At 70.5% G+C, this 56,519-nt stretch carries 49 protein-coding genes (1 of these 49 running past the window's edge); 32 read left to right on the forward strand and 17 right to left on the reverse strand.

The features are described from left to right. Positions 1–1,206: 1,206 nt before the first annotated feature. Positions 1,207–2,241 (forward strand): FadR/GntR family transcriptional regulator, encoded by a 1,035-nt coding sequence (locus D7X96_RS17460; RefSeq protein ID WP_244219622.1) that lies wholly within the window; start codon positions 1,207–1,209, stop codon positions 2,239–2,241. Here D7X96_RS17460 and D7X96_RS17465 read toward each other — a convergent pair. Beyond that, positions 2,153–2,680 (reverse strand): hypothetical protein, encoded by a 528-nt coding sequence (locus D7X96_RS17465; RefSeq protein WP_147442878.1) that lies wholly within the window; start codon positions 2,678–2,680, stop codon positions 2,153–2,155. The two genes, D7X96_RS17460 and D7X96_RS17465, sit on opposite strands and share 89 nt — an antisense overlap. A gap of 110 nt (positions 2,681–2,790) precedes the next feature. Between D7X96_RS17465 and D7X96_RS17470 the strand changes: the two genes are divergently transcribed. The 3 genes from D7X96_RS17470 (at position 2,791) to D7X96_RS40000 (ending at position 7,550) form a co-directional block, all read left to right on the forward strand. Next, complete coding sequence (locus tag D7X96_RS17470; protein WP_120550980.1) at positions 2,791–3,717, forward strand: ABC transporter ATP-binding protein; 927 nt, start codon at positions 2,791–2,793, stop codon at positions 3,715–3,717. Then, positions 3,714–7,280: a M1 family aminopeptidase gene (locus D7X96_RS17475; protein WP_121770244.1), complete on the forward strand. Its 3,567-nt coding sequence runs from the start codon at positions 3,714–3,716 to the stop codon at positions 7,278–7,280. The genes D7X96_RS17470 and D7X96_RS17475 overlap by 4 nt, the downstream gene beginning before the upstream one ends. 93 nt (positions 7,281–7,373) lie before the next feature. Then, a complete protein-coding gene (locus D7X96_RS40000) occupies positions 7,374–7,550 on the forward strand; it encodes a hypothetical protein (RefSeq protein WP_158626593.1) in 177 nt (58 codons plus the stop codon). Between the two features lie 2 nt (positions 7,551–7,552). Here D7X96_RS40000 and D7X96_RS17480 read toward each other — a convergent pair whose 3' ends face one another. After that, positions 7,553–9,040, reverse strand: coding sequence for a DUF4397 domain-containing protein (locus D7X96_RS17480; protein WP_158626594.1), 1,488 nt, complete (start codon positions 9,038–9,040; stop codon positions 7,553–7,555). Positions 9,041–9,284: 244 nt separating this feature from the next. On the opposite strand from D7X96_RS17480, the gene D7X96_RS17485 reads away from it, so the two are divergent. From D7X96_RS17485 to D7X96_RS17505, 5 genes are all read left to right on the forward strand, one after another. Next, positions 9,285–11,318: a S9 family peptidase gene (locus D7X96_RS17485; protein ID WP_208647330.1), complete on the forward strand. Its 2,034-nt coding sequence runs from the start codon at positions 9,285–9,287 to the stop codon at positions 11,316–11,318. A 90-nt stretch (positions 11,319–11,408) separates the two neighbouring features. Further along, positions 11,409–11,954 (forward strand): hypothetical protein, encoded by a 546-nt coding sequence (locus D7X96_RS17490; RefSeq protein ID WP_120550977.1) that lies wholly within the window; start codon positions 11,409–11,411, stop codon positions 11,952–11,954. 579 nt (positions 11,955–12,533) lie between these two features. Beyond that, positions 12,534–13,523 carry a hypothetical protein gene (locus D7X96_RS17495; RefSeq protein ID WP_147468336.1) on the forward strand — a complete coding sequence of 330 codons (990 nt, stop codon included), beginning with the start codon at positions 12,534–12,536 and terminating at the stop codon, positions 13,521–13,523. 185 nt (positions 13,524–13,708) lie between these two features. Further along, a complete protein-coding gene (locus tag D7X96_RS17500; protein ID WP_147468337.1) occupies positions 13,709–14,167 on the forward strand; it encodes a hypothetical protein in 459 nt (152 codons plus the stop codon). Beyond that, positions 14,164–15,147, forward strand: a complete 984-nt coding sequence (locus tag D7X96_RS17505) for a hypothetical protein (RefSeq protein ID WP_121770248.1) — start codon at positions 14,164–14,166, stop codon at positions 15,145–15,147. The genes D7X96_RS17500 and D7X96_RS17505 overlap by 4 nt, the downstream gene beginning before the upstream one ends. Here D7X96_RS17505 and D7X96_RS17510 read toward each other — a convergent pair. Beyond that, a complete protein-coding gene (locus D7X96_RS17510; protein WP_120550972.1) occupies positions 15,144–17,714 on the reverse strand; it encodes a sensor histidine kinase in 2,571 nt (856 codons plus the stop codon). The genes D7X96_RS17505 and D7X96_RS17510 overlap by 4 nt on opposite strands. Before the next feature lie 332 nt (positions 17,715–18,046). Here D7X96_RS17510 and D7X96_RS17515 point away from each other — a divergent pair, with 332 nt between their 5' ends. Both D7X96_RS17515 and D7X96_RS17520 read left to right on the forward strand, forming a co-directional pair. Continuing rightward, positions 18,047–19,894, forward strand: a complete 1,848-nt coding sequence (locus D7X96_RS17515) for a potassium transporter Kup (RefSeq protein WP_120550971.1) — start codon at positions 18,047–18,049, stop codon at positions 19,892–19,894. 398 nt (positions 19,895–20,292) lie between these two features. Beyond that, the gene (locus D7X96_RS17520; protein WP_199746928.1) at positions 20,293–21,306 is read left to right on the forward strand and encodes a hotdog family protein; all 1,014 of its coding nucleotides are present in this window, start codon (positions 20,293–20,295) and stop codon (positions 21,304–21,306) included. A 3-nt stretch (positions 21,307–21,309) separates the two neighbouring features. On the opposite strand, the gene D7X96_RS17525 is transcribed toward D7X96_RS17520, so the two are convergent. Beyond that, positions 21,310–21,891, reverse strand: coding sequence for a DUF2378 family protein (locus tag D7X96_RS17525; RefSeq protein WP_120550969.1), 582 nt, complete (start codon positions 21,889–21,891; stop codon positions 21,310–21,312). A gap of 89 nt (positions 21,892–21,980) precedes the next feature. Next, entirely contained in the window at positions 21,981–22,718 is a 738-nt protein-coding gene (locus D7X96_RS17530; RefSeq protein WP_120550968.1) for a metallophosphoesterase, read from the reverse strand. A gap of 397 nt (positions 22,719–23,115) precedes the next feature. Between D7X96_RS17530 and D7X96_RS17535 the strand changes: the two genes are divergently transcribed. Together D7X96_RS17535 and D7X96_RS17540 are read left to right on the forward strand one after the other, a co-directional pair. Next, complete coding sequence (locus D7X96_RS17535; protein WP_121770249.1) at positions 23,116–24,726, forward strand: golvesin C-terminal-like domain-containing protein; 1,611 nt, start codon at positions 23,116–23,118, stop codon at positions 24,724–24,726. Positions 24,727–24,802: 76 nt separating this feature from the next. Further along, positions 24,803–25,849 carry a TolB family protein gene (locus D7X96_RS17540; protein WP_199746930.1) on the forward strand — a complete coding sequence of 349 codons (1,047 nt, stop codon included), beginning with the start codon at positions 24,803–24,805 and terminating at the stop codon, positions 25,847–25,849. On the opposite strand, the gene D7X96_RS41490 is transcribed toward D7X96_RS17540, so the two are convergent. The 3 genes from D7X96_RS41490 to D7X96_RS40460 form a co-directional block, all read right to left on the reverse strand. After that, a complete protein-coding gene (locus tag D7X96_RS41490) occupies positions 25,846–27,819 on the reverse strand; it encodes a sensor histidine kinase (protein ID WP_158626358.1) in 1,974 nt (657 codons plus the stop codon). The genes D7X96_RS17540 and D7X96_RS41490 overlap by 4 nt on opposite strands. Positions 27,820–27,968: 149 nt before the next feature. Next, positions 27,969–28,817 carry a carboxypeptidase-like regulatory domain-containing protein gene (locus tag D7X96_RS17550; RefSeq protein ID WP_120550963.1) on the reverse strand — a complete coding sequence of 283 codons (849 nt, stop codon included), beginning with the start codon at positions 28,815–28,817 and terminating at the stop codon, positions 27,969–27,971. A gap of 218 nt (positions 28,818–29,035) precedes the next feature. Further along, positions 29,036–29,965: a hypothetical protein gene (locus tag D7X96_RS40460; RefSeq protein ID WP_208647331.1), complete on the reverse strand. Its 930-nt coding sequence runs from the start codon at positions 29,963–29,965 to the stop codon at positions 29,036–29,038. Between the two features lie 184 nt (positions 29,966–30,149). Between D7X96_RS40460 and D7X96_RS17560 the strand changes: the two genes are divergently transcribed. Beyond that, positions 30,150–31,130, forward strand: a complete 981-nt coding sequence (locus tag D7X96_RS17560; protein ID WP_120550514.1) for a hypothetical protein — start codon at positions 30,150–30,152, stop codon at positions 31,128–31,130. A 24-nt stretch (positions 31,131–31,154) separates the two neighbouring features. Here the strand turns inward: D7X96_RS17560 and D7X96_RS17565 are convergent, their stop codons facing one another. Both D7X96_RS17565 and D7X96_RS17570 read right to left on the reverse strand, forming a co-directional pair. Further along, positions 31,155–31,826, reverse strand: a complete 672-nt coding sequence (locus tag D7X96_RS17565; RefSeq protein WP_121723002.1) for a DsbA family oxidoreductase — start codon at positions 31,824–31,826, stop codon at positions 31,155–31,157. 195 nt (positions 31,827–32,021) lie between these two features. Continuing rightward, positions 32,022–33,041: an ATP-grasp domain-containing protein gene (locus tag D7X96_RS17570; RefSeq protein WP_120550516.1), complete on the reverse strand. Its 1,020-nt coding sequence runs from the start codon at positions 33,039–33,041 to the stop codon at positions 32,022–32,024. 77 nt (positions 33,042–33,118) lie between these two features. On the opposite strand from D7X96_RS17570, the gene D7X96_RS17575 reads away from it, so the two are divergent. From D7X96_RS17575 to D7X96_RS17595, 5 genes are all read left to right on the forward strand, one after another. Further along, a complete protein-coding gene (locus D7X96_RS17575; protein WP_167510849.1) occupies positions 33,119–34,555 on the forward strand; it encodes a sigma 54-interacting transcriptional regulator in 1,437 nt (478 codons plus the stop codon). Between the two features lie 170 nt (positions 34,556–34,725). Then, the gene (locus D7X96_RS17580; protein ID WP_120550517.1) at positions 34,726–35,502 is read left to right on the forward strand and encodes a TadE/TadG family type IV pilus assembly protein; all 777 of its coding nucleotides are present in this window, start codon (positions 34,726–34,728) and stop codon (positions 35,500–35,502) included. Then, complete coding sequence (locus tag D7X96_RS17585; RefSeq protein ID WP_120550518.1) at positions 35,499–37,118, forward strand: pilus assembly protein; 1,620 nt, start codon at positions 35,499–35,501, stop codon at positions 37,116–37,118. Before D7X96_RS17580 ends, D7X96_RS17585 begins: the two co-directional genes overlap by 4 nt. Continuing rightward, positions 37,115–38,137 (forward strand): pilus assembly protein, encoded by a 1,023-nt coding sequence (locus D7X96_RS17590; protein WP_121723001.1) that lies wholly within the window; start codon positions 37,115–37,117, stop codon positions 38,135–38,137. The genes D7X96_RS17585 and D7X96_RS17590 overlap by 4 nt, the downstream gene beginning before the upstream one ends. Then, positions 38,137–38,916, forward strand: coding sequence for a hypothetical protein (locus D7X96_RS17595; protein ID WP_121723000.1), 780 nt, complete (start codon positions 38,137–38,139; stop codon positions 38,914–38,916). Before D7X96_RS17590 ends, D7X96_RS17595 begins: the two co-directional genes overlap by 1 nt. Positions 38,917–38,919: 3 nt before the next feature. On the opposite strand, the gene D7X96_RS17600 is transcribed toward D7X96_RS17595, so the two are convergent. Continuing rightward, positions 38,920–39,288: a hypothetical protein gene (locus D7X96_RS17600; RefSeq protein ID WP_147442849.1), complete on the reverse strand. Its 369-nt coding sequence runs from the start codon at positions 39,286–39,288 to the stop codon at positions 38,920–38,922. A 152-nt stretch (positions 39,289–39,440) separates the two neighbouring features. Here D7X96_RS17600 and D7X96_RS17605 point away from each other — a divergent pair, with 152 nt between their 5' ends. Both D7X96_RS17605 and ileS read left to right on the forward strand, forming a co-directional pair. Next, the gene (locus tag D7X96_RS17605; RefSeq protein ID WP_147442850.1) at positions 39,441–39,734 is read left to right on the forward strand and encodes a hypothetical protein; all 294 of its coding nucleotides are present in this window, start codon (positions 39,441–39,443) and stop codon (positions 39,732–39,734) included. Between the two features lie 10 nt (positions 39,735–39,744). Further along, positions 39,745–42,630, forward strand: coding sequence for an isoleucine--tRNA ligase (gene ileS / locus D7X96_RS17610; RefSeq protein ID WP_121770250.1), 2,886 nt, complete (start codon positions 39,745–39,747; stop codon positions 42,628–42,630). A gap of 1 nt (position 42,631) precedes the next feature. Here ileS and D7X96_RS17615 read toward each other — a convergent pair whose 3' ends face one another. Next, the gene (locus D7X96_RS17615; protein ID WP_121770251.1) at positions 42,632–43,399 is read right to left on the reverse strand and encodes a Mut7-C RNAse domain-containing protein; all 768 of its coding nucleotides are present in this window, start codon (positions 43,397–43,399) and stop codon (positions 42,632–42,634) included. Positions 43,400–43,641: 242 nt separating this feature from the next. Here D7X96_RS17615 and D7X96_RS17620 point away from each other — a divergent pair, with 242 nt between their 5' ends. After that, on the forward strand, positions 43,642–44,850 hold the full coding sequence (locus tag D7X96_RS17620) for an endonuclease/exonuclease/phosphatase family protein (RefSeq protein ID WP_121770252.1): 1,209 nt from the start codon (positions 43,642–43,644) through the stop codon (positions 44,848–44,850). 63 nt (positions 44,851–44,913) lie between these two features. On the opposite strand, the gene D7X96_RS17625 is transcribed toward D7X96_RS17620, so the two are convergent. Further along, a complete protein-coding gene (locus tag D7X96_RS17625; RefSeq protein WP_120550527.1) occupies positions 44,914–45,267 on the reverse strand; it encodes an FAM210 family protein in 354 nt (117 codons plus the stop codon). A 142-nt stretch (positions 45,268–45,409) separates the two neighbouring features. Between D7X96_RS17625 and lspA (D7X96_RS17630) the strand changes: the two genes are divergently transcribed. The 6 genes from lspA (D7X96_RS17630) (at position 45,410) to D7X96_RS17655 (ending at position 50,224) form a co-directional block, all read left to right on the forward strand. Continuing rightward, positions 45,410–46,039: a signal peptidase II gene (gene lspA, locus D7X96_RS17630; RefSeq protein ID WP_120550528.1), complete on the forward strand. Its 630-nt coding sequence runs from the start codon at positions 45,410–45,412 to the stop codon at positions 46,037–46,039. A gap of 32 nt (positions 46,040–46,071) precedes the next feature. Beyond that, on the forward strand, positions 46,072–46,686 hold the full coding sequence (gene lspA / locus D7X96_RS17635; protein WP_121722997.1) for a signal peptidase II: 615 nt from the start codon (positions 46,072–46,074) through the stop codon (positions 46,684–46,686). A gap of 19 nt (positions 46,687–46,705) precedes the next feature. Continuing rightward, positions 46,706–48,007, forward strand: coding sequence for a prolipoprotein diacylglyceryl transferase (locus D7X96_RS17640; protein ID WP_121770253.1), 1,302 nt, complete (start codon positions 46,706–46,708; stop codon positions 48,005–48,007). Positions 48,008–48,046: 39 nt separating this feature from the next. Continuing rightward, positions 48,047–49,126: an MXAN_5187 C-terminal domain-containing protein gene (locus tag D7X96_RS17645; RefSeq protein ID WP_121770254.1), complete on the forward strand. Its 1,080-nt coding sequence runs from the start codon at positions 48,047–48,049 to the stop codon at positions 49,124–49,126. 13 nt (positions 49,127–49,139) lie between these two features. Continuing rightward, positions 49,140–49,655, forward strand: coding sequence for a KdsC family phosphatase (locus D7X96_RS17650; RefSeq protein ID WP_121722994.1), 516 nt, complete (start codon positions 49,140–49,142; stop codon positions 49,653–49,655). A 191-nt stretch (positions 49,656–49,846) separates the two neighbouring features. Beyond that, positions 49,847–50,224 carry a hypothetical protein gene (locus D7X96_RS17655; protein WP_306449829.1) on the forward strand — a complete coding sequence of 126 codons (378 nt, stop codon included), beginning with the start codon at positions 49,847–49,849 and terminating at the stop codon, positions 50,222–50,224. Positions 50,225–50,237: 13 nt separating this feature from the next. Here D7X96_RS17655 and D7X96_RS17660 read toward each other — a convergent pair whose 3' ends face one another. Beyond that, on the reverse strand, positions 50,238–51,071 hold the full coding sequence (locus D7X96_RS17660; RefSeq protein ID WP_120550534.1) for an SDR family NAD(P)-dependent oxidoreductase: 834 nt from the start codon (positions 51,069–51,071) through the stop codon (positions 50,238–50,240). Between the two features lie 145 nt (positions 51,072–51,216). On the opposite strand from D7X96_RS17660, the gene D7X96_RS17665 reads away from it, so the two are divergent. The 3 genes from D7X96_RS17665 to D7X96_RS17675 are packed head-to-tail and all read left to right on the forward strand — an operon-like array spanning position 51,217 to position 53,128. Then, positions 51,217–51,447 carry a hypothetical protein gene (locus D7X96_RS17665; protein WP_199746924.1) on the forward strand — a complete coding sequence of 77 codons (231 nt, stop codon included), beginning with the start codon at positions 51,217–51,219 and terminating at the stop codon, positions 51,445–51,447. Continuing rightward, positions 51,444–52,364, forward strand: coding sequence for a tetratricopeptide repeat protein (locus D7X96_RS17670; protein WP_120550535.1), 921 nt, complete (start codon positions 51,444–51,446; stop codon positions 52,362–52,364). Before D7X96_RS17665 ends, D7X96_RS17670 begins: the two co-directional genes overlap by 4 nt. A gap of 17 nt (positions 52,365–52,381) precedes the next feature. Then, positions 52,382–53,128, forward strand: a complete 747-nt coding sequence (locus D7X96_RS17675; protein WP_121722991.1) for an SDR family NAD(P)-dependent oxidoreductase — start codon at positions 52,382–52,384, stop codon at positions 53,126–53,128. On the opposite strand, the gene D7X96_RS17680 is transcribed toward D7X96_RS17675, so the two are convergent. From D7X96_RS17680 to gloA, 3 genes are all read right to left on the reverse strand, one after another. Then, a complete protein-coding gene (locus tag D7X96_RS17680; RefSeq protein ID WP_120550537.1) occupies positions 53,125–54,036 on the reverse strand; it encodes a DUF6929 family protein in 912 nt (303 codons plus the stop codon). The genes D7X96_RS17675 and D7X96_RS17680 overlap by 4 nt on opposite strands. A gap of 21 nt (positions 54,037–54,057) precedes the next feature. Continuing rightward, positions 54,058–55,386, reverse strand: coding sequence for a magnesium transporter (mgtE, locus tag D7X96_RS17685; RefSeq protein ID WP_121770255.1), 1,329 nt, complete (start codon positions 55,384–55,386; stop codon positions 54,058–54,060). Positions 55,387–55,545: 159 nt separating this feature from the next. Further along, positions 55,546–55,932, reverse strand: a complete 387-nt coding sequence (gene gloA, locus D7X96_RS17690) for a lactoylglutathione lyase (protein WP_120550539.1) — start codon at positions 55,930–55,932, stop codon at positions 55,546–55,548. A 166-nt stretch (positions 55,933–56,098) separates the two neighbouring features. Between gloA and hemL the strand changes: the two genes are divergently transcribed. Continuing rightward, positions 56,099–56,519, forward strand: partial view of a glutamate-1-semialdehyde 2,1-aminomutase gene (hemL, locus tag D7X96_RS17695; RefSeq protein WP_120550540.1) — the beginning only. It continues 875 nt past the right edge of the window; 421 of the gene's 1,296 nt are visible here — the first part of the coding sequence; the start codon lies at positions 56,099–56,101; its stop codon lies off the right edge, out of view.

Raw genomic sequence — 56,519 nt, forward strand, 5'->3', positions numbered from 1 at the left:
TGTTCGACTACATCGAGGTCTTCTACAACCAGCAACGCATGCACTCGGCAATCGGTTACGCTGCGCCAGCCGAGTTCGAACGGGCAGCGGCATAGTCAACCTGTCCACGAGAGCGGATCACGCCCACAGTCGGACAGGTCCGCGCCGAATCAAGTTGAAGGAACGTGCTTGGCGGAACGCAGCGGTAGTCAGTGACGAGGTGCGTATTCGAACGCCGAGGTCAGGCCACGGGCAGCACGCCCTCCGGGCGCGCAGTCTCAAAACCTGTCCGACAGTCAGACAGGTTCACGCCTCCCAATGCGCAGCAGCGGAGCGCGATGGCATGCGTGCGAGGACGCCAGGACCAGGCCACGGGCGCGAAGCGCAAGCCGGGCAGCGGTCAAAATCCCGCCCGACAGCAGGACAGGATCACGCCTCCCGAGGCACAGCGATAGCCCACGATTTCACGTGTGCAAGGGCGCCAGGACCAAGCCACGGGCCGAAGCGCGGTTGCCGAAAAACCTGTCCGACAGTCAGACAGATGCACGTCTCCCGAGGCGCAGCAGTGGTCCGCGATGTCGTGCGTATGAGGAAGTTGGGACCAGGCCACGGGCCTAAGCGTTCGCCGGGCACAAGGTCCAAAAACCTGTCCGACCGTCAGACAGGTTCGTGCCTCCCAAGGCGCAGCGGCGGTCCGCGATGTCGTGCGTGTGGGGACGCCAGGACCAGTCCACAGGCTGAAGCACTCGCCGGGCGCGCAGTTTCAAAACCTGTCTGACGGTCGGACAGGTCCGCGCCCCCCGAGGCGCAGCAGCGGAGCACGATTTCGTGTGTATGAGGAAGTTGGGACCAGGCCAAGGACCGAAGCGCTCGCCGGGCGTACGGTCCAAAAAACCTGTCCGACAGTCGGACCGGTTCACGCCTCTCGAGGCACAGCGGTGGTCTGCGATGTCGTGCGTGTGAGGTCGCCAGAACCAGTCCACGGACCGAAGCGCCCGCCGGGCGCGCTTTCCGAAAACCTGTCCGACAGTCGGACAGGCTCGCGCGGCATGAAGCCGGGGCCGCCCGCCGGGCGCGCTTTCCGAAAACCTGTCCGACAGTCGGACAGGTTTTTTTCGTCCGGCTCCGGAGGGCGCCTTCTCCAGTCAGCCGACGCGGGCGGTGAGGCATCACGCGTACATGTCAGACCCCTCTGGTTGGATGGCGATGCTGAAACGAGGAAGGGGAATGGGGATGGGGCACGGCGGGCTCGTGGCGTACGTGGAAGCACAGATTGAGCGCGACATCGCGCTGGGACGGATTCACCCGAGCGGGCAGTTCGGCTCGGAAGCGAAGCTGGCGCGCCACTATGACGTCTGCCGGGGCACCATGCGCGAAGCACTGCGGCGGCTGGCGGCACGGGGCCTGGTGGTGCAGCGGCCTGGACGCAAGACGCGCGCGGTGCCGCTGGATGAGTCACTAACGCTGGAGAACCTGGGGCTGGCGCTGCATGACACGCGCTCGCCGGAGGCCCGGTGGCTCTTGGAGGGCTACTTCAGCCTCAGGCGGCAGGTGATGGTGGAGCTGCTGTCCGACTGCTGCGCACGGGCCTCCAAGCGGGACTTGGACCAGCTGGCGGGCATTTGCTTCGGGCTTTGGGACGCGGCGCGCTGGGAGTCAGGGGCTTACTGCGCCCAGGTGGAATTCGAATTGCTGCGGCTTGCGGCCCGCGTGGCGGACCGGCCCGGGCATGTGCTGCTCGTGCAGTCTCTTCAGCGGGCCTTCATGGTCGGCGCGGCCCAGCTGCTGCCTCTTCTGGGAGGTGAGCCGCTGCGCCAGTGGGCGAACTGCGCGAAGGGTGCCCTGCATGATCGCGATACGCGGGCCATCCAGCATGACCTGCCGACGCTGATGAAGGCACACGATGACCGCGTGCTGGATGCCTTCGTCCCTGGTCCCAGTCAGCCTGTCGCTCCGGAGGCCCCGTGCGCTGCGCTTGTCGTTGGGGACTCCGAGGTGCCTGGGGTTGCCCTCTCCCCCCATGTGGAGGCCCTTCCCGAGGAGCCCGACAGCGGAGCTTCAGTGTCTCCTGCCTGCATCGGATTCACTTCGTTCGAGTCTGAGGACGAATGCGTTGGGAGGGGCGGTCTGGGCCGGTGGGTGGAGCGCATCTCCCGGTTCGTGGCGGATCTGCTCAGCGCTGTTCGACGCCCGCTGATGCCGAACCTCTCATCGTCGCCTCGTCCGGACGTAGCTTCGCGCGCACGCGCGGGTCCAGCTTGAGGATGACCGCCTCCACCGCTTGTGCCTGGGAGTAATCGTTGGCCGGCGTGAGCAGGAAGATGCCGACGGCCGCGTCACCTCTCGCCGCCAGCGCCACCTTGCGCACCTGCTCGATGAGGTCCTGCTTGGAGTCCACCTGCCCCCGGCTGAAGGCCAGCTTGCCCAGCAGCTGGTGCGCATAGCCGTCCTTCACCTGGAGCCTGTGGGAGGTCATCTCGATGCCCTCTGGCAACGTCTCCAGCAGGAAGATGACCGACGCCGCATCCTTCACCCCCTCCGCCCGGACCAGCACCTCGCGGTCGCGCTCGGGCAGGGACTCGCCGTAGCCGCGGTACTCGTTCTGCTTCAGGGCCTTGCCATGCAGATAGGTCGGCCCCGAGCATCCCAGGAGCGCGATGGCGCCCGCCACGAGGGAAAGACAGACAGGCCGAAGGTTCATGCCCTGGCGGTCTAACACACACATCGTAGAGCCTCTCATGGACCCGAAGTGCGCCTCTTTGTTCGCGAAGCTGGAAATGGAGTCCCCCACTTCGGCGTAGAACGGGCCACATGCTCAGCCTGCGCAACCTGGTGAAGGTGTACCCGGGCCCGGTGACGGCCCTTCGTGGCGTGGACCTGGACGTTCCCAAGGGGATGTTCGGACTGCTCGGGCCCAACGGCGCGGGCAAGTCCACGCTGATGAAGATTCTCTCCGGCCTGCTGGAGCCGACCTCCGGCGAGGTGACGCTCGACGGTCTGGACCTGGTGCGCCACCCGGAGGCGCTGCGCCCGCACCTGGGCTACCTGCCGCAGGAGTTCGGCTTCTACCCATACCTCTCCGGCCAGGACATGCTGCGCTACCTGCTGGAGCTCAAGGGCGTCACCGCGCCGCAGGGGCTGAAGGCCCTGTGCGCCCAGCTGCTGGAGCGCGTGAACCTCACCTTCGCGGCGAAGCGCAAGGTGAAGGAGTACTCCGGCGGCATGCGGCAGCGGTTGGGCATCGCGCAGGCGCTGGCCGGAGACCCGAAGCTGCTCATCGTGGACGAGCCCACCGCGGGCCTGGACCCCGAGGAGCGTCAGCGCTTCTACCGGCTGCTCGCGGAGATGGCCCACGAGCGCACGGTGCTGCTGTCCACGCACATCGTGGAGGACGTGGCCATGCTCTGCCCGCGCTTCGCCGTCATCCGCCACGGCCGCGTGATGGCCATCACCAGCCCCAGCGAAGCGAAGGCCGCCCTCCACGACACCCTCTTCGAGGGCACCGTCCCCCCGGCCGGCATGGCCGCCTTCCAGCAGGCCCACCGCGTCACCCAGGCCGTGCTCTTCGAGGGCAAGAACCGCGTACGCATCCACGCCGCCCCCGGCACGCCCGTGCCCCCCGGCTTCGAGCGCACGCCGCCCACGCTGGAGGACGCCTACCTCCTCCTGATGAAGGACGCCCCCGAGCCCCCGGCGTCCACGGCCCCAACGCCGTCCACCCCGGCGGTGGGCACGTGAACGCGGCCCGGCTCCTGCGCGTGGCGCGCACCGAGTGGCGCCACCAGACGCGGCGCCCGCTGTTCTGGGTGCTGCTCGTCTTGCTGGTGCTGGTGGTGTGGGGCGTGTCCTCCGGCAACGTCACCATCGACGCGGGCAGCACGGAGGTGGGCGGCAAGAAGGCGTGGATCACCAGCGCCTTCGCCGTCGCGCAGACGGTGCTGCTGCTCACCTTCATGCTGTTCACCTTCTTCGTGTCCGTGGGCGCGGGCATGTCCGTCATCTCCGACGACGAGGCCCGCGTGCAGTCGCTGCTGCACACCACGCCGCTGACGCCCGCGGAGTACGTGTGGGGCAAGTTCGCGGGCGTGCTGGGCGCGTACGTGGTGGCGCTCGGGTGGATGACGGGGCTGCTCGTCTTCTTCCACCACGTCGTGCCAGCGGGCGCGGACGCGGAGTTCCGCGGCCCCCTCGCGTGGGGGAACTACCTGGGCGGCGCGCTGTGGTTCGGCCTGCCGCTCATCGTCTTCATGGCGGGCATGGCCTTCGCCACCGGCGAGCGCACGCGCCGCGCGGTGCCGGTGTACTTCCTGCCGGTGGGCCTGTTCTTCCTCTGCGCGTTCTTCCTCTGGGACTGGTCTCCCGGCTGGCTGGACCCGGGCGTGAACCGGGTCCTCATGGCGCTGGACCCCGGCGGCTTCCGGTGGCTCACGGAAGAGTGGATCAAGGTGGACCGGGGCGTGGACTTCTACAACACGCAGCCCGTGGGGCTGGATGGCCTCTTCGTCACCAGCCGCTTCGCGCTCATGGCGCTGGGGCTGGGCGCGGTGGCCTTGAGCGAGCGCCACTTCCGCCGCGCGCTCCGGGGCGACGTGGGCACGAAGGCTCCGCGCAAGGGGGCCGTCATCGACGCGCCGCCGAAGCAGGTGGCGCTGTCGCACGCGGAGGCGCCGCTGTCCGTGCTGCGCATGGGCGTGCGTCCACCGGGCTTCTGGACGGGGCTGTGGACGGTGACCCGCGCGGAGGGGCGGGGCCTGTTGTCCCAGCCGGGGCTCTACCTGTTCCTGCCGCTCCTGATGTTGCAGGTGGTGTCCCAGGCCGCCACGGCGGTGGGCCCCTTCGACACGGACCTGCTGCTGGTGCCCGGCCGCTTCGCGGTGCGCGTGATGGCAGAGGCGTCCGTGCTCGTGTGTCTGTTGTTGATGTTCTACGTGGTGGAGTCGCTGGAGCGTGAGCAGTCCTCGCACTTCGCGCCCATCCACGACGCGACGCCGGTGCGCACGCTGTCGGTGCTGCTGGGCAAGGCGCTGGCGAACAGCCTGGTGGCGGTGGCGCTGCTCGTGGCCATGGCGCTCGCGGGCACGCTGGTGCAGGTGTTCCAGGGGACGGTGCCGCTGTCGCTGACGCCGTACGTGCTGGTGTGGGGGCTGTTGCTGTTCCCCACGTTGCTCCTGTGGACGGGCTTCATCCTGGCCGCGCGCGCGGTGACGGGCGGCCGCTTCGGCACCTACGCGCTGGCCCTGGCCGCGCTGGGGCTCACCGGCTACCTGGCCGTGCGGGGCGACCTCACCTGGGTGACGAACTGGCCGCTGTGGGACGCGGTGCGGTGGACGGACCTGGGCGCCTTCCAGGTGGACCGCGCCGCGCTGGTGCTCAACCGCGTGGCCGCGCTGGGCGGGGCGGTCTTCTTCACCGCGCTGGCGGTGCGCCTGGACGGGCGGCGCGTCCGCGACCCGGTGACGACGCTGGAGGGGCTGAAGCCCTCGGGGCTCGCGCGCGGACTGTGGCGCCTGGCGCCGTCCCTGGCGGTGCCGGTGGTGGCGCTGGCGTGGCTGGGCATCCTGGTGGGGCAGGGCCACCAGGGCGCGGCGGCGAAGAAGCGCGCGAAGGAGTACTGGCAGAAGAACCTGGCCACGTGGAAGGACGCGCCGCAGCCCATGCTGGTGGACGTGGACCTGGACGTGGACCTGGAGCCGGAGGCGAGCGCCTTCCGCATGAAGGGTGCGTACGTGCTGATGAACCGGCACGCCACGCCGCTCGCGCGCTTCGCCTTGAGCGGCGGAGATGGCTGGACGGACGTGCGCTGGACGCTGGACGGACAGGACGTGACGCCGGAGGACCGCGCCGGGTTGTATGTCTTCACGCCGCCCGAGCCGTTGAAGCCCGGCGCGAAGGTGACGGTGGGCTTCCAGTACGCGGGCCACGTGCCGGCGGGCGTGTCCCGCGCGGGCGGCGCGCTCAAGGAGTTCATCCTCCCATCCGGCGTGGTGCTCACCAGCGAGACGCCCACGTTCGCGCCGGTGGTGGGCTACGAGGAGGAGCGCGGCATCGACCCGAAGGAGAACAAGTACGAGCCGCGCGTCCATCCAGATGACTTCTACGAGGGGCCCACGGATGCCGCATGGGGCAGCAACATGCCGTTCCCCTTCCGCATCCGCGTGAGCGGCCCGGAGGCCTACACGCTCAACTCCGTGGGCGTGCGTGAGAGCGACACGGTGAAGGACGGTCGGCGCAGCACCGTGTGGCGGAGCGACTACCCGGTGAGCTTCTTCAACGTCATCGCGGGGAGGTGGACGCGCGTGGACGGCGCGGGCGCGGTGGTGTTCCACGATCCGGCGCACGGCTACAACGTGCCGGAGATGATGCGGGGGCTGGAGGCCGCGCGCCGGTACTACTCGGAGTGGTTCCACCCGTTCCCGTGGGCGGAGCTGAAGCTGTCGGAGTTCGCCGGCCTGGACAACTACGCGCAGGGCTTCCCCACGGACATCACGTTCTCGGAGTCCATCGGGTTCCTCACGCAGAGCACGCCGGAGTCCAACGCGGTGCTGTTCGTCACCGCGCACGAGGCCGCGCACCAGTGGTGGGGCAACCTGCTCATCCCCGGCAAGGGGCCCGGCGGCAACGTGCTGGCGGAGGGGCTGTCGCACTACTCGGCGCTGAAGCTGATGGAACAGCTCGACGGGCAGGAGGCACGCCGGCAGACCGCGAAGCGCATGGAGGAGCGCTACGGCAAGGACCGGCGCGTGGACGCGGAGCAGCCGCTGGTGAAGCTGGACGACTCGCGCGAGGGCGACACGGTGGTCCTCTACGAGAAGGGCGGCTGGACGTTCTGGATGCTGGAGGACGTGATGGGCCGCGACGCGATGCACGCGGGCCTCCAGGCCTTCCTGAAGCAGTCCATGAACAACGCGGACCACCCGGTGCTGCAGGACTTCATCGCGGCGATGCGCCCCTTCGCGCCGTCACAGGAGCCATTCGACCGGTTCACCCGGCAGGCCTTCTTCGAAGTCGTGGTGCCCGAGTACCGCGTCACCGGCGCGCGCGTGACGAAGGACGGCGGCCAGTGGGTGACCACGGCCACGGTGACGAACGTGGGCACGGGCCGCATGCCGGTGGAGGTGGCGGTGACGAAGGCCGCTGAGCCCTCGGCCCAGGCCGTGACGCGCGTGGAGCCGGACGGGGGCGGATCCGTGCAGGTGACGCTGCGCTCGGAGTTCGAGCCGGAGCGGCTGGTGGTGGATCCGGACGTGCGCGTGCTCCAGCTGCGCCGCGAGCAGGCCCAGGTGAAGCTCGACCCGCCGTGACACGCTGACACGCGGGTCCGTTCGCGCCGGGGACACGCCGACAGCGACTCGGACAACTGGTCCATCGGGGGGACGGCGGTCCTGGGGTACAGCGTGGTGCTGGAGCCCGGCTTCTCCGTGCAGGGGGGCGTGGGGCTCGGGGCCCGGCGCAGCGCGGTTGCCTACGACACCTTCACCCTGCTCGGAGGCGGGACGCAGTCGCAGCGGGTCCACCAATCGTCGTGGATCCTCACCCAGCGGCTTGTGCTCAACCTGGGCCTCGCCTTCTGACGTCAGGGCGCGTGGGCCTGCGTGCTCACGGTCCACGGCGTGCGGGTGGTGTCCACCCACAGGAGCTGGAGGTCCCAGCTTCCGGGCATGGAGCCCGGCGTGTCGGTGGCGACGGCGAAGACGCGCGTGTCCGCCTTGGGCGTCACGGAGAAGCTCGTGCGTGGCGCGCGGTTGGCGTCGTTGGACGGCACCACGCCCAGCGTGACGGTTCCCCCGAAGGGCAGCGGCAGGCCGTCCTGCGCGGTGGCGGAGGCGAAGGGCACGTCGAGGAAGGGCGCGTCCGGCAGCACGCGGCGCTCCGAGCCCAGCGGCCCCACGTCCACGGCGGGCGTGTCCGCCGCGGCGTGCACCCAGCGCAGGCGCAGGTTGGAGGGGTCGCTCGCGAAGCGGTCCATGAGCGGCAGCAGCTTGAACGGCGCCGCCGCCGGCCGGGGCGGCGCGAGGTAGCCCGAGGCGACCATCAGGTAGCGCTCACCTGGGACGAGCGTGGGCGTGGCCGCCGTCACCACCGGAGCGCTCGCGGGACGCTCGGTCCCGGGCGTGGCGGCGAAGAAGTCCAGCGTGTACGCACCCGGCGGCACCTGGAGCGGCGCGGACAGCGCGCCATAGGTGAGTCCTCCGGACAGCTCCTGGTCGCTGGCGAAGAGGTCCAGCGCGGGCGCGTCCGGCGACGCGTGCAGCACGTACACCGTCGGGTTCTGCCGGAGGATGGCCAGCGTGCCGTCGCGGCCCGCGGTGAGCAGCGAGAAGCCGTCGCCCGCGCGCGCGGGGGCGGACATGAGGCCGGTCGCGACGATGAGCGTGTCCGTGCCGGAGCCGGCCGCGGGCACGGTGAAGGACGTCAGCGACCGGCCGTTCCAGCGCAGGCCCACCTGGAACGCGGCGCCGGAGGGGAGCACCAGCGCCGCTTCTCCGGAGTCCTTGAAGCGCCCAAGCCCCCCCACCTCCACGGAGCCGTCATTGCCCAGGTCCACGTCCACCGTGGGCGCGTCCGTGCCGGCGTTGACGATGCGCACGCGCGTCTGGCCGCCGTCGGCGGGAACGGTGTTGTCGCGCAGGAGCAGCGTGCGCATCGCCGCGTCGGAGTCCGACGAGTCGAAGGCGCCCGCGGCCACCAGCGTCCAGCGCGTCCCGGCCTCCATGTTGATCTCCCGGGACAGGACGGGCCGCGAGTCCGCCGGCGCGCCCGCGGGCCGCAGCTCCACGGTGACGTAGGCCGCGTCACGCGAGAGGTACGGCGTGGTGGCGCCATAGGCCACGGCCCGGGCCACGGGCGTGGCGTTGCCGGCCAGGTAGACGTCCATGGCGGGCGCGCCCGGCGCGGCCTGCACGATGCGCAGCTGCGACTGGGTGGGCGGCACCAGCACCGGACCGTCCTGGGTCGGAGGCGCTTCGGAGTCCTCCGCCGAGCCGCCTCCGCACGCGGGCGCGAACACCCCCAGCGATGTGAGCGCGACGACGAGCAGTGTCTTCCCCCGAATCCAGGCCATGTCGAAGTCCCCCTCCTCGGCGGGCCGCGGACGCGGCTCGGCACCGATGTCGACAGGGGTAAGGGTGGTCATCACCTCCACGCGGGCGAACCCCCACGCGAGGGCCACTGTCCGTCCGCGACGTTGTGCACCGGTGCACGTCGCAAACGCCGGGCATCACCCCCTTCGGCTGTCTCCTGTTCAAAACGCATCAACGCGAGGGAATGCCGGGAAGCACGACGGCGCTGGTAGGGTCGGTGGCACCATGACCCTCGCGTCCCTTCCGCTCATCGTGTCGCTGCTCACGGCGCAGACGCCCGCGCCCGCGCCCGCGAAGGCGCCCCCCGCGCCCGCCGCAGCGAAGTCGCCGTCCGCCGTCCCCGGCATCGCTCCCTTGCCCGGCCTGCCCAACCTGTGGGTGAGCGGCGTGCCGCCGGTGCCGCCCGCGCTCTCCCAGCGCGTGCAGCAGTACCTGGAGTCCCGCTCCGCGCAGCTGTTGGACGTGAGCGCGGACGGGCAGCAGGTGCTCATCTCCACGCGCTTCGCGGACGTCAACCAGCTGCACCTGGTGGAGATGCCGCTGGGCGCGCGCACGCAGCTCACCTTCACGAAGGAGCCCATCAACCGGGCGCGCTTCCTGCCGGGCAACCCGCAGATCATCTTCTACCTGCAGGACACGGGCGGCGGAGAGTTCTTCCAGGTGCTCAGGCTGGATCGGCGCACGGGGCGCTCGGAGCTGCTGACGGACGGCAAGAGCCGGCACGAAGAGCTGGTGATGTCCAAGGACGGGCGCTGGCTCGCGTACGCGGGCACGGGGCGCAACGGCAAGGACACCGACGTGTACGTGGCGCCCACGTCCGACCCCAAGCAGGCGAAGCGCGTGACGGAAGCGGAAGGGAGCTGGGCGCCGCTGGAGTTCTCCAATGACGGCTCGAAGCTGCTGGTGCGCCAGTACCGCGCGGCGGACGACGCGGACTTGAGCGTGGTGGACGTGAAGACGAACGCGCGCACGCAGCTGACGCCCAAGGAGGGCAAGGGCAGCGTGGAGTCCGCCGTCTTCACGCCGGACGGGCAGGGCGTGTACGTGGCCACGGACCGCTACAGCGACTTCGCGGAGGTGTACCGGCTGCCGCTCACGGGAACGCCCCCGGCCGCGCCGCCGTCGCTGACGAAGTCCGTGCGCTGGAACGTGCAGGACCTGGAGCTGTCCCCGGACGGGCGCAAGCTGGCGGTGGCCGTCAATGAAGAGGGCTTCGGAAAGCTGTACCTGCTGGACACGCGCACGCAGGCGCTGTCGCCGGTGGAGACGCCGCGCGGGGTGATTGCGCAGGTGCGCTTCCCGTCCAAGCGGTCGGACCGGGTGGCGTTCTCGCTGACGTCGGCGCGCGTACCGCTGGACGTCTTCACGGTGGACCTGGGCACGAAGAAGACGACGCGCTGGACGCGCTCGGAGGTGGGCGGGTTGGATCCGGAGACGTTCGTGGAGCCGGAGCTGGTGCGCTATCCGTCCACGGACGGCGTGAAGGTGCCGGCGTTCCTGTACCTGCCGAAGAACGCGAAGGGGAAGGTGCCGGTGGTGGTGATGTTCCACGGCGGCCCGGAGGGGCAGAGCCAGCCCCTCTTCAGCGCGCAGACGCAGCTGATGGTGACGGAGCTGGGGATGGCGGTGCTCCTGCCCAACGTGCGCGGGTCGGAGGGGTACGGCAAGGCGTACCGCGCCATGGATGACGGCGTGAAGCGCGAGGCGAGCCTGGCGGACATCGGGGCCACGCTGGACTTCGTCGCCTCGCGGCCGGAGCTGGACGCGGCGCGGGTGGGCATCTACGGCGGTTCGTACGGCGGCTACATGACGCTGGTGACGGCGGCGTTCTTCCCGGAGCGCATCAAGGCGGCGGTGGACGTGGTGGGCATCTCGTCGCTGCCGTCGTTCCTGCAGAACACGCAGGCGTACCGGCGGGATTTGCGGCGCGCGGAGTACGGCGACGAGCGCGACCCTGCGGTGCGCAAGGTGCAGGAGCGCATCTCGCCGCTGGGGTCGGTGGACAGGATTCGCGCGGCGCTCTTCGTGCAGCAGGGGGCCAACGACCCGCGCGTGCCGCAGTCGGAGGCGGAGCAGGTGGTCCAGGCGGTGCGCAAGAAGGGTTCGGACGTCTGGTACCTGCTGGCCACGGATGAGGGGCACGGGTTCCAGAAGAAGACCAACCGGGACATGGCCCAGACGACGGCGCTGATGTTCTTCGAAAAGCACCTGCTGGGCCCGGCCGCGGAGCAGGGGAGCGGGCCGGCGGGCGGCAGGTAGCCCTCGCTTCGGAGGGATTCGGACGCCCCCGGTCTGTCAGCGGACCGGGGGCGTTACACATTGTCCATGTCAGCGAGGAGAGTCCTATCCATGAAGCGCAACAGCCAGTCATTGCGTCGGGGTGTGGGAGTGTTGGCGGTGCTCGCGGGCGTGGGCGGAGCCTGGGCGGCCTCCGAGCACGACCAGATGGCCTTCAGCGTCGCGAGGACGCAGTTCAACCTGCGAATCACCCCGGACACCGTGACGGGGCCCGAGTTCCAGGTGTCCCGTCTTCCCGGTGAGCTGCGAGGCCGCGTGGCGGACGTCCCGGTGGCGCTCAAGCTGGAGGACGAGAAGGTGAAGGGCAACATCGGGACCACGGTGGTGAACCTGGACGTGAAGAAGGAAGGCGACGCGGTGAAGGCGAAGGGCGGCTTCCACGGGCGTCCCGTCAACCTGACGCTGTCGCCGCGGGAGCTGACGGTGTACGTGCGCGACTGCACGTACCGGCTGAAGGCGAAGGAAGAGGGCCGCACCTACGAGGGGAAGCGCAGCTGCGACCGCGCGGCCACGCCGCCCACGGAGATCACGCTGCCGGACGCCTTCATCGCGGCCACGCCCGCGGAGCAGGCATCGCTGTTGCTCCTGGCGCTGTAGTTTCCCCCCAGGCTCGGGGCGCGATGACGCGTCCCGTTCGCCTGTTGGGGCTCCTGTGGGGGTGCACGCTCGCCGCGTGCGCGAGCGATGGCGGCTTCGAGCGGCAGTCCTTCGAGCCGGAGGCGGGTGACGACACCCCGGCCGAGCTCGCGGGTCTTGGCTTTACGCGAGAGGGGGCACTGGAGCGCGCCGCGCCCGTGGGCGGTGAGCGCGCCCGGCAGGCCGAAGCGGCGCGGGTGGTGCGTGAGCTCTGGGACATCGCAGGGTCGCACGGGGCGCTGGGGGAGGCGTGGACCTTCGACTACCAGGTGCATGGCGGGGCGCTGACGCTGGTGTCCTTCCGGCGCATGACGCCCGGCCGGGGCGCGGGTGCTTCCGTGGACTGGAGCGCGTTCTCCCGCGAGCTGACGCGGAGTCTGTCCACGATGGTGGGCGTGAAGCCGCGGCGCCTGCGCTTCACGCTGGAGCGCGGGTCTGAACGCTGGCGCTTCGAACTGGAGACGGCCCGAGGGCCGGTCGCGGTCCACGCGCGAACGATGCCTGAGGTCATTCCGGGTGCGTCAGGGCCTCAGCTGGCGGATGCGCTGGAGGTGGCGCGACGACTGCTGCCCGCATCCGGTGGTGCAGGCACTGCTGCCCTTCGTGAACGCGGTGGGACGCCGCACGGTCGAAGTGGAGCTGGAGGGCCGGCACGTGCGCGGTGATGCCGAGCCGCGATGGCGGGTGGTGGCGGCGACGACGCTGGAGCCCGCCAGGCCTCCCGAGGCGATGGAGGACATCGCCAGGGAGTACCGGGCGATGCAGGAGGACATCCTCCGGCACTGGCGCGAGGAGGTGAAGGACAGTGCACGCCTGGCGGGCGTGTGGTCCTTCGAGCAGCTCGCGTACTGGTACGTGGGGGGCTTCATCGCGAAGGGCGTGCTCGGGACGCTGGAGGCCGTCGCACCCACGGTGGTCTCGGTGTTGGGGAAGGGGGGAGCCAAGGCCGCGCAGTGGTTCCGCACGGTGTTGATCCGCACCCCGCCCGCCGAGCGCGAAGCCCTCCAGCGGCTCTGGATGAAGGTGGAGGCAGAGGGGCTGATGGCGCTGGAGGCCGGGGAGCAGGCCGAGTTGCGGCACATCCTGGCCCGAGTGGAAAAGGCCCTTCATGAACCGCTCGACCGGCAGGCGAAGAAGCGGCTCCGGCAATGGGCGCGGCGTGAATACTTCGAGACCGTGAACCCCCGGCTCGCCAAGGAGTTGGGACCCCTGCGGATGGAGGAATATGAAATCCACCACCGCATCCCGCTGGAGTATGCGCGCCTGTTCCCGCGCACGGACATCAACCAGGGCACGAACCTGGTCGCCGTCGAGCGCACGGTGCACCGGAGCATCAACAGGGTCTGGGAGTCCGTGGGGCAACAGGCCCAGCGACTGGACAGCAGGCAGGTGGAAGCGCTCTCCCGGGTGATCGATCAGCAATATGGTTCGTGGTTCCATCGCATCCACGTTCCAGCGGAATCCGCTTCCGCGCTCGCGACCGCGGAGCAGAATGCGCTTCGTGCGGTGAAGCAGTTGCTGGAGCGGTGAAGGGAGCGCGGATGGAGTCCTCACTCAAGGGGCTTGAGCGGCTGATGGCACGGTGCCGCAAACAGGGGCTGCCGTTGCGGTTGGGGACCTCCTCCACGGAGGACTCGACGGGCCGGGAGCTGTTCCCGGGACAACCCCTGGATCCGCTGCTCGCGGCCGTCTTCCGACGGGTGGGGGACGCGCGGATGGCGGAGCTCGTCCTCCATGCTCCGGAAGGAGCGCATGGGGTGGTGGCCATCAACAAGATGCTCCGGGAGCGTGCCGAAGCTCCCTTCCAGTCGTGTCTCGTGTTCGGTCAGGTTGCCAGTCTGGCCTATCGGTTCGCGCTCGTGCCCGGACTGGCGGATTCGCGGGGCCTGCAGCCCGTGGTCTTCATCGATGACCACATTGAGAAGGAAGTCCTCCCGGTCGCATCGAACCTTGACCGTTTCTTCGATGCCTATGCCCGGAGTATTGAAAGCGTCGCGCAGGGAAATGCGCAGTCGCCGGATGCATGGGATGACATGGACTTTCCTCGCTTCGAACCCGAACGCATCGCGCAGGACACGGCCCTCGTGGAGATGCTGCGCGCGGGCCGCTTCGACGGGCTCGTGACCCGGGATGAGGAGAGCCAGCGGTGGATGCGGCGGGTGCTCGGCCAGTGACTCCGCGCAAGCTCTGCCTCCTCATCGCCTTCGCCGCGCTCGTGACCGCCGTGGGCACGGGGGTGTGGCTTGCGTGGCCCGGGCCGGACCTCACCGCGCAGGCGGACCTGGCGGACGCCCCCGCGCGACAGGGGCTCGAACCTCCCGATGTCGTCGTGCTGAGCAACGGCATCCGGCTGTCGAACGTCCCCTCCAACTGCCACGCGGACACCCGGGGCTCCCTCGCCTGCGAGGACCGCTGTGACGCGGACACCGCGTGCCCCGCGGACAGCGTGTGCGCGCATCACCCGGACTTCGGCTTCCTCACCTGTCAGCCGCTGCACCGCTTCTGCGACGACGCAGCGGACTGCACCCTTGCGGACACCTGCCAGCCCGTGGACACCTCCGCGTCAGGCCAGGTCCTCCGGCGCTGCGTGCCCCAGGGAGCGCTGCAAGCCGGGGACCGCTGCACGGGCTACTCGCGCGAGCCGGAGGGCCGCTGCGCGCCGGGGCTCGTCTGCGTCCATGAGTTCTGCGGCCCGCCGTGCGACGTGCACGACGCGGACGCCTGCGCCCCCGGCACCGAGTGCGCCCCCAATCCCTACCGCGTCCTCGGCGCCTGCGTCCCCAGCTGCCGCGACCGGGCCTGCCCCGCCGGCGAACGCTGCGAGACGGACGGCCCGGGCGAGGTCCCCATCTGCCGCCCCTTCGTGGGCCCCGCCTGCCTGGACGCGGAGCCCTGCGCCGCCCATCAAGACTGCCTGCGCGGCTTCGCCGAATCCACGCTCGAAACCGAGGCCTTCGAGTGCCGCGCCCGCTGCGATGACAAGACGCCGTGCGCCCCGGGCCTCACCTGCGACGAGACCAGCGGCTACTGCTTCCAGCCCTGCACCCGCGACACCGACTGCGCCGCCCCCGAGCGCTGCCACGTCCTCCACCGCCGCGAATCCCGGCGGGGCTGCGGCTTCATCGCGGAAGGGCTCCCCGCCTTCCACCGCTAACGGCGCGGCAGCTCCACGAGGAACGTGGAGCCCTCACCCAGCACGCTCTCCACCTCGATGTGGCCGCCCATCGCCTCCACGATCTGGCGGGCAATCCACAACCCCAGCCCGAAGCCGCCGTAGTTGCGCTCGGACACCGCGCGCTCGAAGCGGTGGAACAGGCGCGGCAGGTGCTCCTTCGCGATGCCGATGCCGCCGTCCTTCACCCGCAGCCGCGCCCGGCCTCCCTCCGCCTCCAGGGACACGTGCACCGGGTTGCCACGGCCGTACTTCAGCGCGTTGGAGAACAGGTTGGTGAAGACCTGATCCAACCGCAGCCGGTCCCACTGCCCCGTCACCTCCGGCGCGAGCACCAGCTCCAGCGGCGTCCCCGAGCGCGCGTACTCCTGCTCGAACCGCTCGGCCACCTCCCGCACCAGCCCTCCCAGCTCCAGGGGCTCCAGCACCAGCTCCAGCTTCCCCGCGCTCAAGCGAGACACGTCCAGCAGGTCATTCACCAGCAGCGTCTGCCGCTTCACCTGCCGGTCCACCCGCTCCAGGCCGCGCTTGAGCTTCTCCAAGTCGAAGGACGCCCCCGAGCGCGCCAGCCCCGCCATCAGGCTCTGCACCTGGAGCTGCAGCGCGCTGATGGGCGTCTTCAGCTCATGGCTCGCGATGGACAGGAACTCCTCGCGCAGGCGGATGGCGTCGCGCGCGTCCCGGTAGAGGCTCGCGTTGTCCAGCGCCAGCGCCGCCCGACGCGCCAGCTCCTGCGCCAGCGCCAGGTCCTGCGCGTCGTACGCGCGCTTGGACGTGACGAACGTCAGCGCCCCCAGCGTGTGCCCCCGCACCCGCAGCGGCACGCACAGGTACGCGCACGTCCCGCCCGCCCGGGCGCTCGCCGGGTCCGCCTCCGACAGCCCCGAGCGTGACTCCGGCCTCCCGGACTGGATGACCCGCGCCACCACCGCGAGCCCCGGCGGCGGCACCTCGCCGTCCTCGACGCCCGCCGTGGCCACGCAGCGCACGCCGCCGGACTCGTCCTCCAGGAACACGCCGCAGGCCTCCGCGTACTGCGGCACCGCCAGGTGCGCCACGCGCTCCAGCGTCTCCTCCTCCTCCAGGCTCCCCGCCAGCACCCCGCCGGCCTCCGCCAGGAAGCGCTGCGCCGCCTCGCCGCGCTGGCGCTCGGTGATGTCCACCATCACGCTCAGGCACTGCGGCGGGCCGCTCGCCGGGTGCACGCGCCCCGTCCACACGGCCACCCGCAGCGCGCCGCCGTCGCGCCGCCTCGCCGCCAGGGGCGCGCCGTCCAGCACCGTGCCGCGCGTGGCGCGCTCCAGCCCGTGGCGGAAGGAGTCCCAGTGCTCGGGTGGCACCGCGGGCAACACCTTCCCCAGCACCTCCTCCGCCGTCCACCCCAGCATCCGCTCCGCGGCCGGATTCCACAGCCGCACCGTGCCGTCGGGGTCCAACAGCATGATGGCCGTGGGGCTCGCCTGGATGATGGCCTCCAGCGTCCCGTGCGCCTCGCGCAAGGCAGCCCGCGCCCGCTGCTCGCGCTCCAGGAGCCGCGCCCGCGCCAGCGCCTGCGCCGCGTGGTGCGCCACCAGCTGGAGGAATGCCCGCTCGTCGTCGTCGAACGCGTGCGGCAGGCCGAAGGTGAACACCAGCGCCCCCAGCACCCGCCCGTCCGCCACCAGCGGCAGGCACGCGGAAGACGTCGCCGGCCGCTCGGAGCCGGACAGCGCGTCCTCCACCGTCAGCCACACCGGCCGCGACTCGCGCAGCACCCGCGCCACCGGCGAGTCCCCCTCCAGGGGCATCCGCTTCAGCCGCTCCGCCGCGTCCGGCGTGCAGCCCGCGCAGCGAAGCAGCGTGGCGCTCGCCGCTTCCGGCTCCACGCACCACAGCGCCCCGGCCTTCGCGTCCGCCACCGCCAGCCCCTGCTCCAGCACCACCTCCGCCACGCGCGCCGCGGTGAGCGCCTCGGACAGCTCCGCGGTGACGTGCTGCAGCCGCGCGAGCCTCCCCGCCGCCACCTCCGCCGCCTGACGCGCCTGCCGCTCGGACGCGTACGCGCGCGCCACGTCCAGCGCCAGCGCCGCCCGGTCCGCCAGCTCCTGGAGGAGCAACTGCTCCCCCGGGTCGAACGACGACGGCTCCGGCGCCTCCCGCCACACCGTCAGCGTCCCCAGCGGGCGCCCCCGCGCCCTCAGCGGCAGCACCAGCACGGCCTCCACGCCCTGCGCCTCGCCCGAGTCCAGCACCTCCGCCGCCACGCCCTCGTCCGCGCGCACCCGCTGGGAGAACATCGCCTGCAGCCGCACGCGCGCCTCCGGCACCGCCGCCGCGGACGCCACCGTGCGCAGCCACAGCCCGTCCTCCGACAACAGCCGCAGCGCGCACGCGGAGCCCAAGAGCGGCACCACCAGGCCGCACAGCCGCTCCATCACCGCCGGGGGCTCCAGCGACGCGTCCGCCAGCACCCGCGAGGCCTCCGCCAGCAGCGCCAGCCGCTCTTCAATCTCCGGAAGCCGCGCTCCGTACTGCCGCGCCTCCCCCAGCCTGGTTGCGACCATCGTCATGCCACGTCCCCCCGTTGCACCCGCCATGGGAGCACGGCCCCGCTCGCGGCGCTCTGCGTCCCAGGTCCCGCCATCCCAGACTTCTGCGGATGCTCGACACCCACCCCGGGGAAGCGTTGGTGGCGGGCATCCGCCTCGCCCCACGGCCTGGCTCCCTCGGGGGCAGGGGGGCGGGCGCGCACATGGGCTCACCCGGAGCGGTTGGAAACCAAAGGACCCTGACGGCAGCCGTTGCGGTGGGCCCGGGTTCAGCTAAAGCGGGGCCCGTGAACGCACCCTCGGAATCACCGGCCGCCCCTTCGGAGGGCCCGGATTCTCCCAAACGCATCGCGATGCTCGCCCTGAGCGCGCTGGGCATCGTCTACGGAGACATTGGAACCAGTCCGCTCTACGCGCTGCGCGAATGCTTCACCGGAGCGCACGGCGTCACGCCCACGCCGGCCAACGTGCTGGGCGTGCTGTCGCTCATCGTGTGGTCGCTCATCATCGTCGTGTCGGTGAAGTACATCATCTTCGTGATGCGCGCGGACAACCGGGGCGAGGGCGGCATCCTCGCGCTGATGGCGCTGGCCATGCACCGGCCCCGGGGCCAGTCCCACCGTGCGCGGCCCGTGCTGATTACGCTGGGCCTCTTCGGCGCGGCGCTCATCTATGGAGACGGCGTCATCACCCCGGCCATCTCCGTGATGAGCGCGGTGGAGGGCCTGAGCGTGGCCACCCCCGTCTTCCAGCCGTACGTGATTCCCATCTCGCTCGTCATCCTGCTGCTGCTCTTCATGGTGCAGCGCAAGGGCACGGCGGGCATCGGCTCCGTGTTCGGCCCCCTGATGACCGTGTGGTTCCTGGTGCTGGCGGTGCTGGGCGTGAAGGAGCTCATCCACAACCCCGCGGTGCTCTGGTCGCTGTCGCCCGTGCACGGCGTGCGGTTCTTCATGGACAACGGGTGGCACGGCTTCCTGGTGCTGGGCGCCGTCATCCTGGTGGTGACGGGCGGCGAGGCGCTCTACGCGGACATGGGCCACTTCGGCGCGAAGCCCATCCGCCGGGCCTGGTTCGGGCTGGTGCTGCCGTCGCTGGTGCTCAACTACCTGGGCCAGGGCGCGCTGCTCCTGCGCCACGCGGAGGCCGCCCGCAACCCCTTCTTCCTCCTGGCCCCGGACTGGGCGCTGTATCCGCTGGTGGCCCTGTCCACCGCCGCGGCCGTCATCGCGTCGCAGGCCCTCATCTCCGGCTCCTTCTCCACCACCCGGCAGGCCATGCAGCTGGGCTACTGCCCGCGCATGGAGGTGGTGCACACGTCCGCGGAGGAGATGGGGCAGATCTACCTGCCCGGCATCAACGGCGCGCTGCTGGTGGGCGTCATCGCGCTGGTGCTGGGCTTCGGCTCCTCCAGCCGGCTGGCGGCCGCGTACGGCATCGCGGTGACGACGACCATGGGCATCACCACCCTGCTGGCCTACGTGGTGGCCCGCGAGCGCTGGGGCGTCCGCCGCGCCGTGGCCCTGCCCGTCGCCAGCCTCTTCATGCTGGTGGACCTGGCCTTCTTCGGCGCCAACGTGGCGAAGATTCCGGACGGCGGCTGGTTCCCGCTCTTGCTCGCCGTCTGCATCTTCACGCTGATGACCACCTGGAAGCGCGGCCGGGACATCCTCGCCGCCAAGCTGCGCGCGGCCAGCCTGGGCCTCAAGGACCTGTTGGGCAGCTTCGGGGACCACCCGCCCGTGCGCGTGCCCGGCACCGCCATCTTCATGACGGGCAACCCGGAGGGCACCCCGCCCGCGCTCCTGCACAACCTGAAGCACAACAAGGTCCTGCATGAGCAGGTGGTGCTGCTCACCATCATCCCGGAGGAGATTCCCCACGTCGTCGTCGGAGAGCGCGTGGAGGTGGAGCCCCTGGAGCAGGGCTTCGTGCGCGTCGTGGCCCGCTACGGCTTCATGGAGAACCCCAGCATCCCGGACATCCTCAAGCGCTGCCGGGAGAAGGGCCTCCAGTTCCAGCTCATGGGCACCAGCTTCTTCCTGGGCCGCGAAACCATCATCCCCACCAAGAAGCCCGGCATGGCCCTGTGGCGCGAGGCCCTCTTCACCTGGATGAGCCGCAACGCCCGCAGCGCCACCGCCTACTTCCGGATTCCGCCCAACCGCGTGGTGGAGCTGGGAAGTCAGGTGGAGCTGTAACCCGGCCGACGCCGCACCAGGACTTCACCCCTGGAGTAGAAAGACTACTCGGCATGTATTGCACGGGCTTTGCGGGGCTTGAGGTTTATTCCTCATCGTAAGTGCCTGAAAACACATGGGCACCGTTCCCGGGGGAGGGGTAAAGGGGACCCAGGGGTGTCCTCCAGTGGTTGCAGGACAGCCCTTTACGCAGGGGCTTGCCTGCTTCAAATTGCACCGCCCCTGTCCGTTTTTTCCGGTTTAGACATAAAAATACGACAGGGCAGCAACACTTTCGTCGATGAATCGAGAATCTTTTCACGGTGCAGATAAAAATACTGTCCCGGCGTAACGAAAGTTGGTTACCCTGCAGCCAGGTGTCCCCCGGCACCCGGCGTCTGAAACGAGGTCAGCCTTCCATGCTCCAGGCCATCGCCCCCGCTTCCGTGTCGTCCCCGGCTCCTTCGATGAAGTCGGTCATGCCGTGGATGGCCGAGCCCCGGATGCCCCTGTCGGACGCGGCGCCGTACACGGTGCTGAGCGCGCAGGAGCTCTACCCGCGCATCTGCGTGCGGGACCCGTACTTCGCGCTGAAGGACGTGACGGTGCTGCCGGGCGAGGTGGTGGCGCGCGTGCCGGTGCAGATGGCGCCGGACGCGGAGGCGATGCCGCTGGGCCTGGGCGAGGCGGGCCGGCACCTGGCCATCCTGGGCTCGTGCGGCGCGGCGCTGGTGGCGCCCAAGGACGGGCAGCACTTCTACCTGGCCAGCGCGGCGCGCGGTCAGTGGCTGCAGGCGGCCCCGCAGGAGCGCGCCTCGGACATGCTCTGGGCGCTGGCGCAGGCGGAGTACACCGGCAAGCGCACCTGCACGGCGCGCACGCTCCTGTCCTCTTCTGACGGCACGCCGCTGTTCAAGCTGGAGGTGGACTACAACGTGCTGTCCGCCGCCGCCTTCACCCGCCTGTTCGGCGAGGCGCGCCAGGAGATGCGCCGCGAGCCGCGCCCCGCGGACACCGTGCAGCGCACCCCGGAGGAGTGGGCGAAGCTGCGGCAGAACCCGTACAGCAAGCCGCTGGACCTCCAGGACTTCCGCATGGAGGGCGACCTGATGCGCTCCTCGCTCGTCGTCACCCCGGAGCTGTGCAAGGGCCACTTCGCCATGCACCCGGTGATGCCGGTGGCGGTGGTCGCGGGCGGCATGACCCGCATGGCCACCACGCTGGGCCGCAAGCTGGAGGCGGCGCCCGGCGCCCGCTTCGTGGCGAAGGACGTGAAGCTGTCCGCGGACAGCCTGGCCTACGCGGGCCAGACGGTGGTGTTCAGCGCGCACCGCGTCCAGGTGCGCGGCGCGGATCACACCTTCGCCTGCTGGGCGTCCGTGGGCGAGCGCGTGGTGGCGCAGCTGGACGTGACCTACACCCGCGTGGACTGAGCCTCAGGCCCACTCGATGTCGTAGTCCACGCGGTCGATGCCCTGCGGCTTCGCGGTGGCCTTGCCCGTCAGCCCCAGCACCTTGAGCGAGCCGGTGAGGATGCCCACGTGGTACGCGGGCGGCATCATGTCCCGGCGCATGCGCAGGGTGCCGGACTTGGGGCCCGTCGTGAGGTACTCGCGGTTGCCGTAGGACACCGCCGCGCTGTACGCCATCTGCGCGCCCGCGAAGAGCTTCTGCGGGTCCCCCCGGGAGATGATGCCGAACACCAGCATCCCCGGCCCGGTGGAGTAGCGGGTGATGCTCACCTCGCCGCACGCGTGGAACACCGCGTCCTGGGGGCCCAGCGCGCCCTCCAGCAGGTCCGCCGTGTGGTACAGCAGCGTGAGGAACTCCCGCGCCGGGTACGAGCGCAGCTCCGCGTAGTCGTGGTCCAGCTCCCCCACGCGCAGCTTCTCCATCCCGATGGCGCCCGCGTGCTGCTGCACCAGGCCGAACACGGACTTGAAGATGAGCCCGCGGATGGAGTCTCCCGATTGGAGGGTGGCGATCCGGGCGGCGAGTTCGGCCTTGTCCGACGGCATGACATCCACTCCTCTGGGGTTCACGGGCGAACCCGGGGCCAGCTTAACGGCCCCGTTTCAGCTGTCGACAAAGCGCTTCACTCCGCGAATCAGCGCTCGTCCAGCAGCACCGGCGCGAAGCCGGCCGCGTCGCACGACGCGAGCACGTAGCGCACGCCCGCCCGCTCGCCGGTGAAGCCCGCGGGGATGCCGCTGGAGTGCAGGTGGCCGTACACGCAGACCTTGGGCGCGAACGCTTCAATGGGGGCGCTGAAGGCCGTGGCCCGCTCGTTCGCGTACACGGGCGGGAAGTGCACCGCGATGATGCGGGTGAGCGGGGTGGGGTGCGCCGCCTCCTTCTTGAGCGCGTCCTCAATGGACGTGGACAGCCGGCGCGTCTCGCGCTCCACGTAGCCGGAGTCCCCCTGCTCGTCGCCCATCTCCCCGCCGGGCATGGGCGGCGCTTCCGGCGCCGTCCACAGCCGCGTGCCGGCGATGACCCACGGCCCCAGCACCACCGCGTTGTTGTGGAGGAAGCCCTCCAGCGTGCGGAAGGGCTCCAGCAGCTTGCGCAGCTTGGACGCGGAGTCGCCCCACCAGTAGTCGTGGTTGCCGCGCACCAGCACCTTGCGCCCCGGCCGCGCGTCCAGCCACGCCAGGTCCTCCATCACCTCGTGGGCGCGGGTGGCCCAGGAGATGTCCCCCGCGACGATGACCGCGTCCTCCGGCCGCACCTGTTCGTCCCACGCGCGCTGCAGGGGCAGCGGGTGGTCCGTCCAGCCAAAGCGGTGCATGTCCTTCTGCCGGGTGGAGGGCAGGTGTGTGTCGCCAATGCCGAAGAGCCGCATGATGCAGGCGTCATAGCGGATGGCCTGCCCCCGTGTCGGCCCTTCCAGCGCGGCGCGCGCCCGGACGGCCCGCCCGCCAGGTCCGCCGAGGGTTCAAATAGTGATTGATACAGGAAATGATGTAACAAAACGTTACGTCACGGATGTCCTGGAACACGGCAGTGCGGCACGGATGCACCACATCGGACTCCAGGTGAAAACTGTGGGTCCTGTGATGTAGGCAATTCCGTGATTTCAGGTGTTTGAGGCCACGAGGAGCGCCGTGCGCATCGTGCGGGTGGAGCATGCATGCACCGGTCGCGGAAGAAAACTGGACGAAGGTAACAGGATGAAGGCGGCTGGCACGCACGGTGCTGTGGAGCCGGGGCGTTGCTCCCTCGACTTCTGGAGTCCCCTCATGTCCCTTTTCCGCAATCCCTTCGCGGCGGCGGCCGCCGCCCTGGTGCTGTCCGCGTGCGGTCCGCAGGCCCAGCCCACGGAAGCGCCTCCCTCCGAGACGCCGTCGCAGCCCTCCACGGACACCGCTGGCAGCACGCTGCCGCGTGAGCTGGATCCGCTGTTCGCGCAGGCCGCGCAGGAGTTCAACGTCCCGGTGGAGCTGCTCAAGGCGGTCTCCTACGCGGAGACGCGCTGGCAGATGGTGGTGGGCGAGGCGGAGTTCCCCGGCCAGCAGCCCGCGTCCGGCCTGATGGCCCTTCGCGGTGAGGACCTGGTGCAGGGCGCGGCGCTGGCGGGCGTGACGGTGGAGGCGGCGCGCACGGACGCGCTGTCCAACCTGCGCGCGGGCGCGGCGCGGCTGTCCCAGCTGGCCACGGACGCGAACGTGGAGCGCGGGGACCTGGCCGCGTGGGCGCCGGTGGTGGCCCAGCTGAGCGGCATCACCAACCCGGAGGCGCAGGCGGAGCACGTGCACCGCGGCGTGTACGCGGTCCTCAACGAGGGCGCGGTGGCGCTGAACCAGGACGGGTCCGTGGCCGCGTCGCTGGAGCCGGTGCAGGTGGAGGCGAAGTTCGAGCGTCCCCAGGTGCGCGCCATGGCGGCCGGCCCGGACTACGGCGCGGCCGTGTGGCGGCCGTCGCCCAACTACAACGCGCGCCCCACCGGCACGGCGGGCGACCCGTCGATGATCATCATCCACACCTGCGAGGGCAGCTACTCGTCCTGCTGGAGCTGGCTCACCAACAGCGCCTCGCAGGTGAGCGCGCACTACGTGGTGAACGAGAGCGGCAGCGAGATCTCCCAGCTGGTGCGTGAGGCCAGCCGCGGGTGGCACATTGGCGCGACGTACGACTCGTCGCTCAATGGCGGCACGTCTTCCTGGCTCAACGGCGTGTCGGCCAACCACTTCACCATCGGCATCGAGCACGGCGGCTACGCCAGCCAGACGTCCTTCCCGGCCGGGCAGATTGACGCGTCCGCGAAGCTGTCGTGCGACATCGCGCGCGACAACGCCATCATCAAGGACAGCTACCACATCGTGGCGCACGGCCGGTTGCAGCCGGCGACGCGCACGGACCCGGGTCCCAACTGGCCGTGGTCCACGTACATCAGCAAGATCAACAGCTACTGCGGCACGGCGACGCCGACGGGTGAGATCTTCGTCGACAGCAACAACGCGAACAACGACGCCTCCAAGGCGAAGTTCTCGACGACGGGCGCGTGGACGGACGGCTACAGCAGCGGCTACTACGGCAGCGGCTACTACTACGCGGCCACGGAGGCCATCTCCGCGCCCGCCACGTTCGAGTTCTACCTGCCCACCGCACAGACGCGCACCATCGACGCCTGGTGGGTGGCCGGCACGAACCGCTCCGCCACGGCGCCGTTCATCGCCTACAACGCGTCGGGCGCCGAGGTGGGCCGCGTGTCCGTCAACCAGCAGGTCAACGGCAGCAAGTGGGTGACGCTGGGCACGTACAGCTTCACGGCCGGCTGGAACAAGATTCAGCTGAGCCGCTGGACGACCCCGGGCTACGTGGTCATGGCCGACGCGGTCCGGGTGCGCTGACGTGAAGCACCGGGGCCTTGAACGGCGGACGCGTTCCGGGCCCTCGCGGGCACGGTGGGGGTGGGCCGTGCTCGCCCTGCTGGGCGCCATGGGCTGTCAGGGCCGCTGCGGCGGCGCTGGCGGAGCCCCGGCGCCCGGCGCCCTGTCGGAGGCGGAGCGGCGGGCCCTGCCGGGCACCATCGTCTTCCTCTCCGAACGGGCGGGACAGAAGGACGTCTGGCGGGTGACGCCCGCGGGACAGGAGACGCAGGTCACCACCGCGCCGGAGGACGAGTACCCCGGCCCGCCGTCACCGGACGGCCGCACGCTGCTGGTGATTGCGTCGGGCGAGGCGAACGGGCGCGTCTTCCAGCAGCTGCGCCTCCAGCCATTGGAGGGAGGCCGCCAGGTGCCGCTGCATGCGCCCCGCCCGCGCGCGCGCAACGCGAGCTGGGGGCCGGACGGCACGTGGCTGGTCGCGGAGTCCGACGCGCAGGGCTTCAGCGACGTGGTGCGCGTGCTGCCCCAGGCGAACGCGGTGGACACGCGGCTGACGCACGTGAAGGAGGGCTGCTTCGAGCCCGCGGTGTCTCCGGACGGCACGGAGGTGGCGTGCGTGTGCAGCGGGGAAGGGGACCCGGAGGTCTACGTCTTCCGCGCGGACGGCACGGGCGAGCCCCGCCGCATCACCACGTTCTACCTGGAGGACCGCACGCCGCAGTGGAGCCCGGATGGGAAGTGGCTGCTCTTCGTGAGCAACCGCGAGCGCAAGGAGCGCGTGTACCGGGTGCGCGCGGACGGCTCGGACCTGCGCGCGCTGTCCGGCGAGGGCTTCGCGGGTGACGAGCGCGAGCCGGTCTTCAGCCCGGATGGCAAGCGCGTGGCGTACGTGGCCCGGCTGCCGGACGGCAAGAGCCGCATCTGGGTGGTGGACATGGCGGGAGGCGCGCCGGTGGCGCTGACGGACGGGCAGCACCGCGACGACATGCCGGCCTGGAGCCCGGACGGAAAGGCGCTGGTGTTCGTCTCCGAGCGCGACGGCGACACCGACCTGTACCTCATGCGTCCGGACGGCACCGGCCAGACGCGGCTCACCACGGCGAAGGGCGCGGACTGGCTGCCGCGCTGGTTCGTGCCGCGCTAGCTGGCGCGCTGGCGCGGCGGCTCGGACTCCGTGGGCGTGGCGGGGGTCTCCAGGGGCACGCTGAAGAAGAAGGTGACGCCCCGGCCCGGCTCGCTCTCCACCCAGATGTGGCCGCCGTGGGCCTCCACGATGAGCCGGCTGATGTAGAGCCCCAGCCCCAGCCCCTTGCCGTCCGCCGAGCGGCCGTCCTCCGTGCGGTAGTACTTGTCGAACAGGCGCGCCGCGTCCCTCGGGGACAGGCCCGTGCCCTGGTTGGTCACCGACACCACGGCATGGTCGTGCACGGCGGCGAGCCGCACGTCCACCGGCGTCCCCTGGGGGCTGTACTTGAGCGCGTTGGTCAGCAGGTTCGTCACCACGCGCTCCAACCGCGCCGCGTCCATGGGCACCGGCGGCAGGGAGCCCGTGCGGTGCAGCCGGAAGCGCTCGCGCGCGTCGGGCGGCACGTCGCGCTCCAGCACCTCCTCCAGGAAGCGGCCCAGGTCGCACGCCTCGCGGCGCAGGTTCACCCGGCCGGACTCCAGCCGCGAGCCCTCCAGCAGCTCCTCGATCATCGTGCTCATCCACTCCACGTTGTGGATGATGGCCTGGGCCATGTGGCCCTCGCGCTCCAGCTTCCGCTCGTGCAGCGCGCGCTGGAGCAGGTGGGCGCGCAGGTTGATGGTGTTCAGCGGGTTGCGCAGGTCGTGGGAGATCAGCCCCACGTACTCCTCGCGCAGCTTCTCCAGGTCCCGGCGCTCGGTGACGTCGCGCAGGACGGCGATGCGCGTGGCGTCGTCTCCGCCCTCCAGCGGGCTCAAGCGCACCTCCAGCGGCACGCTGGTGCCGTCCTGCCGCTGCCCCGTCACCAGCCGCCCGCCCGTGGCGCGCGCCGGGCCCTCTCCGGCGGGGGTCGCGCCCTGCAGCCCCTCCGGCACCAGCAGCTCCACCTCGCGGCCCAGCAGCGCTTCGCGGCGGTAGCCGAAGACGCGCTCGGCCTCCGCGTTGGCGAAGCGCACGTGGCCCGTGGCGTCCACCACCACCATGGGGTCCGGTGCCGTATCCAGGAAGGTGCGGAAGCGCTCCTCGGAGGCCTCCAGCGCGGCGGTGGCCCGCATGCGCTCCGTATCCAGCACGTCCAGCGCCCGCGCCGCCAGCAGCACCAGCGTGGCGCCGCCCGCGGCCACCACCGTGGCGAAGAGCGGCAGCTTCGCGTCGTGGCTCAGCCCGCCCGTCAGGTGGATGAGCACCAGCGTCAGCCCCAGCACCGGCGGCCCCAGCAGCGTCACCGGCACCAGCCGCCGCGCCACGAAGCCGCCCAGCGTGTCCCGGGTGAGCCGCGCCATCAGCCCCTGCTCCGGCCGGGCGCACAGCGTGCCCATGGCCAGCAGCATCAGCACGCAGGTGGTGTGCAGCCCCATGCTGCGCTCCTGGAAGTACGGCACCGCGGCGGGCGTCACCAGCGGCCCCAGCAGGAAGCCGTTGAGGCCCGTCAGCGCCGCCATCAGCGCCAGCACCACCAGCCCGTCCGCCCAGGACAGCCGCTGCGGGTGGCCCCGGTCCACCAGCGCCAGCGCCGGGCCCAGCAGCAGCAGGCACAGCCCCATCAACGGCGACGGCGCGAGCCCCGGCGACGCGGGCACCTCCTCACCGAAGGCGCGCAGGAACAGCGCGTCCAGGCCTCCGGTGCCCCCGGTGATGACGCCGTCCACGAGGCTCGCCGCGCCCAGCAGGGCCGTGGCCAGGGCCAGCACGGTGCCCAGCCGCTGCAGGGCGGGGCGGGGTGAGTCCGGCAGGCGCAGGCCCAGCGCGGCCCCACCCAGCAGCAACCCCAGCGCGGCGCTGGGGCGCATGGCGGGGAGCGCGGCGCCCATGGACTTGAGGACCATGACATCCAGCGCCCAGCCCACGAGCACGAGCAGCCCCACGAGGCAGGCCGCCACCGAGGAGCTGCGCGCAAGGGCACGGACCAACGCCGTGCTTCGTGGCATGGAACGGCCGCTCATCATCCGCGTCCCCCCGGAACGCCAGCCCTGCATCCTGCCACAACATCCCGTACCGGGGGCCACCCCGCTATGGGACGCCGGGGTTGGGCGGATGTCCGTCCTAGGCGGGGATGTCAGGCTTGTCCAGGGTTGTGTCAGGGTGCGTAACGGCCTGGGTAGACCGTGAGCACCACTCCCCGTCCGGGGCCCACGTCGACGTTGCGCGGCACGTAGGTGGGACTCCCCTCCACGGACAGCTGGAAGGACGACACCCCGGCGCCCGCGTGCACGAAGAGGAAGAGCCCGTGGGCCGCCGTGCCGGCGGTGTCCACGGACGTCAGGTCCGCGGACGGGTAGTAGACGCGATCCGCCAGGTCCGCGCGGTCCAGCGCCACGCGCACGCCGCTCACGGGCTGGCCGTTCAGGTCCACCACGCGCCCCAGCACGAAGCCCGCGGACGCGAGGGTGGCCGCCTTGTCTCCGGTGTGGCCCTGGAGGCGCGGCGCGCCCACGGCGGCGCCCAGCTGATCCACGAACGCGCCAGGCAGGGCCCAGGCGTGCGCGTCGATGATGTCCGTGCGCGGGCGGGTGCCGGTGAAGGCGGTGTCGTAGACAATCGTGGTGCTGGGCACGAGCCCGTCGTGCGACAGGCCCACCGCGAGCCCCTGGTGCACGTCGCGCACGGGCACGTCGCTGATGCGGAAGGTGCCGTCCTCGGACACCTCGCCGGTGGCGAAGGTGGCGGACGCGTCGTTGACGGCCACGCGCAGGGGCTCCTCCACGGTGAGCGCCATTCCGGAGAGCGACGCGGGAGCCAGGGCCGAGCCCTCGGCCTCCGGGAACACGCGTGCCTCACCGGTCACGAGGATGCGAAGGTTCTCCAGGTCCACTGCCTCGGCGTCCTCGGTCCGCACGCCGGGGTCTGGTGTGTATCCGCCGCCGCCACAGGCCCATGCCAACAGCCCGAGCACGGCCCCACCCGCCGCCCGAATGTAGTGTTTCATCGGGCGGCAACATCTTCACGGCCCGGGATGGCCGCAATCCGTCCAGGGGCGCCGTCCGTCCCCTTCACGACGCACCGGCGCGCCGCCGGGCTGGACGCCCCGGACGACGGGCCCTCCGGGTGTTGAAAACACGTCGGCACCGGGAGCCTGCCCTCCGCTGGAAACGGAAGGCCGCGCCCGGTGCCGCGGGTCACGCCAGGAGGAGGGATGCGGAGCGCCTACCAGCGCGACCCGCCGCTGCCGGAGGAGGAAGAAGAACCGGAGCTCCTGCCGGTGTTCCAACCGCCACCGCTGCTGCCGCTGCTCCGGCCGCCGCCGCTGCTGCCGCCGCCGCTGCTCCGGCCGCCGCTGCTGCCGCTGCTGCTGCTGCCCGAGGAGTCCCACCCACCGCTGCTCCGGCCGCCGCTGTTGCCGCTGCCGCTGCTGCCGCCGGAGTTGCCCCGGCCGCCGGAGTTGCCACGGTCGTTGTCGCGGTCGTCATCGCGGCTCTTGCTGGCCGGCGTGTTCCAGCCGCCGCTGTTGCCGCGGCCGTTGTCCCGGTCATTGTCCCGGTCGTTGTCGGAGGGGGCGACGTTGTTGCCACGGCCCCAGCCGGAGCCGCTGGGAGGCCGGGCGCCGGTGCCCGTGCCGCCCGGGGGCGGGTTGCGGCCCTGGTTCACGGGAGCCGGAGCGGGCCGGGGAGAGGGGGCGATGTTGTTGCGGCCACCGCGGACCGCGGAGGCGTCGTGGCTGTTGTTCCAGCGGTAGCCCCGGCTGCCGCGGTCGTACGTGTAGCCCGCGCCCCACGAGCCGCGCGGGTAGTAGTCGTGCTGGTGGCGGCCGTGGAGGTTGCAGTACCCGCCGCTGGCGATGGGGTGGTAGTCCCAGTACCAGACCACCGTCGGGCCCCGGTAGTAGTAGACGTCGTCCGTGTAGACGTAGGACGTCGTGGGCGGCTGGTAGTCATGGACGTGGGCGTAGTCCTCCGGGCACCAGCCACCGCCGTAGTCGTCCGGCACGGGGTGCGCTCCGGCGAACCGGTACTCCGCCACGGGCGCGGGGGCGACGTAGGCCACGCGGCGGACGGGGCGGTGCGAGTGGGCCTCGACGACACAGCCCGTCCCCATCAGCAGGGCCACGGGGACGACCAGGGCGAGCAAGCGGTTCATGGTGGATCTCCTGGCGCGGAAGTGGACCCTCAAAGCGTCCCGCTCCGCAACCCTCTGCCCCCTCCGACGCAGGGGTGTCCCGGAAATTCATCCGGCGTGCCCGCTCGCCGGCAAGGGGAGGGGCCCGCCTGATATGACACCCGGAGCGCGGCCCCCGGGACGCCGCGCCGGGGAGACGGAACAGATGTCGGATGTGGATTTCGGACGCGCGATGGGTGCGCACTGCGCGCTGCACCCGGTGCTGGAGGCCACGGGCACCTGCGCGCGCTGCGGCAACTTCACCTGCAACGCGTGCAACCAGGACGGCACGTCGCGCTACTGCCCCACGTGCCGGGAGCGCTCCGGCGACGCGTTCCCCCTGGGGCGCGAGACGTGGTCCTTCAGCCAGCTGTGGGACGTGTGCTGGCCGGCGTTCCAGCGCGAGTGGGCCATGCTGTCGCTGTCGGTGCTCGTCATGCTGGGCGTGTCCCTGGGCGCGCAGCTGCTCATCAACGTGGGCACGGCCATTGGCGCGGCGGCGGACAGCGTCGTGCTCACCGTGGTGCTGAGCATGGTGGGGCTCGTGGCCCACCAGCTGGTGCAGGGGCTGGTGCAGCTGGGCATGGTGCGCGTGTGCTTCGACGTGCTGAAGGGAGGCCGCGCGAACGTGGAGCGCCTCTTCAGCCAGATGAACAAGGCGGTGCCCTACGCGCTGACCATGACGCTCGTCTTCGTCATCGTGCTGGTTCCGCTGGCCCTGCTCATCTTCCTGAGCATCCTCGCGTTCGTGGGCACGGGCCTGATGGACAGCTTCAGCCTGAAATCAGGCTACTCGTACCAGTTCTTGGACGCGCTGGTGCCCTTCCTGGGCGTCATGGGCCTGGGGTTCCTGGTGCTGGTGGGGCCTCTCACGTACCTGATGCTGCCGCTGTACCTGGTCCAGCCGGAGCTCGTGTTCCACGACGCGCCGCCCTCGCCCTTGGAGGTGCTGCGCCGCAGCTGGGCGGCGGCGCGCGGCCAGCGGCTCTCCATGTTCGCCGTGGCGCTGGCGTCGGGCGCCATCATGCTGGCGGGGTTCTTCGTGTGCTGCGTGGGGGTGATCCCCGCCATGGCCCTGGTCCAGCTGCTCACCGCGGGGATGTACCTGGCCGTGCGCTCACCCTGGGACGAGAGCGCGAGCTCCTGACCCAGGGCGGAGCGGCTGGGGCCTTCAGTGCACCAGCCGCTCGGAGGAACCCGAGCGGGGCACGGCCACCTTGCCCAGGCACGCGAGGATGTGCTCGCGGTACTCGGACAGCTCGCGCAGGCCGCACAGCATCCAGCGGCCGCCAATCACCAGCGTGGGCACGCCGCGCACGCCGCGGCTGCCGGCCAGCCGGTGCTCGTCGTAGATGAGCCGGCGCGTCTCCTCCGACCGGAAGGCCGCGGAGAACTGGTTCATGGACAGGCCCACACGCGACGCCAGCTCGAACACGACATCCGAGCGGGACACGTTCACGCCCTGCTCCAGCGCGGCGCGCTGCATGGACCGCGCGAGGAAGGCCCGCGCCTGGGGCCCCTGGAGCCGCGCTGCCTCCAGTGCCGCCAGCGCCGGAACGCTGGAGCGTGGCGGATCACCGCCGAGCCACAGGTCCGTGGAGAGCAGCGCGGCCGTGGGGTCGGTTTCGCGCTGTGCGCGCTTCACCTCTTCCACCAGCCCGCGCACTTCGCGCTCCGTGGGCAACACGTCGTGCAGACGCAAGGGGTAGGGACGCACGCTCCAGCGGACGGCGTCGCCAAACTCCTGGCGAAGCACCTCCAACCGTTGGTCGGCGAGGTAGCACCAGGCACAAAGCACATCCTGGTAGACGGTGATCTGCAGCGGCTTGTGCAGCGTTTTCATCGGGGGTCGCCAGATTAGAGGCGCATCCCCGCCGCTGCCAACACCCACGGACAAACCACGCCCGGATGCATTCCCGTATTCCTGAGGAGCATCCAAGGCACCGTGCGCACCGTGAAGTCCCGCACGCACGCCACGGAGCAGGCGGGCAGGCACGCAGATGCTGCTCGCGTGCCTGCTCTCACCACAACATCTCGTTCAGGAAGCTCGGCCGGCCCGCGTGCGCAGCACGCTTCCCCGGGTCCCCGCGTACACCAACGCGTGCTCCACGATGTGCCCCGCGATGTCCTGACCGGTGGCGCCCTCCAGTCCCTCGAAGCCGGGGCTGGAGTTGATCTCCATCAGGCGCGGGCCCTCACGGCCCTCCAGCATGTCCACGCCCGCGACCTCCAGGCCAATGATGCGCGCCGCCTTCACCGCGGCCTCCACGTAGTCCGGGGGCAGGGTGATGGCGCGGCCCTCGCCGCCGCGGTGGATGTTGGAGCGGAACTCGCCCTTCTTCGCCTTGCGGCGCATGGCGCCCACCACGGTGTCGCCCACCACCAGCGCGCGCACGTCGCGGCCCTCGCTCTCCGCGACGAACTCCTGCAGGACGATCTCCTGGCCCAGGTCCCAGAAGGTGTCGAGGATGGTCTGCACCTCCGGCAGCGTGTGGGCGATCATCACGCCCACGCCCTGGGTGCCCTTGATCAGCTTGATGATGACGGGCAGGCCGCCCACCTCCTGCACCAGCTTGCGAACGTTGCCGCGGTCGTGCGCCATCACCGTCCTGGGCATGTCCAGCCCCGCGCGCGCGAGGAACTGGAGCGCGCGCAGCTTGTCGCGGCTCCGCGCGATGGCGGTGGGCGGGTTGAGGACGGGCACGTCCATCATCTCGAAGTGGTTCACCACCGCCAGGCCGTACGCGGTGATGGACGCGCCAATGCGCGGAATCACCACGTCCACGCCCTGCACCTCCGCGCCGCGGTAGGTCATGCGCGGCTTGCCGCGGGCCAGCAGCAGGCAGCAGCGCAGCGTGTCGAACACGAGCGCCCGGTGGCCCCGGGCCTTGATGGCCTCCACCAGCCGGCGGGTCGAGTACAGCGAGCGCTTGCGGGACAGGATGGCCACGGTCTTCTTCACGCGCGGCCGCTTGGGTCGCGGTGCGTCAGCGCGCTCGGGTGCCTGCGCGCCAGGCGGGACGGGCGCCTTCTTCGGCTGGGCTTTTCGGGGGGGCATGCGGGGCGCGGGACACTAGCACGCACGGGCATGGAGGCACGGTGGGTGGGCACCCTTTGCTATCCTCGCGTTCACTGATGACCGCCTCCAACCCCCATCCCGACGACATCCACACCAATCCCGGAGACGTCGGGCTCGAACTGTCGTCCCAGTCCCCCCTCCTGGGAGAGACGCTGGTGGTGGATCCGCGCGCCAGCGTGAAGCTGCACAAGTGCCGGCTGCTGGTGACGTCGGGGCCGGACACCGGGCGCTCCATGGCCAGCGACAAGGAGCGGCTTCGCTGCGGGGCCCACCCGGGCAACGACCTGGTGCTGGTGGAGGACCGCACCGCCAGCCGCCACCACTTTGAAGTGCAGTACACCGAGCGCGGCTACCTCCTGGTGGACCTCAACTCCACCAACGGCACCTTCCTGGACGGCCGCCGCATCGAAAGGGCCTACCTGTCCCCGGGCTCGCAGATCCGCGCCGGCTCCTCCGTCATCACCTTCGCGCCCCTGGATGAAGAGGTGGCGGTGGAGCCCGACCGCGAGGGCGAGCTGTGCGGCATGGTGGGCCAGAGCGTGAAGATGCGGCAGGTGTTCGGGCTGATCAAACGCATCGCGCCCATGGACGTCTCCGTCATCATCCAGGGGGAGACGGGCACCGGGAAGGAGCTGGTCTCCAGCGCCATCCATGAGCTGTCCGGCCGCAAGAAGGGCCCCATGGTGGTGCTGGACTGCGGCGCCATTCCGCCCAACCTCATCGAAAGCGAGCTGTTCGGCCATGAGAAGGGCGCCTTCACCGGCGCCACCGCCAGCCGCCCCGGCGCCTTCGAGCGTGCGCAGGGCGGCACCATCTTCCTGGACGAACTGGGCGAGCTGCGCCTGGACCTGCAGCCCAAGCTCCTGCGCGTGCTGGAGAACCGCGAGGTGCGCCGGGTGGGCGGCAACGACGTCATCGAGGTGGACTGCCGGGTCATCGCCGCGACCCACCGCGACCTGGTGAAGGAGATCGCCCAGGGCAACTTCCGCGAGGACCTCTACTTCCGCCTGTCCGTCATCCACATCCAGCTGCCGCCCCTGCGCCAGCGCCGGGACGACATCCCGCTCATCCTCAAGCAGGCGCTGGCGGAGCCGGAGGTGGTGGAGACGCACGGCCGCAAGCGCTTCTCCGCGGAGGCCCTGGGGCTGCTCATGGCCTACCCCTGGCCCGGCAACGTGCGCGAGCTGATGAACGTCCTCTCCCACGTGCTGACCTTCTCCGACGAGGGCGAGGAGATATTGCCCTCCCATCTGCCCCCGCGCGTCCGGGGTCAGGCCCGCGAGGGGCCGCTGCCCTTCAACGAGCACCTGGCCTTCAAGGACGCCAAGGAGCAGCTGCTGGAGAACTTCGAGCGCGAGTACGTCACCAGCGTCCTCACCCGCTGCGAGGGCAACCTGTCCCGCGCCGCCCGGGAGAGCGGGCTGCACCGCAAGTCCATCGAGCGGCTGGTGAAGAAGTATCAGCTGGACGCGAAGGGGCTGAAACCCCGCTGAGACAGCGCTGTCACACGGTTTCAGTCAGGGTGTCACACCTGCCTGGGAAGTTTCCCAAGAGCGCTGTCCTCTGAGACAATCCGGGTCCCCCCTCGGACCCCGACGCGGTGTGTCGGCGGTCACTTGACGGATACTGCGAGATTCCCCCCTCCCGCAGGATGAGTCTCCGTATGCGCGCACGTTCCCCCCGTGAAGCAGGCGAGTCCGGCCAGGCCGCGGTCGAGTCAGCCATCACCTTGCCGCTCGTGGTCTTCCTCGTGCTGGGGACGCTGCAGCTCTTCCTGATGATGCAGGGCCGCCTGATGGCGGAGTACGCGGTCTTCCGCGCCACGCGCGTGGGCAGCGTGCGGCACGGCGACTGCGAGGCGATGACGCACGCGGCGGTCGTGGCGCTTCTGCCCAGCTTCTATTCGTACCTGGGCGGCGGTGGTGGCGGCACGCCGGGCCAGCGGCTGGCGGCGGCCTTCGCGGCGCGCCGCAACAACGCCTTCAACCAGTTCCGCTACGTGCCGGGGCCGGATGGCAACCACGACGGCCAAATCCTGTGGCTCATCCGTGAGAGCCCCTTCGCGGGGTCGGTCCCCGACGACGACGGCCACTTCGACCAGTTCGACGCGGACATCCGGCGCCTGGAGATGCGGCTCATCTACTGGTTCCCGCTGAAGATTCCGTTCGCGGACTGGGTCATCAGCCGCATGGTCCTGGCCCGCTGGGGCTGGCAGGACTACACGGCGCAGAACCCGCTGATGCTCACGCAGAAGGCGCAGTGGCAGCAGACCGAGGTCCTCAACGTGGAGGCGGCGATCCGCGCGGAGGTCATGGCCCGGTTCGCCGTGAAACAGTACGTGATGCCCATCCAGGCGTCCGCCTCGCTGCGAATGATGACGCCGTTGCAGCGGCGCTACTTCACCACCCAGAACTGCGCTCCGGCCCCGGAGGTCCTATGAAGCTGCCGCGTCTCTCCCGTGGCCAGACGTTGGTGCTGTTCACCCTCACCCTGCTGCTGATGACGCTGCTGGTCTGCCTGACGCTGTCGCTGGGCAGCAAGGTGAAGGAGAAGATGGAGACGCAGGCCGTCGCGGACGCCGTGGCCTACAGCCAGGCGGCGCAGACCGCGCGCGTCTTCAACGAGATGGCGCTGATGAGCCGCGCGCAGATTGGGCACATGGTGTCCCAGGCCGCGGTCAACAGCCTCATCAACTGGAGCAGCTACTACCGCTCGCAGGTGGGCGCCGCGGTGGTGGCCTACCAGATGGCCTCCGCGCCGTACTGGGCGCGGGTGCCGTGCTGTGCCCCTCATTCGGGCTGCAGCGCTTTCTGCGGCTGCTCCCTGGCCGCCATCGCGGCCATCAACACGTCCGTGCTGCGGCTCATGTCGTACGACGCGATGCTGGCGGCGCAGTGGGAGGCCCTGGAGGCGCCCGCCGCCCGCCGCTCCATGCTGCTGGGCCGCGCCGCGCAGCTGATGTTCCTGGATGGCCAGACGCTGGAATACACGCGCTTCATGCTGGAGATGCAGCGCGAGCGCGTGGCCGGCCGCATCGTCGAGGACGCCCAGCGCGGCAGTCCCTTCAACGGGGAGATCAGCTCCAACAGCAACACGGCCATCGACGAAGTCTACCTGGGCCTGGGCGCGGTGATTCCAGACATCTTCTCCCAGCACCACGTCTTCGCGGCCATTGGCAGCCGGGGCCACAGCTTCGTGACGATGCGCAACCTCTACCCCACCGCGGACGCGGCCGTCACCACGGGCATCCAGACGCGGGCCATCACGCCGCCGGACGTCTTCGTGTCCGAGGTCGGGTTTGGCGCGGGCTACTGGTCGGAGATGCCGGACCACGCGAGCTTCGGCTCCAGCGACTGGGCCGCCTACGCGGATGACCACGGCTTCGCCACGGTGACGTTCAACCGGGGCCGTCCGCCCTGCCAGCCGACCTCCGGCGGCACCATGATCAGCGCGTCGCTGCTGCGCGCCACGGACGTGATGGACAGCACGGACATCCACGCGTGGCTGCCGTCCGCGACCTCGGGCCTGGGCATGGACATGGAGCCCGCGCAGACGCGGCATGACATGGGCCGCTGCACGCGGCTGGGCATTGGCCGGTGCCCGTCCGTGTGGCCCATGTTCATGGACTACAACGGCCTGCACCTGATGGACAAAGGGGACATCTGGGGACAGCCGAAGAACTACGCGGTCATCCAGCGCGACTACGCCCAGCGAGCGGCGGCCGGCGGAGACCCCTGGGACCTGCTGTTCCGCTTCCGGTTCAACCCGTCCAACAGCGGCACGGTGTTCGACAACCGGGGCGTGCACCTGGGGCCCATGTTCGGCGGCATGGACATCAGCCGGCAGACCTCCGTGTCCACGGGCGTCACCTACTACCACCGCCGCGACCACTGGAAGGAGCCGCCCAACCTGCTCAACCCCTACTGGCGCGCCACGCTGGCGACGGATGACGTGGACGGCGAGGACATGACCGACGCGCTGAACGACTCCTCCGTGGGCTGGGCGGCGGACGCCTACAACGCGCTGAAGGCCCAGGGCTACCGGGGGATGCCATGAGCCCCCGCGCGAGGCGCGCACCGCGCGGCCAGGCCGTGCTGGAAGCGGCCATTGGCATGATGGTGTTCACCACGGTGCTCGTCTTCCTCATCCACTTCTCGGAGATCTCCGTGTTCTCCGTGAAGGTGACGGCGGCGACGCACGCCGCGCTGCTGGACGCGCCGGGCTACGAGCTCCATGACTGGCCGGGGGACTCCGACCCGTCACGCGAGGCCGTGGTCAAGGCCGCCGCGGCGATGACCGACGCCTACGCGGACTTCGACGGGCTCAGCCGCACGCCGGGCCCGGGCACGGGCATCACCCAGGCCTTCACCCGGACGGACGGCATGCAGGTGACCTGCACGCCCAACGGCCCGGGGTATGATCCGCACCCCTTCGCCTTCGTGGCCTACAGCGACGGCGGCGGCATCGCCTGCAACGCGCGGGCGCAGCTGTCCGCCTTCAAGTTCCCGCGGCGCTACGTGGAGGAGTCGCAGGGGTCCACGGGGTTCTTCAAGGAGGCCCACTACGACATGGGCCCCCTGAACGTGTGTGGCATTGGCCGGGCGTGGGGTGGGAACTGCTCCGCGTCGCTGACCAGCATGCTGGATGACTGGGGCCTGACGGGTGACCGCGAGTCCGGCTCGTGCCCCATCGTCCCGGACGTGCCCGCGCCGTGTCCCATGAACATCCCCTACTGGAACATGGCGGCCAGCGTCTACGCGGCCAGCCTGATGACCAACGCGCTGGGCCCTGACTTCTCCGGCAGCGCCCTGGCCATGGGCATCGTGGGCAGCCTGCCTTTGCCCTTCTTCTACGGGGCGGAGAACATGTTCTGGATGAGCGCCGTGGGCGAGGAGTGGGGCTTCCTCCAGCCGATGCCGGTGGATCCGGGTGGCTACTACGGTCCCACGGCGTTGATCTTCGCGTGGCCCACCTCGCCAGGGGCCATGCCTCCAGGGCCCTTCATTGGCGCGGTCCCCTATCCCCTCGCCTGGGCGCAGCGCGAGGGCTGCTTCCTGGGGAAGGACTGCCCCTGATGCTGTCTTCGCTGCTGTTGTCGCTCGCGCTGTCGGCGGGCCCGTCCAGTGCGCCGGATGCGGGAAGCCCGCCGGCGCGTCCGACCTCGCGAGGCAAGGCGCCGGTGAAGGCGCAGCCGGCCGCCGCTCCCGACGCGGGCGTGCTGGCAGCCGAGGCGCCCAGGGCGCCCTTCCGCTGGGACATCCCGGGCAAGGTCGTCTGGGTGCAGTCCCCGGGGCCGCAGGTGTCCGACGGCGTCCCCATGAACCTGGAACTGGCGCGGACCGACTGGCCGCTCAACGCCGTCATCCAGCACATCATGGAGAGCTTCCGGAAGGCCGGCTTCTACATGGCGCCCATGCGCGAGCAGCGCTCGCCCACCACGGAGCCCATGCTGACCGCGCTCGACGTGGAGAAGCTGCTCGCCTACACGGTCATCTTCCAGGAGAACGCGGACAAGTCCGTGACGCTCATCCTGGGCGTCTCCAACATGTCCAACTACAAGCCGCCCGGCACGACGCTCAGCTGGGCGCCGCTGATGCCCGGCGCGGAAGGGCTGACGCGTTCGGAGCTGGAGGGCGCGCACCTGGCGGTCTACGCAACGCAGCCCGGCACCACCGAGGCCCAGGTGTATGACTATTACCGCACGGCGCTGGCGCCCACGGGCTATGCGGAAGACCCCGAGGAGAAGGGGGTCTTCCGGCGGGGCTCGGAGCTGCTGATCATCACCACGCGCACCGAGGAGAACCGCCTGATGGTGTCCCTGCGCCACCGGCTGGGCGGCGCGAACGCTCCCTGAGCGTCAGTGACTGGAGCCCTTGCGGCGGACGTTCTGGGCGTTCTTGGCGTCCTTGGCGTTGGGCACCTTCATGCCGCAGCCCCGGCTGCAGGAGACCATCTTCTGCGCGCATTTGGCGGAACAGCCGCTGTCGCCCTTCTTGCACTGGTTCATGCAGCGGCCCATGGGCTCCTGGCACTTGGACACGCACTGCGCCTGCTCCTGGTCCTTGAAGGGCGGCTTCATCTCCTCGCCCTGGTCGTTCTTCACGGGCTGGAGCGGCGTCGTGGCCACGGCCGCGTTCAGGGACGCGGCGCCGGGGGACGCGGGGAGCGCCCAGGCCGCGGGGGCGGCGAACAGGCACAGCAGCAATGCGGCGAGGGGGGACCTCATGGGATGCCTTTCGATGGGAGCATGCGAGGGGGCACGCTCCATGCGGGAGCGCGTCGAGCATAGTCCTCCACCCGGCGGGAATGAAGGCGCTCCAGGGCTGCGCGCGCGGCGCTTCCTGGGCGATGATTCCCGGCCACAAGGAGCATGACGGCATGAAGACGCGAATCGCGATGCGGGGCTGGCTGGGATGGATGGCGCTGGGAGCCGTGCTGGTGGCGCCCCAGGCGCTCGCGCAGACGTGCAGCGAGAAGTGCAGCCTCAACGCCGGCTCCAAGCTCATTGCCTGTGCGAAGAAGTGCCCTCCGGGCAAGCCGGCGTGCACCGAAGCCTGCACGCGCGAGGTCAAATTCGAGCAGGCGAAGTGCAACAAGAAGTGTCCCAAGAGCAAGGGCAAGTCCAAGCCCCAGCCGCACTCGCATGACGACGGCCACGACCACGACGAGTAAGCCCGTGCCCATGAGCGACGCCCCCTCCCGCAAGGACCTCGACGCCACCGTCCACCTGCCGCGCACGGAGTTCCCCATGAAGGGGAACCTGGGCCAGCTCGAGCCGCGCCTGCTCACCTGGTGGCGGGACGAGGACGTGTGGAAGCAATTGCTGGCGAAGCACGCGGGCCGTGAGCCCTTCGTGCTGGCGGACGGGCCGCCGTACGCGAACGGCCACCTGCACGCCGGGCACGCGCTCAACAAAGTGCTGAAGGACATCGTGGTGAAGTTCCGGAACCTCTCCGGACGCCCGTGTGACTTCATCCCCGGCTGGGACACGCACGGTCTGCCCATCGAGCAGGCGGTGGAGAAGCGCCTCAAGGAACAGAAGCTGGACAAGCGCACGCTGTCGCGCGACGCGCTGCTGGAGCGCTGCCGCGAGTACGCGCTGGAATTCGTGGACATCCAGCGCGCGGAGTTCCAGCGGCTGGGCGTCTTCGGGACGTGGGACGCGCCCTACCGGACGCTCGACTTCAGCTACGAGGCGCAGGAGGTGCGGGAGCTGGCCGCGTTCGCGCGCCGGGGCATGCTGTACCGGCGCAAGAAGCCCGTGGCGTGGTGCCTCCAGGACCAGACCGCGCTCGCGGAGGCGGAGGTGGAGTACGCGGAGCACACGTCTCCGTCCGCGTACGTGGCCTTCGACGCAGGGCCGGCGCTGGTGGAGAAGCTGCCGCAGTTGAAGGGGCTGCGCGTGTCGTTGGTCATCTGGACCACCACGCCCTGGACGCTGCCGGCCAACCTGGCCATCGCCGTCAATCCCTCGTTCGAATACGTCTTCTACCGGCTGGAGGACCGCGTCCTCTGCGTGGCGAAGGACCTGCTGGCGAAGGTGCTGGCGGAGGTGAAGTCGGACGAGCTCGCGGTGAAGCACGTGCAGCTGCCCACGGGCGAGGTGTCGTCACCGGCGCTGGTGGATCCGTCCCGAATCCTCGCGTACGCGACGGGCGAGGACCTGGAGCACGTGACGTATCAGCACCCCTTCCTGGAGCGGCAGGGGCGCGTGGTGCTGGGCGAGCACGTGACGTTGGATGCCGGCACGGGGCTGGTGCACACGGCGCCGGGGCATGGCCAGGAGGACTACGAGGTCGGCCTGAAGTACGGCCTGGACATCTACAACCCGGTGCGCGCGGACGGCCGCTACGACGACTCGGTGGGCGAGGTGCTCGCGGGGCGGCGCGTGTTCGAGGCGAACCCGGCGGTGTTGGAGTTGCTGGTGCAGCGGGGCGCGCTGCTCAATGACAGGTCAGACACCGTCACGCACAGCTATCCGCACTGCTGGCGCTGCCACCAGCCGGTCATCCAGGCGGCGACCTACCAGTGGTTCATCCCCATGGACGCGCCGTTCCACGGCACGCAGACGTTCCGGCAGGTGGTGCTGGAGCAGGTGGACAAAGTGCAGTGGGTGCCGTCGTGGGGCCAGTCGCGGATCCGCGGCATGCTGGAGGGCCGTCCGGACTGGTGCATCAGCCGGCAGCGCAGCTGGGGTGTGCCCATCCCCATCGCGTACTGCGACGGGTGCGACGACGCGGTGGTGTCTCCGGAGCTGATGGAGCGCGTGGCGGCGGCGGTGGAGAAGGAAGGCGCGGGCGTGTGGTACCGCACGCCGGTGAAGGACTTCCTGGGGGCGGACTTCACGTGTCCCCGCTGCGGCAAGGGTGAGTTCCACCGCGAGACGGACATCCTGGACGTGTGGTTCGACTCGGCGTGCATGGCGTCCGCGGTGTTGGCGAAGCGGCAGCGCGTGCCGGCGGACCTGTTCCTGGAGGGGAGTGATCAGCACCGGGGCTGGTTCCATTCCTCGCTGCTGGTGTCAGTGGGCACGCGCGACGTGGCGCCCTACAAGGCGTGCCTGACGCATGGCTTCGTGGTGGATGGCCAGGGCGAGAAGATGTCCAAGAGCCGGGGCAACACGGTGGCACCGGACAAGGTCATCCAGCAGTACGGCGCGGAGGTGCTGCGGCTGTGGGTGGCGGCGAGCGACTACCGCAACGACGTGCGCCTGTCGGACGCCATCCTGAAAGGCCTGTCGGAGGGCTACCGGAAGATCCGCAACACGTTGCGCTACGCGCTGGGCAACCTGCACGACTTCGACCCGGCGAAGGACGCGGTGGCGCCGGATGCGTTGTTGCCCCTGGACCAGTGGGCGCGAGGACGGCTGGCGCAGGTGGCCGCGCGCGTGCGCCAGGCGTACGAGGACTATGAGTTCCACCTCGTCTACGCGACGGTGGTGGACTTCTGCGCCAATGACCTGTCGGCCGTGTACTTCGACATCCTGAAGGACCGGCTCTACACGGCGAAGAAGGACGGACCCGCGCGGCGCGGCGCGCAGACGGTGCTGCACGAGGTTCTCACGGTGCTGTTGCCGCTGCTGGCGCCGGTGATGAGCTTCACGGCGGAGGAGGCGTGGCAGCACCTGCCGGGAGAGCGCGCGAAGAGCGTGTTCCTGGCGGGCTTCGCGGACGTGAAGGCCACGATGCCGCCGGAGCTGGAGGCGCGCTACGCGAAGCTGTTCGCGGTACGCAGCGCGGTGCAGGGCGTGCTGGAGGTGGCGCGGCGGGACAAGCGCATCGGCGCGTCGCTGGAGGCCCGCGTGGTGCTGAGCGCCACGGGCGCGGTGCGGGAGCTGCTGGAGGCGCACCTCGCGGAGCTGCCCGGGCTGTTCATCGTGAGCCAGGTGGAACTGGGGGACACGGCGCCAGTGGCGCTGGATGTTTCACAGACCTTCGGTGACGGCGCGTCGCTGTCCGCGGAAGTGCTTCCGGCCCTGGGCACCAAGTGCCCGCGCTGCTGGGTGTATTCCGAAGCGGTGGGGCAGGGGGATGATGTCTGTCTCAAATGCCGTGAGGCATTGAGCTGAGTCAGGGATTGGCGGTCTCCAGCTTGCGCAGCGTGTCCACCAGGTTTTGCATGCGTTCGTGGTGCGTGCCGGGCCAGAAGACACGCTTGCAGCTGGGGCACTGCTGGAAATTGCGGTGACGCTGGGCCACGCCTTCCGGGACGCGGCCCTGCACTTCCTCCGGCGTGGCGGTGGACAGCGGCCCGTTGCACGCGAGGCAGCGCGAGAAGGGCCGCATGCGCGACGTCAGGCCGTACCTTCGCACCACCTCCACCAGCTGATCCGCGGGCTCGCTGGAGCGCGGGAAGTAGCCGTGCACCACCTCCGAGCGCTTCAGCACGCCCAGGTCCCGCGTGAGCAGCACCCGCGCTTCGTCGTGGGACACGCGCGCCAGCTGGTCGTCCGCGGCGTCGTTGCTCCAGAGCGTGTCGAAGCCGAGCATCCGCAGGAAGCCCGACAGCCGCCCCAACCCCACGTCCAGGATGAAGCGCGGCATCTCCGGACGCGGTGGACCCACCCGCGCTTCCGGCGCGACCGCCGGGGTGGATGGCTCCAACGCCGGATACACGTCCACGCGCGTGTCCGCTTCCGCGCGCTGACCGAAACCCACCGGCTCGCCGTCCACCAGCACCACGTCCACCTCGGGATGCGGTGGACCCAGGGACTCGATGAGGTCCTTCACCGAAGGGCTGCCCTGCAGGACGTGCGTGAACGCCTGCCCCCGGCGCTCCGGTGCGACGAAGTCGTTCAGTGCGCCGTGAAACCGCACCGTGAGCTGCCGTGCTGACATCCTGGACTCCTCACGTCCTGCTGCGTCGTGGCTGATCCCCGTGATGTCTTTCTTTGAATCCGAGCCTTCCGCAGCTACGGCGCGGTGCGCCTCTCGGATTCTTGAAAGGCAGTGACTTCAATCCTCACGGGCGGTCAGGGGACAGCCTTCTTGCAAACTTCTATACTCACGCGCCAGTCGGCGCGCCGAAGCCGACGGGTCACCCCCCTCGACACCCTCGGAAGCAAGGATCCAGGCCCTGTATGGCATCGAAGCTCCCCCCACTCCTACGCCCCTTGCTTGCGCTGGGCTTCCTGGCCCTCGCTTGCGGCGAGGGTGAAGAGCCCCTCTCTCCCGCGGACTCGGGGACTTCCGTTGACGCCGGGACCCGCACCGACGCGGGCACCTCCGCGGATGCCGGCTCCGAAGTGGACGCGGGATCCGAAGTGGATGCCGGCTCCGAAGTGGACGCGGGATCCGAAGTCGACGCGGGCACCACCGTGGATGCGGGAACCGACGTGGACCCGGACCCCACGGATGCCGGTTCGACGGTCGACGCGGGCACCCCGGTGGACGCTGGCTCCACCACCGACGCGGGCACCACGACCGACGCAGGCACGGCGACCGACGCGGGCACGCCGACCGACGGCGGCTCCACGGGCGAGACGGATTCCGACGGCGGCTACACGCAGATCCGCCTGATGGCCTCCAACCTCACCAGCGGCAACGGCCAGGACTACGACCCGGGCCACGGCATCCGGCTGATGCAGGGCGTGAAGCCCGACATCGTGATGATCCAGGAGTTCAACTACAAGTCGGACTCGGCGTCGGACATGCGCGCCATGGTCGACACGGTCATGGGCACGGGCTCCTACTACTACCGCGAGACCGGCGCGCAGATCCCCAACGGCGTCATCAGCCGCTTCCCCATCATCGAGGCCGGCGAGTGGACCGACACCCAGGTGAGCAACCGCGACTTCGCCTGGGCCCGCATCGACATCCCCGGACCGCGTGACCTCTGGGTCGTCAGCGTGCACCTGCTCACCCGGAGCAGCGGCGTCCGCAACACGGAGGCCACCAACCTTGTGAAGTACATCAAGGAGAAGGTCCCGGCGGCCGACTACCTGGCCATCGGCGGTGACTTCAACACCGACTCCCGCTCCGAGTCGTGCTTCGGCACCTTCAAGCAGGTGGTGGACACCGCGGGTCCGCACCCGGTGGACAAGAACGGCAAGGACGGCACCAACGCGGGCCGCACCAAGCCCTATGACCACGTGCTCGTGGACTCCGACCTGCGCCAGTACCAGGTGCCCACCGTCATCGGGAGCAGCACCTTCAACAACGGCCTGGTGCTCGACAGCCGCGTGTACACGCCCATTTCGGAGATCTACCCGGCGCTGAACTCCGACAGCGGCGCCGCCAGCATGCAGCACATGGGCGTCATCAAGACGTTCCGCACGCCCAACTTCTAGCAGGGCGCGCGGCAGCGACGCGGGCCGGTCATCGGGAACTCCCGGTGTCCGGCCCGTGCCGTTTCAGAAGCTCCACTTGTGCTTGTTCTTCTCGATGAAGCGCCCCACCGGCGGGATGCGCGCGATGAGCGGCGTCAGCACGAACACCGCCGCCAGCCGTATCGGCTTCACCGCCTGCGACGCGATGTACGCCGCGCCCCACGCGCCCACGTTCGCGCCCGTGCCTTCCGGCTGGAAGCCGGCCCGGATGGCCGCCCAGAAGCCCACGATGACCAGGCCGAAGATGAGGTAGTTCACCGCGATGGCCAGCGGGCCGTACTCCACCAGCAGCGTCTTGAAGCGCGCCATCAACGACGGCTTCGCCGCGGGGGGCGTGGTGGTTCCGGGTGGGGCAATGTCGGGAGTGGAAGGCTTCACGTCGGGCTCAACAGGCGCCATGGGCGCACCATGCCCGAAACGGGCGGACCATGGGAGTTGAGAGGGCAGGCGGGCTGGCGGCTCGCGGCCCGGGTCCGGGTTGTCAGGGCTCCCGGGGGCGCGATAGAGGTTCGGGCACCGCATGAAAGCCTCCCTCCGCCTCCTCCTCGTGGTGGTCCTCGCCGTGCTGGCGGCGGATCAGGTGACCAAGTACCTGGCCGTGTCCCGGCTGACGGAAGCGCTGGATGGGCGCGAGGGCATGGCCCGCGTGTCCGGCTTCCTGAGCGAGCAGAACCTGGACAACGACCCTCCGGTGGAGGGCGTGTTCCGCAAGAACACGCGGCCGTACCGCTTCATCGAGGACTACTGGCACTTCCGCTACGTGGAGAACCCGGGCGCGGCGTGGGGCATGTTCTCCAACCTGCCGGACACCGCGCGCAAGGCGTTCTTCCACGTGGTGAGCCTGGCGGCGCTGGGCTTCATCCTGATGCTGTACCGCAAGACGGAGCCGTCGCAGAAACTGGTGCGCGTGGCGCTGGCGCTCATCACCGGCGGCGCGCTGGGCAACTTCGTGGACCGGCTCATCCGGGGCTACGTCATCGACTTCATCGACTGGCACTGGCGCAACCAGCCGGGCATGCGCTGGCCCACGTTCAACGTGGCGGACGCGGCCATCTGCGTGGGCGTGGCGCTGATGCTGCTGGACTCGCTGCGCCGGCCGGAGCCCGTGGCCACCCAGCCGCTGCCCCAGGGCACGAGCCCCCAGCCGTGACGCGCGGGGGTGGGCTGATATAAGCCCCTCCCGTGCCGCGCAAATACGCCATCCTCCTCGCCCTCACGCTGGGCGTCATCGTGCTGGACCAGTGGACGAAGTACCTGGTCGTGCGCGACCTCACCACCCGGTTCGACGGAGCCACCACGCTGTCGGAGCGCCTGGGCGAGTTCTATTCGCCCGCGCAGGAGCCGGGCTACCGGGGCCTGCACTTCCAGCCGAAGACGCACGTGGAGGTGGCGGAGAACTTCTTCCGCCTGCGCTACGCGGAGAACCCGGGCGCGGCGTGGGGCATGTTCAGGAACCTGCCCCCGAACGTGCGCGGCCCGCTCTTCCACCTGGTGAGCGTGGGCGCGGTGCTGCTCATCGTCTTCTACTTCCGGAAGCTGTCCGGCACGGACCCCGCGGAGGTGTGGGCGCTGTGGGGCCTGCCGCTGGTGCTGGGCGGCGCGCTGGGCAACTACATCGACCGCGTGGCGCGGGCCTTCGTCATCGATTTCCTGGAGGCCCATTGGTACGACAAGGCCGCCTGGCCGTCGTTCAACGTCGCGGACATGGCCATCTGCATCGGCGTGGGCATGCTCGTGGTGGATGCCTTCGTTCGCAAGGAGAAGCCCGAGGCTTCCGCCCCCGCGAAGGCTTCGTGAAAGCCTGGAGGTCTCCCCCATGCTGCCCGTCCTGCTGCGCCTGTCCTTCACCACGCTGTGGATGCAGCTGTTGCTGTACGCCGCCGCGGTGGGAGTGGTGGCCTCCGTCGCCGTCAACGGCTGGAAGGGCACGCTGGGGCCGGTGGATCCGCGCACGGGCAAGGAGGGCTCCGCGCCGTTTCAAGACAAGCTCTGGCGCGCGGTGGGGTTCGCGGTGGTGGGCGGCTTCCTCGCGTACTTCGGCCTGAAGTACGCGCTGCCCGCGGACGCCTTCCCCGGCGGCAAGGGCGAGGGCATCCCGCTGCACACCTACGGCCTGCTGCTGGCGCTGGGCTTCAGCACGGCGGTGGCGGTGGCGGGCCGGCTGGCGCAGGACGAGTGGCGCCGGGTGACCCTGGTGGAGGGCCAGGGCCAGGTGGACACGGAGGGGCCCAGGAAGCGCGAGCAGGTGATGGACCTGGCGTTCTGGGTGCTGGTGGGCGGGCTCGTGGGCAGCCGCGTGCTGTTCGTGCTGGTGAACTGGCAGGACTACGCGCGCGACTGGACGCAGGCCTTCTCCCTGGGCGGCGGGCTGGTGTTCTACGGCGGCCTGATGGGCGCGGGGCTGGCGGCGTTCCTCTTCGCGCGCAAGCACGGCCTGGACTTCCTGCGGCTCGCCGACGTGTGCATCCCCACCGTGTCGCTGGGGCAGTGCCTGGGGCGCCTGGGGTGCTTCTCCGCCGGGTGTTGCTGGGGCGACATGGCGGGGAGCCATTCGCCCACGGGCGTCACCTTCCCGGGCTCCGGGCTGGCGCAGGACCTGTTTGGCCGGCTGGGGGGCGCGTCCAGCCTGGCGTATGGCTCGCAGGCCGGGGACAAGCGCTTCGTGGTGGAGGCGACCGGGCAGGTGCTCCATGAGTGGGCGCCGGGCGCGGTGCGCATCTCCGACTGGGTGGCCCAGCACGGCACCACGCTGCCGGTGTACCCCACGCAGCTCTTCGAGTCGGTGGGGCAGCTGGTGCTCTTCGTGGTGCTCCTGTACGTGCGCCGCTTCCGCCGCTTCCACGGGCACATCTTCGCCCTGTGGCTGATGGCGTACGCCTGCCTGCGCACCACGGTGGAGCTGTTCCGGGGTGACGTGGAGCGCGGCACCCTGCACGGCCTGCTGGAGTCGCTGGGGGCCCAGGGGCTGGCCGGGGCGGTGCCCCTGGAGGCCTGGTACAACGTGTCCACCAGCCAGTTCATCTCCCTGTGCATGTTCACCTTCGGTGCGCTGCTGATGGCGCGCCACCGACCGGCGGGTGAGTCCGCTGGCCTGGGGCCTACACCGTCAGCGGCATGAGGTTGCGAGCCGCGCCCGGGTTGGGGACACTCCGGGGACATGCCGCCGCCCGACAATGCCCGGTCCTCCGCCAAAGGTGGGGGCCGGTCCGCGCCGCAGGACGCCAGTTCCTCCAGCGAAGCCGCCCTTCACGAATGTGAGGAGATGGAGGCGGCCATCGCGGAGCTGCGCAACAACTACGAGCAGTACTTCATGGGCATGGAGCGCCAGGCGCCCATCCGCGCGCATGAGGACCTGAAGAAGCGGATGCTCAAGCTCAAGGGTGCCTTCGTCCGCAGCACGGCGGTGAAGTTCCGCGTGCAGAGCCTGCACAACAAGTTCCTCACCTACGAGCGGCTGTGGACGCGCACGCTCCAGGAGATTGAAGCCGGCACCTACCGGCGCGACCTGGCCAAGGCCCGCCGCCGCGCGGAGAAGAAGCCGGGCACCAGCGCGGGCCAGAAGGGCGTGGTGGAGCTGCCCGAAGAAATCGACGACATGGACTTCGAGGAGATCGAAGAACTTGCCGGCCGGCGCCCCATCAACGAGCCGAAGATCGCCGCGGAATATCTGGCGGAGCCGCAGCCTTCGGCCGGCACGCCCTTCCGTGGGACTCCCGCGGTGGCGCAGCCGGCGGGCGCGCCCCGGGGCACGCCCGCGGGGCTGGTGCCTCCGAAGCAGGGAGTGCCGGCGGTGTCGCCCGTGGGCGGGCTGCCGTCCATCGCGCCCGTCCCGGCGGTGGGGGCGTCGAAGCTGCCTTCGGTGACGCCGGTGGTGGCGCCGGGTGGGACTCCGGCGGCGGGGCGTCCGGCGGTGGTGCCTCCGGGCATGGCCGCGAAGGCTCCGGCGGCGGCCCCCCAGCCCGCGCGTCCGGCGGCGGCTCCGGCGGCGGCGCCCCGTCCCGCGGCCGCGGGCCCCGGTGGCGGCATGTCCGACGACAAGCTGCGCGCGGTGTACGACGCGTACGTCACCGCGAAGCGCCGCTGCCAGGAGGACACGTCCAAGCTGTCCTACGAGTCCGTGGCCGCCACGCTGCGCAAGCAGGTGCCGGAGTTGCTCAAGCAGCACAACGCGAAGGCCGTGGAGTTCAAGGTCGTCATCAAGGACGGCAAGGCCTCGCTCAAGGCCGTGCCCAAGTAGCGGGAGGCGCGGCGTGAACCAGGACCTGGAGTCGCTCAAGGCGCGCGTGGCGCGCCTGTCGGTGATGATCTTCGACATCGACGGCACGCTCACCGACGGCCGCATCTTCTGGGTGCCCAACTCCGGCTGGACGCAGATGTACAGCGTGCGCGACGGCATGGGCATCAAGCGGCTGCAGGAGGTGGGCATCGAGGTGGCCGCCATCTCCGGTGGCGACAGCCTCTCCGCGCAGATGCGCATGCAGTCGCTGGGCTTGCGCCACGTGCACTTCGGCAGCCAGGACAAGGTGGCGCACTTCGAGAAGCTGCTCGGCATCCTCAACGTGTCCGCGGAGCACTGCGGCTACATGGGGGACGAAGTGGTGGACCTGCCGCTGCTCAACGCGGTGGGCTTCTCCGCCACCGTGCCGGAGGCGCCGGACGAGGTGCGCGCGCAGGTGCACTACGTGGCCCAGCGCGCCGCGGGCTTCGGCGCCGCGCGCGAGGTGTGTGAGTTCATCCTGAAGCACCGGACGCGCTCCGCGCCGTGAAGTGCGCGGCTCCTTCTGCCTCACCGTCAAACCGGTGGGACGGGAAAGATGCCCAAACGTTCGCTCCTGGAAACGCCTACCTCCCTGGCTGGCGTTCGGGTTGTCGCTCCCAGGGCCCGTTCCTACCTTGCGCTGCCTGAAGGCCGGTGAGCGGCCCGAGACACCTGGGAGGCGACGTGGGGATGCGGCGGATGTGGCTCGGACTGGCAGCGACGGTGGGGCTCGCCGTGTCCACCGGGTGTGGGGGGCAGTCCCCGGAGGACTCCGAAGCGCGGCTCGCGGTCCTGGAGGCCGAGGGCAAGCAGATGGACCAGGCCCTGGACGCGGTCGAGGACCGGCTCCTGGGCAGCCAGGGCCGGCTCGCCATGTGGAACGAGCTGGGACGGCGTCACCAGGAGGTCAGCGCCATCCAGTGCAAGGTGGCTGACGCCCACATGGCCGCCATCCTCAAGCACGAGGACAAGCAGAACCAGAAGGCGCGCATGGTGAAGCAGCGCAACTCGATGGCGTCCGTGGACACCGCCGTGCTCACCTCCGGCAAGGCGCCCGCGCAGCAGCGCAGCAACTGAAGCTTCCTCGTGCCTAGCCGGGGAGGCGCGCGGTGCGCTCGCGCATGCGCTTCTCCACCGCGATGACGCCCCGGAGGAAGATGCCGGGCGCCAGCCGCCGCAGGCGCCAGAACCAGCGCGCATCCGCCATGGGCAGCACGTGCGGCGCGTTCTGGTCCACCGCCTTGAGCAGCCGCGCCGCGACCCACTCCGGACCAATCTTCGACTGGTCCACCAGCTTCACGCTCATGCGGCGCGTCTCCGGGTCGGAGTAGGGCGCGGCCGCGGAGGCGATGTTGGTGCGGAAGAACGTGGGGCACGCCACCGTGACGCCCAGCCCCAGGGGCCGCAGCTCCGCGTAGAGCGTCTCCGACAGCGCGACGACGGCCGCCTTGGACGTGTTGTACGCCGCCAGGTTCGGCGCGTACACGAGCCCCGCCGCGGACGCGATGTTGAGCACGTGCCCGCTTCCCTGCTTCTTCAGGCGCGGCACGAACGCGTGGCAGCCGTGGATGACGCCCCACAGGTTCACGTCCAGCACGCGCTTCCACTCGGACAACGGCAGCGTGCCCACCGCGCCTCCGGTGGCGACGCCCGCGTTGTTCACCACCAGGTCCACGCCGCCAAACGCCTCGTCCGTGGCGCGCGCCAGCGCCTCCACCGCGTCCGGGTCCGTCACGTCGCACGGGTGCACGCGCGCCTCGCCGCCCAGCTCCGTGACGCGGCGGGCGGTCTCCTCCGCGCTGGCCTGATTCACGTCCGACACCATCACCCGCGCCTGACGGGCCGCCAGGGCTTCACACAGCGCGCGGCCCAGGCCGCTGCCGGCGCCCGTCACCACCGCGCGAGGACGAGAGGGAAGGCTCATGGTTCAGGACTCCTGGAGTGAAAGAGGGAAAATCCGTGACGCGACAGGGCTAGCACGACGGGCGGCCGGGCAGGCGCACGGTTCGTGACCCGGAGTCAGAAGTTGGCTAGAACCCACGGCCGTGCAACGCGCCTTGGTGGCAGCAATGGCAGTCGCGGCGGCGGCGCTCCTGGGATGCAACGACCTGGAGAACTGCGGCTCGACGCCGGTGGAAATCACCCGGACCGACGGGGGCCTCTACCGTTGCGTGACGTCCGAGGACTGCCCCAGGACGTCGCGCGTCTCGGTGTGCGTGACGGACGTCTCCTCGGAGCGCGAGTGCGTGCGCTGCGACGAGACGCGCTGCGTGCGCCTCATCCCGGAGTCCTGCCAATGACGCGGAGGCTGTCGCGTTGGGCGTGTGTCCTGGCGGTGGGGGCGCTCGCCGTCACGGGGTGCCGGGACAAGCCGGTGGACCACATGCAGCGCGCCCGCGACGCCATCTTCGAGAAGCGTCCGGACGAGGCGCTGGTGGAGTACCGCAAGGCCTACGAGATGCTCTTGCGCGACGAGTCCCCGGAGGCGCTGGTGATGCGCGCCCGGGCGCTCAAGGGCGCCGCCGACGTGTACTGGCTGGAGCAGCGCAAGGTGAAGGAGGCGGTGAGCGTCTACCGCCAGCTCATCCAGCAGTGCCCGGAGGCGCCGGAGTCGCTGGAGGCGCGCATCATCCTGGCGGAGCTGTTGCGGGTGCACTACCGCGACCTGCGCGGCTCCATTGATCAGCTCACCGCCGCGCTGCACCGCAACCCGCCGCAGAGCGCGGAGCTGCAGTACCAGGTGGCCAAGACGTACTTCGAGCTCCAGGACTATCCGCAGTGCGAGCTGGAGGCGAAGAAGCTGCCGGACCGCTTCGCCACCAGCCCGTACGTGGACGACGCGCTCTTCCTCCAGGCGCAGGCGCTGGCCATGGTGGAGGGCAAGCGCCAGGAAGCGCTGAAGACGTACGCGGACCTGCGCACGCGCTTCCCGGACTCGGAGCTGGCGCCGCACGCCCTCTTCGAGATGGGCAAGCTGCGCGCGGACGCGGGCGACAACGAGAAGGCCATCGAGACCTGGGTGGAGTGCTTGAAGACGCACCCCGACCCGTCGCTGGTGCAGGACGCCATCACCCGGGCACGCCGCCGCCTGGCCAACCTCACGGTGGAGGGCATTGGCAAGAAGGAGGTGGCGTTCGACCGCAGCAAGCAGGCGCGCACCTCCGTGGAAGCCATGGGTGGCAGCGCCGAGGAAGCCGCCCGCGACCGCGGCGACTGACCGCAGGAGACATTCACATGAACGTGCTGGTGACAGGGGCCACGGCGGGCATCGGGCAGGCCATCGCGCGCCGCTTCGTGAAGGAGGGCGCGCGCGTCATCGCCGCCGGACGGCGCGGCGACCGGCTGGACGCGCTCCGGGCGGAGCTGGGTGAGCGGCTGCTGCCGGTGACGCTGGACGTGACGGACAAGGCGGCGGTGAAGGCGGCGTTCGCCTCGCTGCCGGCGGACTTCGCGCGGGTGGACGTGCTGGTGAACAACGCCGGGCTCGCGCTGGGGATGGAGCCCGCGCAGTCCGCGCGGCTGGAGGACTGGGACGTGGTGGTGGACACCAACGTGAAGGGCCTCCTGTACTGCACGCGCGAAGCGCTCACCGGCATGGTGGCGCGCGACAAGGGCCACGTCATCAACATCGGCTCCATCGCGGGCGAGTTCCCGTACCCCGGCGGCAACGTGTACGGCGCGACGAAGGCGTTCGTGCATCAGTTCACGCTGAACCTGCGCGCGGACCTGCACGGCACCGCGGTGCGCGTCACGGACATCCAGCCGGGCCTGCTGGGCGGCACGGAGTTCTCCAGCGTGCGCTTCCGGGGCGACGACGCGAAGGCCGCCGCGCTCTACGACAAGACCCAGCCGCTCACGCCGGAAGACGTCGCGGACACGGCCTGGTGGGTGGCCACGCGCCCGGCGCACGTGAACATCAACGTCATCTCCATGATGCCGGTGGTGCAGGCCTTCGGGCCGCTGGTCGTGAAGCGCGGCTAGCCCGGCACGGGCAGCGCGGCTTCCAGCAGTGGCGCGGGCACCGACGGGTCGTCCGCGTCCGCCACCAGCAGCACGTGGACGCGGCCACCCTCCACGCGCGCGTCCACGCCCTCCAGCTTCACGGGCGCGTCCACCGCGTCCAGGTACACGGGCGTGCCATCCGGCGCGAGCACGCCCACCGCCGAGCCCTTCAACGGCCCGTCCGCCACGCGGTCGCGAGACGCCTCCGCCGTGGCGGTGAACACCACGCGCCCATCCGGCAGGGGCGACGCGTCCGTGAAGGACAGGCGGACGCCGTTGGCCTCACCCAGCTCCCACCGGCGCACGGTGCGCACGGCCTCCGGCCCCATCACGCCCACGTCCAGGCTGGCCAGCACGCGGTCCAGGTCCAGGTCCACCAGCGCGTCCACGCCGCCCTCGCCGTTGCCCCGGTTGAGCAGCCGCAGCCGCTTGCCCGCCACCGCCGCGCCTTCGATGTTGAGCGCCACCAGCTCGCGCTCCAGCTGCACGTAGAGCGACGTGCAGTCCACCGTGCGCGGCGCCCCCGCGAGCGTCCCGTCCGCGTTCAACGGCAGCACCGACGCCCGGCGCCTCACGGGCGTGGACCCGGACGGCAGCGCCAGCAGCGCCCCGTGCGCGAAGGACGTGGAGGGGCCCAGCCGGCACAGCGCCTCCAGGTCCGGCTTCGCCGCCTTGCGCTCCGCGTGCCCCTCCGGAAGCTCCCCGGGAAAGAGGCGCACGGTGTGGCCCGGCGCGTCTCCGGCCGCGGGGAACACGGCCAGGTGGAGCGCGTCGTCCGCGACGACGTAGAGCCAGTCCCCCGCGCGCACCAGGCCGCTGGCGGCGGAGACGTGCGGGGCTTCGGGCGCCGCGAGGGTGAGGATGCGGCGGCGGGTGGTGGGAATCATGGTGCCCCCAAGCGTCGCTGACTACAGCAGGGTGCCGCTCAGGAAGAGGCTGGCGGCCGTGAAGTAGATGACGAGTCCGGACACGTCCACCAGCGTGGCCACGAAGGGCGCGGACGCGCTCGCGGGGTCGAAGCCCACGCGCCGCAGGATGAACGGCAGCATGGAACCGGACAGCGTGCCGAAGATGACCACGCCCACCAGGGACACGCCCACCGTCAGGCCAATGAGAAACGCGTGCTCGCCGTAGCTGTGGAACAGCGCCTGCCACGCAATCACGCGCAGGAAGCCCACCACGCCCAGTACCAGGCCCAGCGCCAGGCCCGTGCTCAGCTCCCGCCGGGCCACGCGCCACCAGTCCTTCAGCCGCATCTCCGACAGCGCCAGCGACCGGATGATGAGCGTGGTGGCCTGGCTGCCGGAGTTGCCGCCGGAGCTGATGATGAGCGGGATGAAGAGGCTCAGCACGACGGCGCGGGCAATCTCATGCTCGAAGTAGCCCATGGCCGTGGCGGTGAGCATCTCCCCCAGGAAGAGCACCATCAGCCAGCCGGCGCGCTTCTTGAGCATCGCCATGAAGCCCACGTCAAAGTAGGGCGCGTCCAGGGCCTCCATACCGCCGACCTTCTGGATGTCCTCCGTGGCCTCTTCCTGGACCACGTCCACGATGTCGTCCACCGTGACGATGCCCTTCATGCGCCGCTGCTCGTCCACCACGGGCATGGCCATGAAGCTGTGCTCGGAGAAGGTGCGGCTGACCGCTTCCTGGTCCGTGTTCTCCGCCACGGTGATGACGTCGCGAATCATCACGTCCGCCACGCGCTTGTCCGGCGCGGCCTGGAAGAGCTGGCGCAGCGACAGCACGCCCTGGAGGCGCTGCTCCGCGTCCAGCACGTAGGCGTAGTAGACGGTCTCCACCTTCTCGCGCGCCTGCTTGCGCAGGTACCCGATGGCCTCGTCGATGCTCATGTCCGGGCGCACGCGGGCGAAGCGCGGGTTCATGAGGCCACCCGCGTCGTCCTCCGAGTACGCCAGCAGGACGTTCACCTCGCGGCGGCTGGCGTCGTCCAGCTGGGACAGGATGGCGTCCACCTGCTCCGGCTCCACGGCCTGGACCAGGTCGGCCAGGTCGTCCGGGGGGAGCAGGCGGACCCAGGTGCGGCGCTCGGCCGGGGGGAGGCTGAGGATGAGCTCTCCCTGTTCGCGCGCGGTGAGGCCCAGGAAGAAGTCGTCCGCCACCGCCGCGGGCAGCAGGCGGAAGCCCTCCAGGCGCTCGTCCACGGAGAGCACGGCCCACGCCTCGTGAAGCTCGTCGGGGGACAGCGCGTTCTGGCTCTGGGGACTCTCCACCATGATGACGGCCTCGGAAGAAGAGGGGGAGGGTGCGCGGCCTCGCTGCGTTTTGCGCGCGCGGGCCTCTCTACACCCCCTCCGGGGGCACGGCGAGCGGAAGGCGCGAAACATCGCGCTTAAATTCCCGTCCGCCTGCCTGCCTGGGGCGCCCGGGGTGGGTCAGGCCTTCTGCTGGATGAGCTCCACCTTGTAGCCGTCCGGGTCCTCCACGAAGGCGATGACGGTGGTGCCGTGCTTCATGGGGCCGGGCTCGCGGACGACCTTGCCGCCGGCCTGGCGGATGGCATTGGCGGTGGCGTGGATGTCGCTGACGCCCAGGGCGATGTGGCCGTAGGCATTGCCCAGCTCGTACTTCGCCGTGTCCCAGTTGTGGGTGAGCTCCAGGGCGGGGTGGGTGTCCTCGGGGCCATAGCCCACGAAGGCGAGGGTGAACTTGCCGTCCGGGTAGTCCTGGCGGCGCAGCAGGGTCATGCCGAGCACGCGGGTGTAGAAGTCGAGCGACTTCTCCAGGTCGCCGACACGGAGCATGGTGTGGAGGATGCGCATGCGGTGGCTATAACCGCCCGCGTCCATCGGGTGAAGCCACGTGTGAAGCCCCTTGAGGGGGTGCCCTCCACCGGCCGGGCAGGCGTCCGCTCGGGGGCGAAAAGGTGACACCGGAGGGCCACTCGGGGCAGGGACGGGCGTAAAGGCGCGTGTTATGGAACCGGCCATGAAACACGCTCAAAGCCAGGCCCTCTTCGCCCGTGCGCAGGCGCGCATCCCGGGTGGCGTGAACTCTCCGGTGCGTGCCTTCCGTGGCGTGGGAGGCGACCCCGTCTTCTTCAAGGAGGGCTCCGGCGCGTGGCTCACCGACGTGGACGGCAACCGCTACGTGGACCTCGTGGGCAGCTGGGGCCCGCTCATCCTGGGCCACGCGTACCCGCCCATCATCGAGGCCATCCTGGAGGCCGCCCGTCGCGGCACGACGTTCGGTGCGCCCGTCGCCTCCGAGGTGGAGTTCGCGGAGCTGCTCTGCGCCACCGTGCCGTCCGTGGAGAAGGTGCGCCTGGTCTCCTCGGGCACCGAGGCCACCGTGGCCGCCATCCGCGTGGCGCGCGGCTTCACCGGCCGCGACTACATCCTCAAGTTCG

The organism is Corallococcus interemptor (assembly GCF_003668875.1).
GTDB lineage: Bacteria > Myxococcota > Myxococcia > Myxococcales > Myxococcaceae > Corallococcus > Corallococcus interemptor.

Bases quoted from the DNA above. Each gene is read 5' to 3' on its own strand.
- D7X96_RS17490 (WP_120550977.1), top strand. From the start codon at position 11,409: ATGAAGCGCAACAGCCAGTCATTGCGTCGGGGTGTGGGAGTGTTGGCG.
- D7X96_RS40460 (WP_208647331.1), bottom strand. From the start codon at position 29,965: ATGAACCGCTTGCTCGCCCTGGTCGTCCCCGTGGCCCTGCTGATGGGG.
- D7X96_RS17605 (WP_147442850.1), top strand. From the start codon at position 39,441: ATGAAGACGCGAATCGCGATGCGGGGCTGGCTGGGATGGATGGCGCTG.
- D7X96_RS17460 (WP_244219622.1), top strand. From the start codon at position 1,207: ATGGGGATGGGGCACGGCGGGCTCGTGGCGTACGTGGAAGCACAGATT.
- D7X96_RS17500 (WP_147468337.1), top strand. From the start codon at position 13,709: ATGGCGGAGCTCGTCCTCCATGCTCCGGAAGGAGCGCATGGGGTGGTG.
- D7X96_RS17680 (WP_120550537.1), bottom strand. From the start codon at position 54,036: ATGATTCCCACCACCCGCCGCCGCATCCTCACCCTCGCGGCGCCCGAA.
- ileS (WP_121770250.1), top strand. From the start codon at position 39,745: ATGAGCGACGCCCCCTCCCGCAAGGACCTCGACGCCACCGTCCACCTG.
- D7X96_RS17660 (WP_120550534.1), bottom strand. From the start codon at position 51,071: ATGAGCCTTCCCTCTCGTCCTCGCGCGGTGGTGACGGGCGCCGGCAGC.
- D7X96_RS17575 (WP_167510849.1), top strand. From the start codon at position 33,119: ATGACCGCCTCCAACCCCCATCCCGACGACATCCACACCAATCCCGGA.
- D7X96_RS17615 (WP_121770251.1), bottom strand. From the start codon at position 43,399: ATGTCAGCACGGCAGCTCACGGTGCGGTTTCACGGCGCACTGAACGAC.
- D7X96_RS17590 (WP_121723001.1), top strand. From the start codon at position 37,115: ATGAGCCCCCGCGCGAGGCGCGCACCGCGCGGCCAGGCCGTGCTGGAA.
- D7X96_RS17600 (WP_147442849.1), bottom strand. From the start codon at position 39,288: ATGAGGTCCCCCCTCGCCGCATTGCTGCTGTGCCTGTTCGCCGCCCCC.
- D7X96_RS17485 (WP_208647330.1), top strand. From the start codon at position 9,285: ATGACCCTCGCGTCCCTTCCGCTCATCGTGTCGCTGCTCACGGCGCAG.
- D7X96_RS17655 (WP_306449829.1), top strand. From the start codon at position 49,847: ATGTGGCTCGGACTGGCAGCGACGGTGGGGCTCGCCGTGTCCACCGGG.
- lspA (WP_120550528.1), top strand. From the start codon at position 45,410: ATGAAAGCCTCCCTCCGCCTCCTCCTCGTGGTGGTCCTCGCCGTGCTG.
- D7X96_RS17535 (WP_121770249.1), top strand. From the start codon at position 23,116: ATGTCCCTTTTCCGCAATCCCTTCGCGGCGGCGGCCGCCGCCCTGGTG.
- D7X96_RS17470 (WP_120550980.1), top strand. From the start codon at position 2,791: ATGCTCAGCCTGCGCAACCTGGTGAAGGTGTACCCGGGCCCGGTGACG.
- D7X96_RS17620 (WP_121770252.1), top strand. From the start codon at position 43,642: ATGGCATCGAAGCTCCCCCCACTCCTACGCCCCTTGCTTGCGCTGGGC.
- D7X96_RS17595 (WP_121723000.1), top strand. From the start codon at position 38,137: ATGCTGTCTTCGCTGCTGTTGTCGCTCGCGCTGTCGGCGGGCCCGTCC.
- D7X96_RS17515 (WP_120550971.1), top strand. From the start codon at position 18,047: ATGCTCGCCCTGAGCGCGCTGGGCATCGTCTACGGAGACATTGGAACC.
- D7X96_RS17645 (WP_121770254.1), top strand. From the start codon at position 48,047: ATGCCGCCGCCCGACAATGCCCGGTCCTCCGCCAAAGGTGGGGGCCGG.
- D7X96_RS17530 (WP_120550968.1), bottom strand. From the start codon at position 22,718: ATGCGGCTCTTCGGCATTGGCGACACACACCTGCCCTCCACCCGGCAG.
- D7X96_RS17580 (WP_120550517.1), top strand. From the start codon at position 34,726: ATGCGCGCACGTTCCCCCCGTGAAGCAGGCGAGTCCGGCCAGGCCGCG.
- D7X96_RS17525 (WP_120550969.1), bottom strand. From the start codon at position 21,891: ATGCCGTCGGACAAGGCCGAACTCGCCGCCCGGATCGCCACCCTCCAA.
- D7X96_RS17465 (WP_147442878.1), bottom strand. From the start codon at position 2,680: ATGAACCTTCGGCCTGTCTGTCTTTCCCTCGTGGCGGGCGCCATCGCG.
- D7X96_RS17495 (WP_147468336.1), top strand. From the start codon at position 12,534: ATGCGCTGGAGGTGGCGCGACGACTGCTGCCCGCATCCGGTGGTGCAG.
- D7X96_RS17565 (WP_121723002.1), bottom strand. From the start codon at position 31,826: ATGAAAACGCTGCACAAGCCGCTGCAGATCACCGTCTACCAGGATGTG.
- D7X96_RS17570 (WP_120550516.1), bottom strand. From the start codon at position 33,041: ATGCCCCCCCGAAAAGCCCAGCCGAAGAAGGCGCCCGTCCCGCCTGGC.
- D7X96_RS17675 (WP_121722991.1), top strand. From the start codon at position 52,382: ATGAACGTGCTGGTGACAGGGGCCACGGCGGGCATCGGGCAGGCCATC.
- D7X96_RS17520 (WP_199746928.1), top strand. From the start codon at position 20,293: ATGCTCCAGGCCATCGCCCCCGCTTCCGTGTCGTCCCCGGCTCCTTCG.
- D7X96_RS17640 (WP_121770253.1), top strand. From the start codon at position 46,706: ATGCTGCCCGTCCTGCTGCGCCTGTCCTTCACCACGCTGTGGATGCAG.
- D7X96_RS17480 (WP_158626594.1), bottom strand. From the start codon at position 9,040: ATGGCCTGGATTCGGGGGAAGACACTGCTCGTCGTCGCGCTCACATCG.
- D7X96_RS17670 (WP_120550535.1), top strand. From the start codon at position 51,444: ATGACGCGGAGGCTGTCGCGTTGGGCGTGTGTCCTGGCGGTGGGGGCG.
- D7X96_RS17550 (WP_120550963.1), bottom strand. From the start codon at position 28,817: ATGAAACACTACATTCGGGCGGCGGGTGGGGCCGTGCTCGGGCTGTTG.
- D7X96_RS17510 (WP_120550972.1), bottom strand. From the start codon at position 17,714: ATGACGATGGTCGCAACCAGGCTGGGGGAGGCGCGGCAGTACGGAGCG.
- D7X96_RS17585 (WP_120550518.1), top strand. From the start codon at position 35,499: ATGAAGCTGCCGCGTCTCTCCCGTGGCCAGACGTTGGTGCTGTTCACC.
- mgtE (WP_121770255.1), bottom strand. From the start codon at position 55,386: ATGGTGGAGAGTCCCCAGAGCCAGAACGCGCTGTCCCCCGACGAGCTT.
- D7X96_RS41490 (WP_158626358.1), bottom strand. From the start codon at position 27,819: ATGCCACGAAGCACGGCGTTGGTCCGTGCCCTTGCGCGCAGCTCCTCG.
- D7X96_RS17560 (WP_120550514.1), top strand. From the start codon at position 30,150: ATGTCGGATGTGGATTTCGGACGCGCGATGGGTGCGCACTGCGCGCTG.
- D7X96_RS17665 (WP_199746924.1), top strand. From the start codon at position 51,217: ATGGCAGTCGCGGCGGCGGCGCTCCTGGGATGCAACGACCTGGAGAAC.
- gloA (WP_120550539.1), bottom strand. From the start codon at position 55,932: ATGCGCATCCTCCACACCATGCTCCGTGTCGGCGACCTGGAGAAGTCG.